Below are 57671 nucleotides of genomic sequence, written 5' to 3' on the forward strand. Positions count from 1 at the left end.
GCGCGCAAGAGCGGCGGCGGCCATCCACGCCCCATAGGCGTAGGCCTGCACTTCGGCGAGCGCAATGGGGCCGCGGGCAAGAGTCCCGTCCTCGTGAAAGACGGAATCGTGGCTGTCCTTCCAGCCCTGGTTGATCAGGCCTTCCGCCGTGCGCCGGCCATACTCGACGAAGCCGTCGCCATCGCGGTCTCCGTCCCCGTCAATCCAGTCGAGGGCTGCCTCGACGTGCGGCCACAGCGTGCGGATCGTTGCGAGGTCGCCCGTACGCTCCAGATAGGCGCCGGCCAGCATCACGAACAGCGGCGTCGAGTCGACGCTGCCGTAGTAGCGGCGGAACGGCACCTCGCCGAGCTCGGCCATCTCGCCGTAGCGCACCTCGTGCAGGATCTTGCCCGGCTCGGCATCTGCAGCCGCGTCGCTGTGCGTCGCCTGGTTCGCCGCCAAATGGAGGAGAACGCCGCGCGCGAGAGCCGGATCGAACCAGAGCGTCTCGAGCGCCGTGATCAGCGCGTCGCGGCCGAACACGGTGCTGAACCACGGGATGCCGGCATAGGGATATGGACCCTCCGGCGTGTTCGTCGTCAGCATGCGGATATCAGCCACGCTGCGGCGGACCATCTCGTTGAAGACGTCGTGCGAGCTGTCGACGGAGGTTGCCCGTGCACTCGCCGCACGCTGGGAGCGGCGGGCATCGCGCAGCGCGACGAAGAAGCTCCGCTCGGGGCTCACCGCGGACGGCGCGCCGGCGCAGCGGATCTCGACGAAGACGAGACGCGTGGTGCGTGGCTCGAGGTCGAACGTGAATTCGGCGTGGTCCGGCCCCAGGCGGTCGGGTTCGGGGTGGAAGCGGAGGGCCGTCTCGCGCCTGATTCCGTCGAGGCCGACATAGGCGAGGCGCACGCCGTCCGGTCCCTCGAGCTCCGGCTGGAGCATCTGGCCGCGGCGGGTGCGCGTCGTGCCGCGCACTTCGAAGAGGTCGGCGAAGTCAGCAGCGAAGGCGATGCAAATACGGATCCGCCTGGGCGACTCGTCGAAATTGCTGACCGAGACGCGTTCGAAGCAGCCCGCCCTCCACAGGAAGCGCGAGCGCCTGAGATGGATGAGGTCGTGCTCAAGCACCATGTGCCCGGCCTCGTCGCGGAGGTCGGGATTGGTAAGGTCGCAGGTGAGGGTGGCGTTGTCGTCGCGCAGCGTCGAGGACAGCAGGATCGGGCGGCGGTCGTCGATCGTCAGGACGAGATGCGAGAGATGCCGCGTGTCGCGATAATAGACACCCTCGGCGCTGCCCGGTCCGGCCAGGGCGTCGCCATTGTGGTCGAAAACGGCGAAGGTATCGTCGTGCTTGAGAACCCGCGGCCGGCGCTCCTGGAGGGATGCGGTCGCGGGGATGAAATACTGTCCGAGCTCACCGGCTTCGGACGCGGCCTGCGGGCGCGCATCCGCGCCCGCCTCGCGAGCATGCTCCATGCCGGATCTCCGTTCCGCGGCCGGGCTTTCGCTGGTCAGGCGACCACCTGAAGGCCGACATCCTTGCCGCGTGCGCGGCGAAGATGCGCGGCTTCCGTGCGGACGCCGGCGAGGCCCCGGTAGAGGGACACGTAATCTTCCGCCATTCTCCTGGCAGTGAAGCGTGTCTCGAAGGTGGCGCGGACGCGGCTCCTGTCGAGATCTCTCAGGCGATCGATGGCGGCGACGGCCTCGTCGACCGTCGAAACGATCCGGCCCGTCACGCCGTCGTCGATCACCTCCGGTACCGAGCCGCAGCGGAATGCGATGACGGGCGTGCCACAGGCCATGGCCTCGATCATCACGACGCCGAAGGGCTCCGGCCAGTCAATGGGGAATAGGAGAGCGGCTGCGCCGCCGAGAAACTCGGCCTTTTCCGCCTCGTTGATCTCTCCGATGAACTCGACATTGGGATAGGCGCTTACCATGGGGCCGATCACGTCGTCCCAGTAGGCCTGGTCGGCGCGGTCCACCTTGGCCGCCATCTTGAGCCGCATGCCGGTGCGCGCGGCGATCTCGATCGCGCGGTCGGGACGCTTTTCGGGCGAGATGCGGCCGAGGAAGGCGAGATAGGGATCTTTGGGCGCGGGGGTGAACGGGAGGAGCGACTCCGGCAGTCCGTGGAACACGGTGCCGACCCAGTTCACGGGCGGCATGGGCTTGCGTTGATCGTCCGAGATGGAGACCAGCGGAAATTCCGGGAAGACGGAATAGAAGGGCGTGAGGTCCGCGAGATCGAGCCGGCCGTGGAGGGTCGTGAGCGTCCTGGCGGCGATGTCCCGCATCACCGGGAAGTGCAGCACGTCGACATGGAAGTGGAGCACGTCGAACTCGTTGGCCCGGCGGCGGACCTCGTCCAGCATGATCATGTGGTACGGGATGGGGTCGCGTACCGACGGGTTCAGCCGAAGGGCGATGTCGCAGCACTTCACCAGCGTGGCATCCGTCCTGGAATCGCCACTGGCGAACAGCGTCACGTCATGGCCCTGGCGCACCAGTTCCTCGGTGAGGTACGACACCACCCGTTCCGTTCCACCGTAAAGGCGTGGCGGGCAGCTCTCATACAGGGGAGCGATCTGGGCGATCTTCATAGGCTGGCCTCCTGTGCGGCTGCCCGCGCTTCCGGTGGACCGTTGTTGATCCCGGGGCAGGCCTGTCTACGTAACCGCAGGTCTGGAAAGCGCGAACGCCGCGGGTTTGTTCCGTAGTGCACACCAAAATGTGCATGCTCGACCTCAAGTCGTGGTTGAGCCAGGGCGAGCTTACCACGAAAATTCAATGTGTTAGTTGGTTAAGTTTAGATTATCGCTGCAGCCGCCCGGCATCTGACGTCCTGCGCTCCGCATGCCGGTATTTGCAGCACTGCAAGGATCTTGCACTGGTACCGATCGGTCACGTGCGCCATCTCAGCCGTAACGAGGCAATCGCCTCCAACGCAACGAGGTTCGCCATGAGCACCAGCGGAATCCACCATGTCACCGCCATTTCCGGGCCGGCCCGGCGCAATCTCGCCTTTCACTCGGGCGTCCTCGGCCTGCGGCTCGTCAAGAAGACGGTGAACTTCGACGATCCCGGCACCTGGCATCTCTACTTCGGTGACGAGGCAGGCCGGCCGGGCACCATCCTCACCTTCTTTCCGTGGGAGAACGCGGCTCCCGGCCGCCTCGGCGTCGGCGAGACGCAAGACACCCTGTTCCGTATCCCCGCCGCGTCGGTCGGCTACTGGACACACCGGCTCATCGAGAAGGGCGTTGCGCACGACCCGGCCGAGAAGCGCTTCGGACAGACGCTGTTGCCCTTCCGGGACCCGGACGGGATGAGGTTCGCACTCGTCGCGGTGGCGGGTGCGGAGGATGAGCCTGGATGGGGCGGCGGCGAGGTTCCCGCCGAGCACGCCATTCGTGGCTTCCACGGCGTCACCCTGCTTCTCGAGGAGGCCGGGCCGACGGCCGAGGTGCTGCAGCGCGTGTTCGGCTTCGAGCCGGGCGGTGTGGAAGGAGCGATCCATCGCTTCGTCGCGCCGGGAGTGGTCCCCGGCGGCATCGTCGACCTGCGCGAGGCAGGTGGCTTTCCGCGCGGGCGGCAGTCGGCGGGATCGGTGCACCACGTCGCCTTCCGTGCCGCAAACGATGCCGAACAGGATGAGATGGTGCGTCGGCTGGGCGAACTCGGCATCCGCGCGACCGGGCAGAAGGACCGCAATTACTTCCGGTCCGTCTACTTCCGCGAGCCCGGCGGCGTGCTGTTCGAGATCGCGACGGACGATCCCGGCTTTGCCGTGGACGAACCCGCCGCGGAACTCGGCCACGCTCTCAAGCTGCCGGACTTTCTCGAAGCCCGGCGGACCCAGATCGAGGCCGTGCTTCCCGACCTCGGCTGACGACGAGCCGCGGGCCTGCTCCGGCGGGCCCGCGGCTCAGCCGTTCACCGGCGAGCGGAAGAGCCGCCCCTTCTCCGTCCACGCGATGATCGCCAGCGTCGCGAAACCGCAGAAGAGATAGCCGGTCGACAGCGGCACGAGCGTGCCGTCATAGGCTTTGCCGGTGACGAAGCCGATGCTGACCGCCACGAGCGTGGTGATCGACCCGAACAGCGAGGAGGCCGTGCCGGCCTGACGCGCCTGCGGCTCCATGGCGAGGGAATTGAAGTTGGAGAAGATCATTCCGACGAGGAACATGATCCCGGCCAGCAACGCCATGAAGGGAACGAAGCCGAGAAGGCCGAGGCGCGCCAGCACGGCCATGATCAGCGCAAGCGTCGTGAAGACCACCACGGCGCCGTGGCTGAGAACGCGCATGCCGAGGCGGCCGACCAGCCGGGAGTTGAGGAAGGACGACAGCGACATTGTTGCCGCCACCCCGGCGAACGCCAGCGGAAACAGGGCGCCGAGGCCGAAGATCTCCGTGAAGAGCTGCTGCGCCGACACGAGGAACCCGAACATGGCGCCGAACATCGCGCCGCCTGCCAGGGCGTAGCCGATTGTCTGGCGCGTGGTGAGGACGCTCCAGAACGTCGTTGCGAGGTCACGCGGGGCGATCGAGCGGCGCATCTCGCGCGGCAGGGTTTCGGGCAGCCTCAGCCCGGCCCAGACCGCCATGACGAGCCCGAAGACGGTAAGCAGCGCAAACACGGCACGCCAGGGCGCGAACAGGATGACCATCTGCCCGATGGAGGGCGCCAGAACCGGAACCGCCATGAAAACGGTCATGGCAAGCGACATGACGCTGGCCATGCGCCGGCCGCCATAGCAGTCGCGCACGATCGAGGTCGTGATGACCCGGGGAACCGCCGAGGCGAGCCCTTGGACGATCCGGGCGACCAGCAGCGCAGCGAAGGTCGGCGCCGCCATGCAGGCGATGCCGCTGCCGACGTAGAGCGCGAGCCCCGTCAGCAGCACGGTGCGGCGGCCGAAGCGGTCTGAGACCGAACCGATCAGCAGCTGGCCGACGCCGAAGCCGAGGAGGTAGGCGGTGAGCACGCCCTGCCGGTCGTTCTCGTCGACCACGCCAAGCGAGTTGCCGATCTCGCGCAGGGCCGGGAGCATGCTGTCCATGGCCATGGCGTTCAGTGCCATCAGCCCGGCGACGAGCACGACGAATTCCTTGAACCCCATGGGCGCATGGGCGGGCGGCGCCGCGATGTCGGCGAGGGGCTTTTGAGGCGCGTTCATGGCTTGCACGCGTTGTGCGGCCCCGGCGCCCTTCTGGCAAGCCCACCCCCGGCATGGCAGCCGGGCGGAACCTCACATTCAGGCGAGGGCGTCGAGCCGGTCCAGGAGCCTGTCGTAATGGCTGGTGAGTTGCGGGGCCAGGCGCTTGCATTCGTGGATCAGCATCCGTGCCTCGCCGGCGCGCTCCGGACCGTCGCGCATGGCGGCGAGCATGCGTGACTGCGTGTCCAGGAGCGCGATCACCTGTGGGTCGCCGGCATGGGCCGCGTCGGCCAGCACCGTGTGCACGGCAGTCGCCTCGCTGCGCCCGCGCACCGCGATCCTGTCGAGTTCCACCAGGACGTAGCGGTCCTTCACGGCAGCCGCGGTCCCCGGTCCCAGGATGAGCTTCACGCCGAGATCCTTGGTGAGGCTTTCCAGCCGCGAGGCGAGGTTCACGGGGTCGCCGAGGACCGAATAGTCGTAGCGCCAGCGCGAGCCCATGTTGCCGACCACGCATTCGCCCGTGTTGATCCCCACGCCGACCGCCAGCTTGGGGGCCGGGCCGTCCCAGCTTGCCGCAAGCTCCTCGTTGACCCTCTCCACGGCGCCGGACATGGCGAGCGCGGCACGGACCGCCGCCGCCGCGTGGTCGGGATGCGGCAGGGGGGCGTTCCAGAACGCCATCACGCAGTCGCCCATGTATTTGTCGATGGTGCCTTTCTCGGCCAGGACCTCGGCCGTCAGCGCGTCGAGGAGGCGATTGACGACGCTCGTCAGGCGTTGTGGCTGGTCCTTGAGCTTCTCCGAAAGCGAGGTGAAGCCGCGTACGTCGCAGAACAGGATTGTGAGCCGCCGCAACTCGCCGCCCAGCCTGAGCGCCGAGGGATCCCGCGCCAGCTGCTCGACCAGTTCGGGCGCGACGTAGCGGGAGAAAGCCTCGGACACGGCCCGCCTCTGCTGGCGTTCGAGCGCGTAGTCGAGCCCGAACCGGATGCCGAAGACGCCGAGCGCCGCCGCGGAGGGCAGGGCGGGGGAGACGAACACCCTGCCGTAGCGCAGCAGCATCCAGCTGGCGGCCACGAGCAGGACGATGCTGCCCGCGGCTGCGATGCCGGTGCGCCAAGAGGTCTGCCGCCCCGCCGCCAGCCCGGCAGCGAGCGCAGCCAACAGGACGATGCCCGCCACTGCCGCGCGGCCCAGCGGAACGGCCCAGAACTGCTCCCGCAGATTGTCGATGATCGTGCCGTGCACCTCGACACCGGCCGTCAGCCGTCCCGATGTCAGCGTGTACGGGGTGACGAAGGCGTCCGAGCCGCCCGTCGCGACGTCGGGCGCGTTCTTCAGGCTCAGACCGACGAGCACCGTCTGGCCGGCCAGACGCCCCTTGGGCAGATAGCGGAGGGGGTCGAGGGCCTGGTAATAGGAAATGGTGGGGTAGGTGCGGGGATCGCCGAAGAACTGGATGAGGGCACCCTCCGGCACTTCGCCGGCGGGGTGGCCCGCGGCTGCCAGGACTCTTGCGGCAAAGCTGTCCGGGGAGACGGGCATCCGGCGCAGCGCCCCGTCGCCGTCGAGAACGAGCGAGGTCAGCCCGGAACGCGCGCCCGACGCGGTGAGCGCCGGCAGCGGCCCGACGCGGGAGACCTGGGTTCCCTGTTCGAGGGTGAGGGTTTCCTCGTCAGCAGCCAGCACCACGTCCGGTCCCATGGCGCGGGCGAGCGCGGCGTCCTCGTCCGGGGAGGACGGTTCGGCGAAGAGGATATCGAGGCCGATCACCTTGGCGCCCGCTGCCCGCAGGCTTTCCACCAGCTTCGCGTGCAGGCTGCGCGGCCACGGCCATTGCCGGCCGAGCTCGGCGAAGGAGGGCTCGTCGACCGCCACGACCACGACGCCCGGTGCTGCCGGGCGAGGCGGGGCGACGACAGACAGGAGGTCCCAGGTTCGCGCCTCGACCAGCCGGTACGCATCGGTTGCGCCCAGCGTGAGAACCACGGCCGACGAGAGCAGGGCAGGGCCGAGGATCCGGGCCGCAAGGGAGGAGCGCAGCTCCCGCGCGCCCGAGGCGAGCGCCGCGAGGAGCCCGCGCGAGCCCATCAAAAGCGGCCCTTCACCGTGGCCACGAATGTGCGTCCGCTGCCCTCCAGCGGTGCGACCGCGGGTGTGCTGACGAGCACCGGGTTGTTGGGCAGGACCTGCACCGATGCCGCCGAGCCCGGGGCCAAGTCATATTGCCGGTCGAAGATGTTGAGGACGGCGAAGCTGACATAGAGGCGCCTGTCCGGTGTCTCGTAGGACAGGTAGGCGTCCGTGGTGGCGAACGCCTTCAGCTCCGCCCCCAGCAAGTCGCCGGCGCGCTCGCCGACATAGGTCGTGGCCAGCGTGAAGCGGATGCGGCTCGGGTGCAGGAAGGTGAACCCCGCCCGGGCAAAGCGGTCGGGAACACAGGGGATGTCCCGGCCGACGAGCCCCGGCGTCTTGTTGTCGGACTGCGACGCGCCCACCGTGCCGAACACGCCGATGCCGCCGGGCAGCCAGATGTTGGCGCTGGCCGCGACGGTGTCGACGGTGCCCTTGACCACAGGCAGCGAGTCCAGCGTGTCGGGCACTCCGATGGAAAGCCCGTCGATCTTCTGGTGCTGGTAGTCCACCGCGGTGAAGAGGTGCGACGTCCATTCCGCGTCCCAGCGGACCGCGGCCGTTTCGGTGCGCGAGCCGATCGTCACGGGCAGCGTGTTGGGGATGAGACCCACCGTCGCAATGGGTGCGAGCGTGAAGGAGCCCGACACGAGCTCCGAGTCCTGCCGCCACATGGCGCGGAGCCACTGCCCCTCGATCGGCGAGACTGCAACGCCGATGCGCGGATCGAGGTGCTGCTCGGTCTCGCCTGCTCGGCGCAACTGCACGCCCTGCAGGCCGGCCTGGGCCTCGAACCTGTCGGACGGGCGCCAGAACGCGTCCGCGTACAAGCGTCCGGCCTGGATGTTGCTGTCGGTCCGCGCGAAGTCGCTCGTCGCGTTCGTGAAGGCGAAGATGGGAATGGCGAGGGTCGTGTCCTGGCTCTGCCAGGCGTTGACCTTCGCAAACTGGCCTTCGGCGCCATAGCGGAGCGTGACATCGTCGATGCCGTAGCTGTGCCCGATGGTGGCGACGACGCTGTCGACCGTGGCTTTCTCGCGCGTGGCGGTGTCCAGCGTCGTCGGCAGCTGGAAGCCGAAGAAGTCGAGGGAGCCGAGATAGGACCTGCTCCGGTCCTGAAGCTGCGAGGCGCGCGTGCCGACGACAGCCGCGTTCAGAACGTTGCGATACCCGAAGGTGTGGCTGAAGCCGGCGCCGACCTGCGCGGCGTCCTGCTTGCTGCCGTCGGTCGCGACCTGGGCCCCGTCGCGGACGGAGAGGTCGGGCTCGTTCTGCGTCGCCGTTCCCCAGAACAGCAGGCGGTTTGCTGCGCTGGGCTCGACGCCGACGAAGACGGTGGCGGTTTTGGCTTCCTCCCCCAGCACTTTCCGGGGATCGCTCGTGCGAACGGTGCCGAACTGGGCGGAGAAGGAGACGGGTGTGGGATCGTTGCTGTAGCCCTGCACGTTCACGTCTGCAGCCCAGCCGGTCTTGCCGTCGCGGGCAATGACGCTGCCGCCGATCTCCACGTCCAGGAATGGCCGGCGCAAAAGGTCGATGCGGCCGATCCGGCCCGACACGGCGAGTGGATCCAGCAGCGCGCCCTGCAGCACGAGGTTCAGCGAGGCAAGGTCGTACTGCCCGGCGAAGCCTTCCAGCGGGTCCTGCCGCGTGAAGAACGGCGCATATCGTCGGTTCTGTGCCTGGTCGAAGTAGCCGGACGCCTCGAACGGATCGAACACCCGGTCGCCGTAGAACCGGCCCCACTGGTCGAGGTCGATGAGGCGATAGGCGTCGGCGAGATAGCTGCCGCCCTGCCGCGTCGTCGCCAGCGGAGAGAAATAGCCGCCCCGCGCGCGGAACCGGCGCACGGCCTCGCGGGCGTTGAGAATGGCCTGGTCGGCCTGGTCCTGGTCGATGGCGATTGCGGTGCGGGCCAGTGCCGTCACGGGATCGTTGGGGTCGAGCCGGTCGGCATTGTCGAAGGCCTGCTGCGCGAGGGCCTCGTCGCCGGCCTGGTACTGCGCGATGGCGACGCCCAGCAGCCCCTGTGCATAGGCCGGGTTTGCCGCGGACCCGGCGAGCAGGAACTCGAGGCCCTTCGCCTGGTCACCCTTCTGCAGGAAGTAGCGGCCCTTGGCGGTATACGCGACGTAGAATCCGGGATCGAGCGCGAGCGCCTTGTCGATATAGCCGATGGCCTCGTCGAGCCGGCTCTGGTCGAGCAGCAGAATGGCGTAGTTGGCGAGCGGCACGGGATCGTTGGGATCCACGGCGATGGCGCGCTTCAGGGCCTCCTCTGCCTCGAGGGTGGCATCCTTCGCCTCGAGCGCAAGCCCGAGAGCGTTCCAGTTCTCCGAGTTGCCGGGCGCTATCTCCGTCGCGCGTCGCAGATCGGCGATGGCGCCGTCGATGTCGCTATCGATGTCTGCCCGAAGGTAGCCGGAGGCGAGAAGCGTGTCGGGATCGTCGGGATCAATGGCTTTGGCGCGGTCCACCGCCGCCTTCATCTCCTCCCTGCGGTCCAGGGTGAGGGCGACCTGGGCAGAGAGAACTTGATACTGGACGTTGCCGCCGTGCCTCGCCTCGTTCTTCTTCAGGATTGCGGCCGCCGCCTGGAGATCCTCGGCGAAGCCGGTCACATAGGCATCTGCCATCACGGCCCACGGATCGCTGGCCGGAAAGCGCGGGCGCGGCTGCACCTTGCGCGGGTCGGCCAGCGAAGCGGCGATGTAGCGGCCGTACTCGGCCACGATCGCCCGGCGGCCGGAGAGACCGGGGCGCGCTTTGGCGAAGAGGGCCGCGGCTTCCTTGTAGTTGCGCTCGGCCCCGGCGAACAGCGCATCCAGCAGGACGGCCCGGGCGCGCTGGCTGGCGTTCAGCCCTTGTGCACGGGCCCTCGCCAGAGCCTCCTGCGCGGCAGGCGTCCCTTCCAGCCGGAGACGGGTCTCGGCCAGGGTCAGCCAGTCCTCGGCCGATCGTGCCTCGGCGGGCCGCTGCTCCAGCTGGGCCCGCTGTTGCCGCAATTGCCGGCCCTCGATGGGCGAGGCGGGGAGGGTTGTGAACGCGTCGCGGAGCGACAGGTGAAACAGCATCTGCTCGCGGTCTTTCGGGCGCACGAGCACGATCTTGGTGGGTGCCTGCCCGATCGCCGCCGTCGCGCCCTCGCCCTGGCGGACTGTCACGGAGCCTTGCGGGTTGGAGAGCACGACCTCGCCCTCCAGCACGACGAGCCCCGTGCGGCCGGAGCCGTCCACGGTCAGCGACCAGTCGGTGCCGCGAATGGCGGCTGCCGCCGCCGGCGTCTTCACGACGACGCTGGAACCGCCACGATTGGCGCGCGCCCACACATTGCCGACCGGAAGCGTCAGCTCGGTGGGAGTGTTCTCCGACGCCACCTCGTTGACGACCAGCGTCGACTGGCGGCCGACGCGGATCATCGTCTGGTCGGCGAACAGAAGGCCAAGCGTCCCGATCGTGTTGGTGCGCAGGGTGTCGCCGCCGAGGATGTCCTGCTTGATGCCTGCCCAGCGCCACGCCTCCTCGCGTGCGAAGCGCATCTCCTCGCCGCCCTTGGCGTCGACGATGCTGCCGGCGACCGGGGTGGAGCGGGCAACCGGGCTCTGTGCGAACGCTGGAAGCGCCGGGGCGAGCAGGGCGAGCGCCGTCGCCGCCATGAGGGCGCCTGTCCGCACCGGCAGGCAGCGCGTCATCCTGTTCCTCGTTCGATTCACGGATCGGGGCATCAGCCGTCTCCCCACGACCTCCCGGCCGCCGCCCGCAGCGTAGACGCCGCGGGGAGCCGAAGGAATTGAGTCTGTTGAGTTAGTTGAGCAAAACGCCGGCAGCGTTGCTTCAGCGCGACACGCCGCTCAGAAGGCTGAGCGGCCGAGGCCGATGGCAAGAGCCCATGGCAGGGCGGTGGCGAGGAGCGCGATCAGCGACCGCTTCAGGCAGGCGAACTTGGTGGTCAGGATGGCGGCGTTGACGTGGCACTGCGAGAGCAGGTCGTCGAGATACCCCGTGTCGTCGAGCCCGGTGAAACGGCGCCGGTACTCGTCGAGGTCCATGCGAGAAATCGTACCGAAGAAGCAGATCGACGGCCTGTGAACGTGAATGCGCGGGAACTGGCTGCGCAGCAGCTGGAAGAGCACGAAGGCGAAGCCGGTGGCCGTGAGGAGAACGACGGGAAGGAGGTGCGCTGGCCAGCGCGACAGCGGAGGCAACGAGGCGGAGAGCGCGCCCATCATGGCGAGGGTGACGCCGAGCACGCCGGCGCTTCGGGAATCGTGGCGGCCAATCCACTCCAGCATGCGCTGGAGGTTGCGTTCCGCCCTCAGGATCGCTTCCGCAGTCATCATTCCTCGCCCGTTCATTGTGGCAGGGCGCGCGCGGCCGAGTGATGGCCGGGCCCCTGTCCAGTTTCTTCCGGTGCGGGCTCCCGGTTACGCAACAATGCGCGACCGGTTGAGCCTCGGGCAGGGGTTAGCTGGGGCGAGAGGAACCGCGATGTGCGCTGACGCACGCAGCCACGATTATGGCGGCGTGCCAGGCTTCGGCTGACAAAAAGACAGCCCCGGACGGGGGCTGCGCGAGGGATACGGAAGCACGCAATCAAACCGGGCGGTCAGGCTGAACTTCGACCGGCCTGTGTTTGAAAAAGGGCAAGGCATTCCTCCTATGATAGGCTCGCGCTTGCATGCGATGCAGGCCGTCGTATGTCACAGGAGGCGCCCCTTCCGGCGCCGCGGGAACCGCCTGATGCCCTTTTCCTCCGCATACCGGCATGGATTTGCAAGGGTAGCGGCCTGCACGGCGCGCGTGCGCATCGCCGACCCCGTGACCAACGCGCAGACGGTCCGGCTGATGGCGGAGACCTGCCACGACAGGGGCGTGGCGCTGGCCGTGTTCCCGGAACTCGGCATTTCCGGCTACGCCATCGACGACCTGCTGCTGCAGGACACGCTGCTGGACGCTGTCGAGAAGGCCGTGGCGGGCCTTGCGGACGCGACGGCGAACATTCGCCCGCTGCTGCTCGTGGGCGCGCCGGTCCGCCACGCCGGGCGGCTCTATAACGCGGCCATCGCCATCCAGGGCGGCCGGATCCTGGGCATCGTGCCAAAGGTGCACCTGCCCAACTACCGCGAGTTCTACGAGCGCCGGCACTTCGCCTCCGGCGAGGGGACGGATGGGAGCACGGTTGGCTTCGCCGGGCAGGAGATCCCGTTCGGGCCCGACCTCCTGTTCGCCGCCGAGGACGTGCCCGGGCTGGTGATCCACGCCGAGGTCTGTGAAGACCTCTGGGTGCCCGTTCCCCCCAGCTGCCTGGGCGCGCTTGCGGGCGCGACCGTGCTCGCCAATTTGTCGGCCAGCAACATCACGATCGGCAAAGCCGATACGCGGCGCCTGTTGTGCCAGTCGCAGTCGGCCCGCTGCATGGCCGCCTATCTCTACTCGGCATCGGGGGTAGGCGAGTCGACCACCGACCTCGCCTGGGACGGGCAGACGTCGATTTTCGAGAACGGGGTCGTCCTGGCCGAGACCGGCCGGTTCCCCGAGGGCGACCAGATGGCGGTCGCCGATGTCGACCTCGACCTGATCCGTCAGGAACGCGCGCGGCAGGGCACCTTCGACGACAACCGGCGTGTGCTGGGTGTCGAGCCGAAGGGCTTCCGTACAGTGACGTTCCGCGTCGACCCGCCGCTTCGCGACATCGGGCTGGCCCGCAAGGTCGACCGCTTTCCCTTCGTGCCCGACGACCCCGCCCGCCTCGCGCAGGATTGCTACGAGGCCTACAACATCCAGGTGGCGGGCCTCGCCCAGCGCCTCGCCGCCATCAAGGCGAAGGCGGTGACAATCGGCGTCTCCGGCGGGCTCGACTCAACGCAGGCGCTGATCGTCGCGGCCAAGGCGTTCGACCGCCTGGGCCTGCCCCGCACCGGCATCCTCGCCTATACAATGCCGGGCTTCGCCACGAGCGGCGAGACCAAGGGCAATGCATGGGCGCTGATGCGGGCGCTGGGCGTTTCCAGCCATGAACTCGACATCCGCCCGGCCGCCCGGCAGATGCTGGCCGACCTCGACCACCCCTTCGCGCGGGGCGAGGCCGTCTACGACGTGACCTTCGAAAACGTCCAGGCGGGGCTGCGCACCGACTATCTGTTCCGCCTCGCCAACCACCATGGCGGCATCGTCGTGGGCACCGGCGACCTGTCCGAGTTGGGACTTGGCTGGTGCACCTATGGTGTCGGCGACCAGATGTCCCACTACAACGTCAATTCCGGCGTGCCGAAGACGCTGATCCAGCACCTGATCCGCTGGGTGGCGGCGTCCGGCCAGTTCGACGACCCGGTTCCCGCGACGCTGGAAGCGATCCTCTCGACCGAGATCTCGCCGGAACTCGTCCCGGTGGCCGAGGGGGAGAAGCCGCAAAGCACGGAGGAGAAGGTCGGACCCTACGCGCTGCAGGACTTCAACCTGTTCTACACACTTCGCTACGGCTTCCGGCCTTCGAAGATCGCTTTCCTCGCCTGGCATGCGTGGGCCGACGCGTCTCGCGGCGACTGGCCGCCGGGCTATCCCCTGGAGAACCGGCCGTCCTATCCGCTGCCGGTCATCCGCAAATGGCTGGGCGTGTTCCTGGCGCGCTTTTTCGGGTTCAGCCAGTTCAAGCGCTCCGCGATGCCGAACGGACCCAAGGTCGCGGCGGGCGGGTCACTCTCTCCGCGGGGAGACTGGCGCGCTCCGTCGGACGGAAACGCCGACATCTGGCTCGAGGATCTCGATCAGCATGTTCCTGCCGATGATCCCGGTCCGCCGGCCGTCTCCGCCTGAGCGCGACGGCCTGCCATCCCCTGCCCGCGCCATCGCGGCCAGGGGACGTTGAACCGCTCACATGGACGAGAAGCCGCCCTCGATCATCACGCATTCGCCGTTGATCAGGTCGGCCGCGGGGGAGGCGAGGAACAGGCAGAGGTCGGCAACCTCGACGGGCTGGCCAAATCGTCCGAGCGGCGTCTTGTCGAGCATTGGCTTGCCCTTCGCGGGGTCGCCCCACACCTTCTGGCCCATCGGGGTCAGGATGACGGTCGGGCACACGGCGTTGACCTGAACGTTGTGGCGCGCCCACTCCGCCATCATCACCTTGGTCAGCATGTCGAGGCCGCCCTTGGAGGCGCAGTAGGCGGCATGCTGCTCGATGGCGATGGTGCCGGCCTGCGATGAGACGTTGACGATCTTGCCGCGCTTCTGCGCGATCATGCCCGGCGCCAGCGCCTGCGCCATCAGGAACGGCGCCCGCAGGTTGACGGCCATCGTCGTATCCCAGTCCTCGACCTTGGCCTTGTCGAGAAAGTCGTTCAGCGCGACGCCGGCATTGTTGACGAGGATGTCGATCGTTCCGAAAGCGGCCAGCGCTTCCTTGCCTGCGCGGCGGCAATCCTCGACCTTGCTGAGGTCGGCGATGATGGGAACGCAGCGCCGGCCATGGCCCTCGACGACCTTCCTGACCTCGGCGAGGCCGGCCTCGTCACGCGCAACGGCGGCGATGTCGGCACCGGCCTCGGCAAAGACCGCGCAGATTTCGGAGCCGATGCCCTTGGAGGCCCCGGTGACGACGGCGCGCTGACCAGCGATCGAAAAGCGTTCGGCCCAACCCATGTGCGTTCCCCTGGCCCTGTTCTTGTTTGAAGGCGGCCGAAGTCTAAGGGCCGCCGGACCTCAAGAGCAAGCAAGCCGGGCGCACAGCGCAAAGGAACTCGCGAGCACCCGGATGCGTTCCCCATGCCAGGCCAGCCTACGTGCAGGCCCTCGTCGCCCCCGCCTGCGACGACCGGACCACATCCCGTCCCGGATGCCTGCAAGGAGATCGACATGGCCACCACGGCGGACATCCCCGCCATCCTCTCGGCCCGCCGGGAGGAACTGGTTTCGCAATGGCTGACCGAGTTGCAGCGCACCGGCGCATCACAGGGAGGGCGGCTCCGCAACACGGACCTGGAAGGCGAGTGCCGGCGCTTCGTCGACCTCCTCCTGCAGCTCCTGCAGACGGGCGGCGGTCCCGGGCGCGCGGAAACGGAGGCCGTCACTGGCTTCCTCACCGACCTCAGCCGGGCGCGAGCGGCCCACGGATTCTCGCCGAGCGACACCGCCAACTTCGTTCTCGCGCTGAAGCTGCCCTGCTTCGCGGCGATCGAGGCCGCCCTGACCAACGATGCAGCCGGCATCGCCGCGGCCAACCGCGAGGTGACGGTCGTGCTGGACCGGCTGGCGCTCTTCACCATGGAAGCCTACCAGCGCAGCCGCGAGGAGATCATCATCCGCCAGCAGCGCGAGATCACCGAGCTCTCGACCCCCGTCGTCAAGCTCTGGGACGGCGTGCTGGCCCTGCCGCTGATCGGGACGCTCGACAGCGAGCGCACGCAGGTGGTGATGGAGAACCTCCTGCAGAGCATCCTCGACCACGCCGCCGAGATCGCCATCATCGACATCACGGGGGTGCCCACCGTTGACACACTGGTCGCCCAGCATTTGCTGAAGGCCATCGCGGCTGCGCGGTTGATGGGCGCCGACTGCATCGTCAGCGGCATCCGCCCGCAGATCGCCCAGACGATGGTGCATCTCGGCGTGGAGCTGAACGTCGTTTCCAAGGCGAGCCTTGCCGATGCGTTCGCCCTCGCCCTGGCGCGCATCGGCCGCCGGGTGACCAGCGTCGAAGCCGGTCACGCCTGATGGACCGCATTCCCATCCTGAAGATGGGCGACGCCCTGCTCATCACCATCCAGGTCGACATGCACGACAGGCTGGCGCTCGCGCTCGAGGAGGACCTCACGGCCGCCATCGCCCGCACGCACGCCGCCGGCGTCCTGCTCGACATCTCGTCGCTGGAGATCGTGGACAGCTTCATCGGTCGCATGCTCGACAACATCGCGGCAGTGTCGCGGGTGCTCGACGCCGAGACTGTCGTGGTCGGAATGAGGCCCGCCGTAGCCATCACCCTGGTGGAACTCGGCCTGTCGCTGAAGGGGGTCCGGACGGCTCTCAACGTCGAACGCGGGATGGCTCTCATCCGCCGCCGGATCGAGGAAAGGCAGGCGGTGCGTGGAGCAGGTCGTGCTCGTCACACGCGATGACGCCATGCCGATCCGCACGTCCGACGACGTCGTGCGGGTGCGTCAGGAAGTGCGGGCGCGTGCGGTTGAAGCCGGGCTCAGCCTCGTCGACCAGACCAAGATCGTGACGGCGGCCAGCGAACTCGCCCGCAATACGCTCGACTATGGCGGCGGCGGAACGGCGCGTGTCCAGTCCGTGCAGGACGGCATCCGCCGGGGTGTCAGGCTGGTGTTCGAAGACCAGGGACCAGGAATTCCCGATATCGAGCGGGCCCTGACCGATGGCTTCACCTCTGGCGGCGGCCTCGGCCTGGGTCTCGGCGGCGCGCGCCGGTTGTGCAACGAGTTCAGCATCGAATCGCAGGTCGGGGTCGGGACGACGATCATCGTGGCGCGCTGGAAATGACCACGCAGGCGCTCGCCGTTTCGCATTCCAGCCAGGTGGCGGAGGCCCGGCGCGCCGTGGTGGGGCTCGCAGCGGGGCTCGCCTTCGACGAAACCGATCGCGGCCGGGCTGCGATCGTCGCCACCGAACTCGCCACCAATCTCGTCAAGCACGGCGGCGGCGGCGAGCTGCTGGCCGCGAGCTTCGACGACGAGACCGGGTCGGGCCTCCAGCTCATCGCGCTCGACAAGGGCCAGGGGATCGCGCGGATCGCCGATGCCTTGCGCGACGGCTTTTCGAGCGCCGGCAGCGCCGGGCAGGGGCTGGGTGCGGCGCGAAGGCAATCGCAGGCCTTCGACATCGCGTCATGGCCCGGACAGGGCACCGCGGTGCTTGCCCGCCTGCGGGCAGGGCGCCACGCCCATGATGCACTGGATCCGTTTCCGACGGTCGCAGGGGTGGGCGTTCCCAAGCCGGGCGAGAGCGTCTGCGGTGACGACTGGTGGGGCATCAGGCTGGACGACCGCATCCATCTGCTCGTCGCCGACGGCCTGGGACATGGGCTGCTGGCCGCGCAGGCCTCGGGGGCTGCAGTCGGCGCCTTCCGGCAGGCGCCCTGGACCGGGATCGAGGAGATGCTCGGCCTGCTGCACGCCGCTCTCCGCTCGACGCGGGGGGCTGCCGTCGCAATCTCCGAGGTGGACCTGTCGTCGCGGACGGCGCGCTATGGCGGCATCGGGAACATCGCCGGGGCGATCGCCGCTTCGGACAGCCTGAAGCGCATGGTGTCCCACAACGGCACGGCGGGCCACACGCTGCAGAAGATCCAGGCATTCTCCTATGCCGTGCCGGACGCGACGCTGGTGATCATGCAGTCGGACGGTGTCTCGACCGGATGGAGCCTCGCCCGCTATCCCGGGCTCGCGAGCGCCCATCCCGCCCTCGTGGCCGGCGTGCTTTACCGCGACTTTGCGCGTGGGCGCGACGACGCCACGGTCGCTGTTGCGAGGACCGTGCGGTGAGCGTCCTGTTCTCCGCCCCGCTCGACCGCGAGGAGCAGGTCGTCACCCTGCGCCAGCAGGCGCGCGCTCTCGCTGCCCAGCTCGGCTATGACGGCAACGATCAGGTCCGCATCGCCACGGCGGTGTCCGAGATCGCCCGCAATGCCGTTCGCCATGGCGGTGGCGGCGGTGCGGAGTTCCGCGTCGAGAAGGAGGACGGCCACAGCGTCCTTTTGGTTCGCATCACCGACGACGGTCCCGGCCTGCCTGGAGTCGACAGCGATACGCCCGTTCCGGTTCCCACCCAGCGCGGCAGCGGGCTCGGGCTCGCCGGAGCCGCCCGTCTCATGGACAGGGTGGAGGTGGCCGGCCATCCGGGTGCCGGAGCGCGGCTCGACCTCGTCAAGCGCCTGCCCGGCAACGCGGATACCAGCGCGGCGCAGCGGGCGGTCGCGCCGGAGCTCGCGAAGTTCAGGGCCGCCGATCCCTACGCGGTGGTCACCGACCAGAATCGCGAGCTGATCCGCAGCCTGACGGAACTCACCGACCGCAATGCGGAGCTGGAGCGCATCAGCACCGAGCTGGAGGAAACGAACAGGGGAGTGGTGGCCCTCTACGCCGAGCTCGACACGCGCGCCGAACAGCTGCGGAAGGCGAGCGAGATGAAGAGCCGCTTCCTGTCCAACATGAGCCACGAGTTCAGGACGCCTCTCAACTCGATCCTCGCCCTCTCGCGTCTTCTCCTCGACCGCACCGACGGAGACCTGTCGGGCGAACAGGAAAAACAGGTCGGCTTCATCCTCCAGGCCGCGTCGAGCCTGCGGTCCATGGTCGACGACCTGCTCGACATCGCCAAGGCGGAGGCGGGAAAGCTGCAGGTTCGCAACGGCACGATGTCTGTGGCGGAACTCTTCGGGGCCCTTCGCGGCGCGCTCAAGCCCCTCCAGGTCGAGTCCGTCGCGCTCGTCATCGAGGATCCGCCGGCCGGGTTTCCCGACCTCGTCACGGACGAGGGAAAGGTGGCGCAGGTCCTGCGCAATCTCATCTCCAATGCCCTGAAGTTCACCGAGCGTGGTCAGGTTCGTCTCTGCGCCGATACCGACGGGACGTGGGTCACCTTCGCGGTGAGCGACAGCGGCATCGGCATACAGCCCGAAGACGTCGCTCGCATCTTCGACGAGTTCGAGCAGGTCGATGGCCGGCTGCAGGGCCGGCAGAAGGGCACGGGCCTCGGACTGCCACTGTCCCGCAAGCTTGCCGAGCTCCTCGGCGGCGGTATTTCCGTCGAGAGCGAACCCGGCAAAGGCTCGACGTTCCGGCTGCGGATTCCGCTCCGTTTCGGCGACGTTCCGGCCGGCAGCGCCCGGTCTCTTCTCGTCGTCGACGATCATGAGCCGTTCCGCTACGTCGTGCGTCAGGCCGCGCTCGCAAACGGTGTGACCCGGGTGCTGGAGGCAGCGAACGGGCAAGAGGGTCTCGCGGTGGCCCGCGCCGAAATGCCGGACCTCGTGGTGCTCGACCTTCAGATGCCCGGACTCGACGGCGAGGGGGTGCTGCGCGAGCTGCGGAGGGACAGACATCTCGCGGGCGTGCCGGTCGTGGTGCTCACGTCGCAGCCGATCACGCCCGAGTTGAGGCGCCGGCTGGACGGGGCACGCACCGTCCTGAGCAAGGACGACCTCACGCGCGACCTTCTGGGCGACCTGCTGGGCCTGCCGCACGGGCATCCCGGGGACCCTATTTAAACCGATGCAACTCACGCGCGTATTTTGTATGTCTCATCGAATGGGGGCGTCGGCCGGGGCAATCTAGGCGCCGGATGCGATGCCAGAGGGACCGGACGCTCCGTGAACACAGTGCGAATCCTGAGCGTCGACGACAACGAGGCGATGCGTTACGTCCGCCGCCGCGGGCTGGAACGTGCCGGTTTCGCAGTCGTCGAGGCAAAATCGGGCGAGGAAGCCCTGAAGGCTGCGGCCGAGCACCGGCCGGACCTCGTCCTGCTGGACGTCCGCCTGGGCGATACGAACGGCGGTGCGATCTGCCGCCAGCTGAAGGCGGATCGCCCCGGGCTCCCGGTGGTCCTGATCTCGGCGGCCGCCGTCCTGTCCGGCGATCGCGAGGGCGCCAGCCGGTTCGGCGCCGACGCCTATGTGACAGAGCCCGTGCGGGACGAGGATCTCGTGCGCCTGCTCTCGTCCCTGCTCGACAAGACCTCGCAGGCTAGCGCCGGCTGAACCGTTCCTCCAGCACGCGCCATTGGGCGGGGGCGGGGAGGCCGAAACGCAGCCGGTCCGGGTGCGCGGAGAACGCACGGACCAGGATCCCCGAAGCCCCCAGCCGGCGGAACCGCTCCTGCGCGTCGGAAGCCGTGGCCAGCCGGAACAGCGGCGTACCTCCGGCAGGCACCATTCCCCACTCCGCGAGCATGCCGTCCAGCCGCGCCGCGTCGGCGTGAAGCCGCTCGACCGTTGAGGCCAGCCACGCCCGGTCCGCCAGTGCGACACGCCCGGCGGCGACCGCCGGCCCGGAGACCGCCCAGGGCCCGAGCGCGTCCCGGACGGTCTTCGCCAGCGAAAGCGGGCCGATCAGGAAGCCGAGCCGGACACCGGCCAGCCCGTAGGTCTTGCCGAAGGAGCGGAGCACGACGGCGCCGCACTCCGCAGCCCGGGACGCGACGCTGGCTGCGGCGGGAAGCACGTCGGCGAAGGCCTCGTCCACGACCAGCAGCCGGTTCCGCGCCGCCATCTCCCGGGCAAGCCGGGCGAGATCGTCGGCAGGGACGAGCCGGCCGTCGGGATTGTTGGGGTTCACCACCACCGCCACGTCGGCCGCGGCGAGATCGTCGAGCTTCTCCACCGTGACGACGCGTGCGCCCCCGATCTCGGCCCATGTGCGCGCATGCTCCGCGTAGGTGAAGCCCAGGAGGGCGGCGTTTCCGGCCGGGACGATCCGCGGCAGCACCTGCAGCAGCGCCTGCGTGCCGGGAGCCGCCACGACGGACCCAGGATCGGCGCCCCAGGCCGCCGCGGCCGTCTCCTCCAGCGCGCGGACCTCGGCGGGCTCCGGCAGCCGTGTCCAGGCCTCCGCGGGCAGGTCCGGGAGAGGGTAGGGGACGGGATTGATGCCGGTCGAGAGATCGATCCACGGCTCGGGAGCCAGCGGCCAAAGGCTGCGGGCGACGGCGAGGTTGCCTCCATGGTAGAGGAGCGCGCCGGTCCCGCCGGGGGCCGAATCCCTGTCCGGAGTGCCGGCCGTCCCGATGGTCTTTCCCGCCACGCTTGCCCTCGCACTCGCCGCGCTCATTATCGAGGCGGCCGCCGGTTATCCCGACCGCGTGTACCGCGCCATAGGCCATCCCGTCACCTGGATGGGCGCTCTCATCGCCTTTCTCGACCGCCGGCTCAACCGGGACGAGGCGCCCACGCCGAGCCGCAGGGGCGCGGGCGTGAAGGCGCTGTGCCTGCTTCTGACCGCCACCCTCATCGCGTCGCTGGTCGTGCAGGCCGTCCTTTTCTCGGTTCCGTACATTGGCTGGCTGCTCGTGGCCGTCGTGGCGTCGTCGCTGTTGGCCCAACGCAGCCTTTTCAGCCATGTCCGTGCCGTGGCGGACGCGCTGGATGCGGATGGCCTGGAGGGCGGGCGGCGGACCGTGTCGATGATCGTGGGGCGCAACCCCCAGATGCTGGACGAGGCCGGCGTGTCGCGGGCGGCCGTCGAGAGCCTTGCCGAGAACTACTCGGACGGCGTCGTCGCCCCGCTGTTCTGGATGGCCATCGGAGGCCTGCCCGGGGCAGCGCTCTACAAGGCCGTGAACACCGCCGACAGCATGATCGGGCACAAGACACGCCGGCACATCGACTTCGGCCGGGCCTCCGCGAAGCTGGACGACTGGGTGAACCTGCCGGCGTCGCGGCTCTCGGCAGTCTCTCTGACAGCCGCCGCGCTGGTCACGCCGGGGTGCCGGGTCCGGGAGGCCTGGAGGTCCGTTCGCCGCGATGCGCGCCATCACCGCTCGCCAAACGCCGGCTGGCCGGAGGCCGCCATGGCCGGCGCGCTCGGCCTCGCCCTGGCCGGTCCGCGCCACTATGGGACGGAACTCGTGCGGGACGCCTACATGGGCAAGGGTCGCAGGGATGCAACCGCCGCCGACATCAGGCGCGCACTTCGCCTCTACCGTAACGCCTGCATTATCCAGGGCGTCGTGCTGCTGCTCTTCGTGCTCGCCGTCACCGGCTGAGGGCGAGCAACCTGTCGAGGTCGACGTGCCGGGCGAGATGGGCCGCGAGCGCGTCCAGCGTCTCGTCCACCTGTGCCTCGTAGTCCAGTCCCGAGGATGGGGCTCCCGCCCAGCCGAGCCACGCGTCGCGGTAGGCCCGTTCGGCGAAGAGCCCATGGACATAGGCGCCCTTGACGGTGCCGCCGGGCGACGTGGCGCCGTCCGGCCGGCCGTCGGCGAAGCGCAGGACGGGGGCAGCGCAGTCGTGGCCCCCGGTGCGGCCGACATGCATCTCGTAGCCGCGGAAGGCGGCACCCTCGTCGGCGCTGGTTCCGGCAACGGTCGTCAGCGTCTTGTCGCCGGTGAGAACGGTCGACACGTCCAGCAGTCCGAGACCGTCCACCTCGCCGGGCGGGCCCTCGATGCCGTCGGGATCGGCGATGCGCCGGCCCAGCATCTGGTAGCCGCCGCACACGCCGAAGACCTTTCCGCCACGCCGGACATGAGCGGCGATGTCGATGTCCCACCCCTCCGCCCGCAGCGAGGCGAGGTCGGCGATAGTGGCCTTGGACCCAGGCAGCAGGACCACGGCGGCCTCCGGCGGGATCGGCGATCCCGGCCGGACGAGCACGAGGCTCAGGCCCGGCTCCGCCTCGAGCGGATCGAGGTCGTCGAAGTTCGAGATGCGCGGCAACACGGGGACGGCCACCGTCACCGGGCCGCCCGATGAGCCGTTGCGCGTCGCCAGGACGACGCCGTCCTCGGCGGGTAGCCGCCGGGCCTCGTGGAAGAACGGCACCAGGCCCAGCGCCTCCCATCCCGTCTTCTCGGCGATGAAGGCCATGCCGTCGGCGAAGAGGGTGGGGTCGCCGCGGAACTTGTTGACGAGGAAGCCTGCGACCATGGCCGCGTCCTCGGGGTCGATCACCACCCGCGTCCCGACGATCTGGGCGATCACGCCGCCCCGGTCGATGTCGCCGACGAGGACGACCGGCACGCCGGCCGCGCGGGCGAAACCCATGTTGGCGATGTCGTTGCGGCGCAGGTTCACCTCGGCAGGGCTGCCGGCGCCTTCGACAAGCACCAGGTCGGCCGACGCCCTAAGCCGCGAGAAACTCTCCTGCACCGCCTGCATCAGGCGCGGCTTCCAGGACTGGTACTCCCGCGCCTTCGCATTGCCGACGACCCGGCCCTGCACCACGACCTGCGAGCCGATCTCGCTTTGCGGCTTCAGCAAAACGGGGTTCATGTCGGTGACCGGCGGAACGCCGCAGGCACGCGCCTGAAGCGCCTGCGCCCGGCCGATCTCGCCACCGTCCGCGGTCACCGCAGCGTTGTTCGACATGTTCTGCGGCTTGAACGGGCGGACGCGGAGGCCCCTCAGCGCAAAGGCGCGACACAGGCCCGCCACCAGCAGCGACTTGCCGACGTCCGATCCCGTGCCCTGCAGCATCAGGGCGCGGCCGCTCATGGCGCGTACCCCATCAGAACTCGATCCCGGCCTGGGCCTTCACCCCGGCGGAGAAATGGTGCTTCACGAGCGTCATCTCGGTCACGAGGTCGGCCGCCTCGATCAGCGCCGGCTTGGCGTTGCGGCCGGTCACGATCACCGTCAGGTCCGGCCGGCGTGATCGGAGGGCCGCCACGACATCGTCCAGCGGCAGGTACTCGTAGCGCAGCGCGATGTTGAGTTCGTCGAGCACAAGCAGGCGGACGGCGGGATCCGCCATCAATTCGAGGGCCTTGGCCCAGGCTGCTTCGGCGGCGGCGATGTCGCGCTTCTTGTCCTGCGTCTCCCAGGTGAAGCCCTCGCCCATCGTGTGCCAGCGGACGAGATCTGGAAAACGCTCCAGCGCCCGGCGCTCGCCCGTCTCCCAGGCACCCTTGATGAACTGCACCACGCCGACGGGCCAGCCATGGCCAAGCGCGCGCATCACCAGCCCGAAGGCGGCGGTGGACTTGCCCTTGCCCGGCCCGGTGTGGACGATCAGCAGGCCCTTGCTCTCGATGGTCTTGGACGCGACCTCGGCATCCTGAACGGCCTTGCGCTTCGCCATCTTCTCGCGGTGGCGGCGGTCTTCTTCCGTCTCGATCTCGCTCAATGGGGTGCTCCGGGAGCCTTCACTGTCAGGGGCAGGCCGGCGACCATCAGAAGCACGCTGTCCGCCCGCGCCGCAAGGCGCTGGTGCAGGCGGCCGGCCTCGTCGCGGAAGCGGCGGGCGAGGGCATTGTCCGGCACGATGCCCAAGCCGACCTCGTTGGAAACGAGGACGACTGGCGCGACCGCGCGGGCCAGCGCCGCCTCCAGCGCGTCGGACTCGGCCACGACGTCGCGGCCCGCCAGCATGACGTTGGTGAGCCATAGCGTCAGGCAGTCCACAAGCACCGGGGACGCACCGGCCGCGATCCTGTCCAGCGTTTCGGCGAGGTTTAGCGGCGCGTCGTGGGTCGACCAGCGGCCGTCGCGGCGCTGCCGGTGAAGGGCGATGCGCTCCTCCATCTCGGTGTCGAAGGCCTGCGCCGTGGCGACGTAGTGCCACGGCGGCGGCAGGGCTGCGATCAGCGCCTCAGCGTAGCGGCTCTTGCCGGAGCGGGCGCCTCCGAGCACCAGGGTGAGGCGGGGCAGGGCGGTCATGCCGCCCTGCTAGCACCGCTCCACCGCCGGCGCGAGTCCGTCCCCCGGTCGTTGCATTGACAGGGGATGACGCGCGCCTCTAACACTGGTCCGACGATGGTCCCTCTCCGGAGGGAGAATAGGGAATGCGGTCGGGCCTCCGGGCCCAAGCCGCAGCTGCCCCCGCAACTGTGAGCGGGTAGCCTGCACCGGAACGCCACTGCCGCTTGCGGCGGGAAGGCGGTGCAAGGCGCCGATCCGCGAGCCAGGAGACCTGCCATCGCCAACCTGCATGTCCCGGGCGGGGTGCTCCCGGGACGGCCGGGGCCGCTCGCGGCCCTCCGGCGCCGGGGCTTCAGGGCTCGCGGCTGCGTGCACCCGGTTCGACGCGCCCGAGGGCGCGGGAAAGGCTCCGGGTCGATGGGTTCGCCCACCGTCATTCACGTCTGCACCACCTGCCGCGGCGCGGACGATCCCTCCGAGGACCGGGACGACCGGGCCGGGGCACGGCTGCATCGGGCCGTGCTCGGACGCGCGGCCGAGCGGGGCGACGACGTTCTCGTGGTCGGTGTCGAATGCCTCAGCGTCTGCAAGCGGCCGTGCACGGTCGGCTTCGCCTCGCCGGGCAAGTGGACCTATGTCTACGGCGACTTCCCGCCCGAAACATCGGCCGACCTCATCCTCGACAGTGCGGCTCTCTACGCCGCCGCACCCGACGGTTTGATTCCCTGGCGGCAGCGTCCCGAGGCGATCAAGAAGGGCGTCGTTGCGCGTATGCCACCCCTTACGCAACCTCCGATTGGCGAGGCCGCTGAATGACTTCCCGCGACATGCTCAAGCTCACGCAAAAGATTCCCGTGACCATCGTCACGGGATTTCTCGGCGCGGGAAAGACGACGCTGATCCGCCACGTGCTGGAGAACGCCAATGGCCGGCGGCTCGCCCTCGTCATCAACGAGTTCGGCGACGTCGGCGTCGACGGTGAGATCCTGCGGTCCTGCGGCGTTGAAAGCTGCCCGGAGGAGAACATCGTCGAGCTCGCCAATGGCTGCCTGTGCTGCACGGTGGCGGACGACTTCGTACCCGCCATCGAAGGGCTGCTGAACCATCCCAACCGGCCCGAGCACATCATCGTCGAGACCTCGGGCCTCGCTTTGCCCAAGCCGCTGGTCAAGGCCTTCGACTGGCCCGAGATCCGCACGCGGCTCACCGTCGACGGCGTCATCGCCGTGGTGGACGGCGCCGCGGTGGCGGCAGGACGCTTCGCCGACGATCCGGAGAAGCTGGCGGCACAACGCGCGGCGGACGACAGCATCGATCACGACAACCCGCTGGAGGAGGTCTACGAGGACCAGCTCCTCTGCGCCGACCTGATCATCCTGAACAAGGCCGACCTGCTCGACGCCGGCGAAATCGGCCGGGTGAGCGCCGAGATCTCGCGCACGGTGCCGCGGGCGGTGAAGGTGGTCGAGACGCGCGAGGGCCGCATCGACACGCAGATCCTGCTCGGCATCGGTGCGGCGGCAGAGGACGATCTCGCGGCGCGGCCGTCCCACCACGACGCGGAGGAGGGGCACGACCACGACGATTTCGACAGCTTCGTCGTGTCCATTCCCGCCGTGGCCGACCCGGCCGCGCTGGTGGAGCGGCTCGCCCGCGTGGCGGAGCAGTTCGACGTGCTGCGCATGAAGGGCTTCCTCGAAGTGGAGGGCAAGCCGATGCGTCTGCTCGTGCAGGGCGTCGGCGGCAGGTTCCGGCACCAGTTCGACCGGCCCTGGACGGCCGGCGAACCACGGGCCGGCCGCCTCGTCGTCATCGGCGAGAAGGGGCTGGACCGTGCCGCCATCGAGGCGGCCCTGGCGAGCTGAGACCCGGTGATGCACATCCTGCGCACGGAGACGATCAGCCTCGACGACACGGTCGAGGCTGTCGATCTTGCGCAGTCGCCCGCCGACATCGTGTTCCTGTCGTTCACCGACAGTGACCTCGCGTTGATGGCTGCCGCCTGGGAGCGCGGTGGCGAGGATGCGCCCTCGCTGCGCCTCGCAAACCTCGCCCTCATGCGGCACCCCTACTCGGTGGACCTCCACGTCGAGAAGGTCTGCGCCCGTGCGCGCTTCGTTCTCGTCCGGCTTCTCGGCGGCATGGACTATTGGCGCTACGGCGTGGAGCAGCTGTCGGATGCGGCGCGGCGACATGGCTTCCAGTTCGCCGTCTTACCTGGCGACTACATGGAGGACCCGCGCCTCGATGCGGCGTCGACCCTGCCGGTCGAGGATTTGCGCCGGCTCTGGGGCTGGTTCCAGTCCGGGGGGCTGGCGAATGCCGCGTCCTGCCTCGGCTGGATTGCCTCGGCGATCGGCAACGAGAGGCCGTGGGCCGAGCCGGAGGCGCTGCCCGCAGCCGGGCTTTTCGCCGAGGCGTGCCGGCCGGAGCCGGACCGCGCGTCTTCAGACGCGCAGTTCAATAGCGCGTCTTCAGACGCCCAGCCCCCCCGGGCCCTCGTCGTCCTCTACCGCGCCCATGTCGCTGCGGCCGACACGGCGCCGATCGCCGCGCTGGCCGATGCGCTGGCCGCGCGAGGATTGGCGGTGGACGCCGTCTTCGTCACCAGCCTCAAGGATCCCGCCGCGGCGACGGTTCTGGAGGAGCACATCGCCGCGAGCCGTCCGGACGTGATCCTCAACGCCACGGCCTTCTCCGGCCGGCTTGACGCGGGCGGCTGCGTGCTCGACCGGGCGGACCGGCCCGTTCTCCAGGTGATCCTGGCCGGCAGCGCGCGGCAGGCCTGGGAGGCGGGATCGCGCGGACTTTCTGCCGCGGACCTCGCCATGAACGTCGTCCTGCCCGAGGCAGACGGACGCATCGTGACGACGGCCATCTCGTTCAAGGAATCGGCCGCGCGCAGCGAGGCGCTCGAGTTCTCGCGCCTCGTGCACACGCCGGACGCGGAGCGCGTGGCCCATGTCGCCGATCTCGCCGCCGCATGGGCGCGGTTGGGGCGAACGAAGCCTGACGACAGGCGCCTCGCGCTGGTCATGTCCGACTATCCCGGCAGAGGCGGCCGGGAAGGCTATGCGGTGGGGCTCGACACGCCGGCCAGCATCGGTCGCATCGCGGCGGCGCTGCGCGAGGCCGGCTACACCGTTGGCCACCTGCCCGAGGGGGACGCCCTGATGGAAACGCTGGCCGGCGAGGCCGTCGAAACCTGGCCGGTCGCGGCCTATGCCGAAGCCTTTGCGCGCCTCCCGTCCTCAGTCCGCTCCGCCATCGTCGAGGCGTGGGGCGGGCCGGATGCCGATCCCGCAGCGCAGGACGGTGACTTCCACTTCAAGGCCGTCCGCGCCGGCCGGCTCACCGTGGCGCTGCAGCCCGACCGCGGGGCCGCGCTGGACCGCAAGGCGGATCACCACGATCCCGTCCGGCCGCCCCGGCACGCCTATGTGGCGTTCTACCTCTGGCTGCGCGAGGTGGCCGGTCTGGACGCCATGATCCATTGCGGCACGCATGGCACGCTGGAGTGGCTGCCGGGCAAGGCTGTCGCGCTCTCGGGAGCCTGCGTCCCGGAAGCCGTGCTCGGGCCGGTGCCCGTCGTCTACCCGTTCATCGTCAACAATCCCGGCGAGGCGGCTCAGGCCAAGCGCCGCATTGCGGCGGTGACGGTGGGCCACCTCACGCCGCCTCTCGTGTCCGCCGGCAGTCATGGCGCGGCGATGGAGATCGAGGGCCTGCTCGACGAGTATGCCGAGGCGCAGGGCCTCGACGCCCGCCGGGCGCGGCGCCTGTCGTCCCTGATCCTCGAACGCGCGCGGGAGACGGGCCTCGCCGGGGAGGCCGGGCTCGGCCCCGAGGTGGACGAGGCCGAGGCGCTGCAGCGGCTCGATGCGTGGCTCTGCGACCTCAAGGACATGCGCATCGGCGAAGGGCTGCACGTCTTCGGGGTTGAGCCCACGGATGCCGCCGTTGCGGCCTTTGCCGTGGCCGGCGAGGGGGATCCCGGCTGGACGTCCCGCGTCAAGGCGTGCGGCCTGGAGGAAACGAGCGGGCTCTTGGCCGCACTCGATGGCCGCTTCGTGCCTCCTGGCCCGGCCGGCGCGCCGCAGCGTGGCCGCATCGACGTGCTGCCGACGGGGCGCAATCTCGTTGCCGTCGATCCCCGCTCCGTGCCGACGCGGACGGCGTGGGAGATCGGTCGCCGGACGGCCGAGGAGGTCGTGCTGCGCTATCTGCAGGACCATGGCGACTGGCCGCGCAGCGTGGTGCTCGACCTCTGGGGCAGCGCAACGACACGGACCGGGGGCGACGACCTCGCCCAAGCCTTCGCGCTGATCGGTGCGCGGCCGGCCTGGGACCACGCGTCGTCGCGCGTTTCCGGCTTCGAGATCGTGCCGCCTGCTTCGCTCGGCCGGCCCCGCGTGGACGTGACGCTGCGCATCTCCGGCCTGTTCCGCGACATGTTCCCCGCGCAGATCGCGCTCTTCGACGAGGCCGTGGCCCGGGTCGCCACGCTGGACGAGGACGAGACGGACAATCCGATCGCAGCAGCGGCGCGCGGCGGACAGCATGGCGCCCGCATCTTCGGCGCCGCGCCGGGTGCCTATGGCGCGGGGCTCTCCGACCTGATCAGCGCCGACGCGTTCGAGGATCGCGAGGCGCTGGGCGAGGCCTACCTCGCGGCGACGTCGCACGCCTACGGCAAGGCGGGCGAAGGCGAAGCGGGCAAGGCCTTCCGGGACCGAGTCGGGGCGGCTGATGCCTTCCTCCACGTGCAGGACCTGCCGGGGCAGGACGTTCTCGACTCCGACGCGTTCGCCGAGCACGAGGGCGGCTTCTCCGCGGCTGCGGCGGCGCTGGGCTCCAGCCCGGCCATCTACCACGTCGACGCAACCTCGCCCGGAAAGACGGTCGTCCGCACGCTGGCGCAGGAGGTGGCGCGCACGGTGCGCAGCCGGGCCGCCAATCCGAAATGGATCGCCGGCCAGATGCGCCACGGCCATCGCGGCGCCGCCGAGATCGCCGGGACGCTGGACAACCTCTACGCCTTCGCCGCGACCACCGAGACGGTCGCGAGCCGGCATTTCGACCTCGTCTGGGACGCGACGCTCGGCGACGAGGCCGTGCGCGCGTTCCTGATGGCCTCCAACCCCCGCGCTGCCCGCGCCATGGCGGCACGCTTCGAGGCCGCTCTGGCGCGCGGCTACTGGACGTCGCGCCGCAACTCCAGCGTGGAAGTGCTGCGCGAGACACTGGAGGCTGCCGAATGAGCGCCCGTGACGGCTTGCGCAAGGGCTGGTGCCCCGGTGCCCTGCGCCCCATGCGGACCGGTGACGGACTGCTGGTGCGGCTGCGCCTGAGCGGCGGCATCGTCCCTCCGGCGCTGGCCCGCGCCCTCGCGGAGTGCGCACGCGAGTTCGGGAACGGGCTGGTCGACCACTCGGCCCGTGCCAACCTGCAATTGCGTGGCGTGACCGAAGACAGTCTCCCCGCCCTGACGGAAAGGCTGAACAGCCTGGGCGTCCTCGACGACGATGCGGAGGCCGAGGCCGTGCGCAACGTCATCGCCGGTCCGCTGGCGGGCCTCGATCCGGCGGCCGTGCTCGACATCCGCCCCGTCGTGGCGGCGCTGGAGGCTCGGCTGAAAGCCGACCGCGCGCTGCATGCCCTGCCCGGCAAGTTCGGTTTCCTCGTTGATGACGGCGGAACGGCGCGGCTCGACGGCGTTAATGCAGACATCCGCTTCGAGGCGTTCCGCCGGGACGACGGCACTGCCGCTTTCGCGGTCAAGGCTGCGGGCGAAAGTGAGCCCCATCCCGTGGCCGTCTGCCGCCCGGCCGATGTTCCCGACGTCGCGGCCTCGCTGGGAAAGACATTCCTCGCGCTCGCGGGCGAGGTGCGCCCCCAGGCCCGTCGGATGGCACGGCTGGCCGACGCGCTGGGGCCCGTGGCGCTCGCAGCCTCGGCCGGCCTCGTGCGCAGGGCCGCGCCGGCTCGCCCCGACGTCCCGGCCCCGGCTCGCAGGCCCGGCGCATGGCGCACCGGTGACCTCGCCGTGCTCGGCGTCGCCGCGCCCTTCGGCACCTGGACCGCCGACGCGCTCGCTGTTCTCGCCGACTGCGCGGAACGCCATGGAAACGGCGAACTGCGCCTGACGCCGTGGCGGCTCGTCCTGCTGCCGGGCGTCGCCGATCCCGTCGCGCTTTCCGGCGTGGCCGATCTCATCATCGACCCGGAGGATCCCCGGCTGTCCGTCGCCGCCTGTGCAGGCATGCCGGGCTGCGCTTCGGCCACCGTCCGCACTCGCCCCGACGCGGCGGACCTGGCCGGCCTGGCTCGGTCCCTGTCGGCCAGCGGCGTAGGCCTTCACGTGTCGGGCTGCAGGAAGGGCTGCGCCCATCCCGGCGTCGCTCCTGCGACACTGGTCGGCCGGGACGGCCTCTACGATGTCGTTCTGGGCGGCTCCGCCGACGGCGTTCCCGCGGCGCAAGGCTTGACGGCCGGGGCAGCGGCGCAGTTCATCGCGCGCGCCGCCGGGGGCGGCCAGGGAGGACGGCCCGCGTGAGCGAGCGCTACGACTACATCCGCGACGGAGCCGAGATCTACCGGCGCTCCTTCGCCATCATCCGCTCGGAAGCGGACCTCGGCCGCTTCTCGCCGGAGGAGGAGGTCGTCGCCGTGCGTATCATCCATGCCTGCGGGATGGTCGAGGCTGCCGCTGATATCGCCTTTATCCAGGGCGCGGCGGAGGCCGGGCGTGCGGCGCTGAAGGCTGGCGCCCCGATCCTCTGCGATGCCCGGATGGTGGCGAACGGCGTCACCCGCACCCGGCTTCCGGCCGGAAACGACGTGATCTGCACGCTGGACGATCCGCGCGTGCCTGATCTCGCAAAGGTCATGGACAATACCCGCACGGCCGCCGCGATGGAGCTCTGGGGGGAGCGTCTGGCTGGTGCGGTGGTGGCAGTGGGCAATGCGCCGACGGCGCTGTTCAGGCTGCTCGAGATGCTCGATGCGGGGGCGCCGAAGCCCGCCTGCGTCATCGGCATGCCCGTCGGCTTCGTCGGCGCGGCGGAATCGAAGGAGGCATTGCTGGCCGACGGCCGCGTGCCCGCCATCGTCGTGCGCGGCCGCAAGGGCGGCAGCGCCATGGCGGCGGCAGCGGTCAACGCGCTCGCGGGAGCGCCGGAATGAGCGGGCCCGGCACGCTCTACGGCGTCGGGCTCGGGCCGGGCGATCCCGACCTCCTGACGGTCAAGGCGGTGCGGCTCGTCCAGTCCTCCCCCGTCATTGCCTACTTCGCCAAGAAGGGGCGGCGCGGGAATGCGCGCACCATCGTCGATCCCTGGATCAGGCCCGAGAGCACCGAGCTGCCGCTGTTCTACCCGGTGACGACGGAGATCCATTTCGCTCACGCCGACTATGTCAGCGAGGTCGGCGGCTTCTACGACCAGTCGGCCGAGCTCGTGGCCTCCCACCTCACGGACGGCCGGGACGTGGCGCTGCTGTGCGAGGGGGACCCGCTCTTCTACGGCTCGTTCATGCACATCTTCGTCCGGCTGCGGGACCGGCACCGCGTCGAGATCTGCCCCGGCGTCACCGGCATGTCGGGGTGCTGGACAGCGGCTAAGACCCCGATCACCTGGGGTGACGACGTGCTCACCGTCCTGCCCGGCACGCTCGACCGCGACGACCTCGCCGCCCGCCTTGCCGGGACCGACGCCGCCGTGGTGATGAAGCTCGGGCAGAACTTCTCCAAGGTGCGGGCCGCCGTCACGCAGGCTGGCCTCCTCGACCGGGCCATCTATGTCGAGCGCGGCACCATGCCGGGCGAGAAGGTCGTTCCCCTGGCCGAGAAGACGGACGACCTCGCGCCCTACTTCTCGATCATCGTCGTCCCGGGGCAGGGGAGGCGGCCGTGAGCGGCTGGCTCGCCGTGGCCGGGCTCGGCCCGGGCGCGCCGGACTGGGTGACCCCCGAGGTCGAGGCCACGCTGGCCGAGGCGACCGACATCGTCGGCTACTTCCCCTATGTCGACCGCGTGCCGCACCGGGACGGGCTCTCCCGCCACGCCAGCGACAATCGCGTCGAGGTGGACCGGGCCCGCCACGCGCTGGAGCTGGCGGCGGGCGGAGCGCGCGTCGTCGTGGTGTCGGGCGGCGACCCCGGCATCTTCGCCATGGCCGCCGCCGTGTTGGAAGCCGTCGAGGCAGGCGATCCCGCGTGGCGGGAGCTCGACATCCGCGTCCTGCCCGGCCTGTCCGCCATGCAGGCGGCTGCCGCGCGGCTGGGTGCGCCGCTGGGGCACGATTTCTGCGCGATATCGCTGTCGGACAATCTCAAGCCCTGGTCCGTCGTCGAGCGGCGGCTCGCGGCTGCCGCTGAAGGCGACTTCGTGATGGCCTTCTACAATCCCGCTTCGAAAGCCCGGCCCGGGCAGATCCACGAGGCGTTCGCGCTGCTGCGGCGGCTGAAGGCGGGCTCGACGCCCGTGGCCTTCGCCCGCGCGGTCGGGCGGTCCGACGAGGCGGTCGCCATCACCACCTTGGCCGAAGCGGACCCCGGCCTCGCCGACATGAGCACGCTGGTGCTGGTGGGCTCCAGCGACACGAGGCTGATCGAAAGGCCCGGCGGCAAGCGGGCCTGGATGCTGACGCCGCGCAGCTACGGGGCCGGTCGATGAGCGGCGAGCCAGTCGAGCACTTCCGCGACGTCGTGCAATTCCAGAACGCTCGGGCGCCGGGGCCGCGCGATCATGACCACGGGCAGGCCGAGCCTGCGCGCGGCCACCAGCTTGCCCTCGGTGGCCGAGCCGCCGCTGTTCTTGGTGACGACGACCTCGACACCATGCTCGCGCATCAGCCGCTCCTCGTCTTCGGCGTCGAACGGTCCGCGATCCAGCACGAGGTGGTGCCGGGGTGGCAGGTCGGCGGGGTCCGGCGGGTCGATGCTGCGGATGACGTAGAGATGCTGGGGGGCGCTGGCGAAGGCGGGAAGGGACAGGCGGCCGACCGTCAGGAACACCGTTCGCGGGGCTCCGCCGAGAGCTTCCGCCGCCGCGGCCGCGTCGGAGACCTCCGTCCAGACGTCGCCTTCGCCCGCCGTCCAGGCCGGGCGGACCAGCGCGGCGAGCAGCACGCCGGCGTCCCCGGCTGCCTCGGCGGCATTGAAGGACATGCGCTCGGCGAAGGGATGCGTGGCATCGACGACGGCGTGATAGCCGCCCTCGTGGAGGAAATGAGCAAGCGCGTTTGCGCCGCCGAAACCGCCGACCCGGGTAGGAAGCGGCTGCGGTGCGGGATTGGCGGTGCGGCCGGCAAGGGACAGCCGCGCATCGAACTCCGGCCGCGCGGCGAGGGCACGGGCCAGCTCGCTCGCTTCCGTCGTTCCGCCCAGCACCAGCACGCGCATCGATCTGTCCCGGGAGCAGTCTCGTGAGTGCCGCGCCCGCACCGCAGGCGCCGCGGCGCTGGCTTGCCATCGTCGGCATCGGCGAAGACGGGCTCGATGGCCTTTCTCCTGCCGCAGCGCGGCTCGTGGCGCAAGCGGGGTTGGTGGTGGGCGGCGAGCGCCACCTCGCCATGGTGCCGCCCGGACCGGCGGAGCGGATGGCGTGGCCCTCGCCGCTGACGGACGCCATCCCGTCCATCCTGGAGCGGCGGGGCACCGACGTCTGCGTCCTCGCCTCGGGAGACCCCTTCTTCTACGGCGTCGGCGCGACGTTGGCCGCCCATGTCCCGGCCGACGAGATCCTGTGCCTTCCCGCTGCTTCGTCGTTCAGCCTCGCGGCCGCCCGGCTGGGCTGGCCGCTGCAGGACTGCGCGCTTCTGTCGCTGCATGGACGGAGCTTCGAGCGGCTCAAGCCGCATCTGCAGCCCGGTGCCCGCATCCTGGCCCTGTCATGGGACGCGACGACCCCTCAGCGCATCGCGGCCGAGCTCGCCGGAAACGGCATGGGACGCTCGCGCATGGTGGTGCTCGAGGCGCTGGGCGGGAGCCGCGAGCGCGTCACGGACACGACTGCCGAGGCGTTTGCCGGGGAAGACGTCGCCGACCTCAACCTCGTCGGGATCGAAGTCGCTGCCGACCGCTCCGCCCGCGTGATCCCGCTCGCTGCAGGCCTGCCGGACGAATGGTTCGAGAATGACGGCCAGATCACCAAGCGCGAGATCCGCGCCGTGACGCTGGCCGCGCTGGCGCCCCGCAGGGGTGACCTGCTGTGGGACGTCGGCGCGGGCTCGGGCTCGGTCGGCATCGAATGGATGCTGAGCGACCCCGCCATGCGCGCCATTGCCGTCGAGGCAAGGCCGGATCGCGCGGCGAGGGTGGCGCGCAACGCCGCGGCACTCGGGGTGCCGGGCCTGCGCGTGGTGGAGGGCAGGGCGCCGGCAATCCTGGCCGGCCTGCCCCGGCCCGACGCCGTCTTCGTCGGAGGTGGCGGAACCGTTCCCGGGCTGCTGGACGCGGTCTGGGAGGTCCTGCCGTCCGGCGGGCGGCTCGTCGTGAACGCGGTGACGCTGGAGACCCAGTCGGAGGTGATGGCGCGACACTCGGCCCTTGGCGGAGAACTGGTTCAGATGCAGGTGTCGCGGGCCGAAGCAGTCGGCGGGTTTCGCGGCTGGCGCGCGGCCATGCCAGTCGTGCAATGGGCGGCGGTGAAGCCGTGAGCGGAACGCCTGGGCCTCTGCGCGGCCTGCTGGCGCTCGGCGTCGGATGCCGGGCTGGCTGCCCGGCCGAGGCCATCGAGGCGCTGGTGCGCCGCGTCATGGCGCAGGCGGGCCCGGCGCCCATGATGGCGCTGTTCACGACCATCGAGAAGCAGGGCGAACCCGGCATCGCCGCCGCCGCTGTCGCCCTGGGCCTGCCTCTCGTCTATCTGCCGCGCGCCGTGATGGCCGCCGCGTCTCCCGGCGCGCAGACGCGCTCGGAGAGGGTGGTCGAGCTCTTCGGGGTTCCCTCCGTCGCCGAGACCGCCGCTCTGGCGGGGGCGGGACAGGGAGCGGCGCTGGTGGTGAAACGCGTGGCGGAGGGCGGTGCAACCTGTGCGGCGGCGCGCGGCACGGAGGCGGAGGCATGACGGTCCATTTCATCGGCGCAGGCCCCGGCGCCGCGGACCTGATCACGGTGCGCGGGCGCGACCTCCTAGCCCGCTGCCCCGTCTGCCTCTATGCCGGCTCGCTGGTTCCTGCCGAACTCCTCGCCTATTGCCCCCCGGAGGCGCGCATCGTCGACACGGCGCCCCTGTCGCTGGAAGAGATCGGTGCCGAGTTCTCGCAGGCGCACGCCGCAGGGCAGGACGTCGCCAGGCTCCACTCCGGCGACCTTTCGGTGTGGAGCGCCGTCGGCGAGCAGCTTCGCCTGCTCGACAGTCTCGGCATTTCCTGGACGCTCACCCCCGGCGTACCTGCCTTTGCTGCCGCCGCGGCGGCTCTGGGGCGCGAGCTGACCCTTCCGGAGGTCGCCCAGTCCGTCGTCCTCACGCGTACGCCGGGACGGGCCTCGTCGATGCCGGAAGGCGAGACGCTCGCCGCCTTCGGGCGCACCGGCGCGACGCTCTGCGTCCATCTCTCCGTCCATGCCCTCGACACCGTCGTGGCGGACCTCCTGCCCCACTATGGCGCTGACTGCCCCATGGCGGTCGTCTATCGGGCGAGCTGGCCGGACCAGCGCATCGTGCGGGGGACCCTCGCCGACATCGTGGCCCGCGTCGGGGAAGCGCCGATCGAGCGCACGGCGCTCATCGTGATCGGCCGTGTCCTCGGCGCGGAGGATTTTCGCGCCAGCGCGCTTTATGACGCCGGCTATCGCCGCCGCTTCCGCACGCCGGGATGGCGGGGAGGGAGTGCGTGAGCTACCCGTCAGCCGGTCGCGCGGGGTTCCGTGCGGGCCAGGATCGTTCCCTCCCGGTCGACCACGACGATGTCCAAGGCGGCACCATGCCCGTCGAGCGCGCGGGCCGCGGTCGCCCAGGCCTCTCCGGCAACCCGCGCCGCCAGCGCGCCGGCGAGGTCACCGGAGCGCGACAGGATCTCGTTGGCGCTCTGTGTCCCCTCTGCCCAGGCGGGATTGCCGCCGATCTCGCGAAGGCGCTCGCCGATCCAGCCCGTATCGACGCTGCCGCGGCGGGAGTGCAGGTCGAGCAGGCCCTGCCCGAGCTTGCACATCTTGGCGAAGCCGCCGCCGACCGTGACCCGCTGGACGGGATTGCGGCGCAAGTATTTCAGCATGCCGCCGGCGAAATCACCCATGTCGATGAGCGCGGGCTCGGGAAGACCGTAGAGGGCCTGCACGGCTTTCTCGGAGACATCTCCCGTGGCGCCTGCAACGTGCCGCAGGCCCATGGCGCGGGCCACGTCGATGCCGCGGTGAATGGTGTGGATCCAGGCCGCGCAGGAATAGGGCACGACGATCCCGGTCGTGCCGAGGATGGAGAGGCCGCCCACGACGCCCAGCCGGGCGTTGAGCGTCTGGCTCGCAAGCTCCTCTCCTCCGGGAATGGAAATCTCCACCTCGACGTCGCCACCCCGGCCGAACAGGGCTGCGACCTCCTCGACCGCCGCGCGGATCATGGCGCGCGGAACGGGGTTGATCGCCGGCTCGCCCGGCGGAATCGGCAGGCCGGGGCGCGTGACCATGCCGACGCCGGCCCCGGCGCGGAACAGGACGCTGCTGCCGGCGGAAGCAGGCCGGACCGTCGCGATGACGAGCGCTCCATGCGTGACGTCCGGATCGTCGCCGGCGTCCTTGACGATGCCGGCGCGGGCATAGCCTTCGCCGCTCTCGGTAAGCGCCAGGGCGAAGGCCGGGCGCCCGCCGCCCGGCAGCGCCACTTCGACAGGGTCCGGGAAGGCGCCCGTGACCAGCGCCTCGCAGGCCGCGCGGGTGGCGGCGGCGGCACAGGTGCCGGTCGTCCAGCCGCGGCGCAAGACGGATCGGGGCGCTTCTTCGCTCGACATGAGCCCTCCTACCGTGTCACGGCATGGCGGGGAAGCGCGGGTGAAGCGAAGGGTTGCGGCGGAGCGTCGGCATGATCGGTCTGGACGAGGCGGCGTCGTTCCTGCCTGTCTTCGAGCCGGGCTCGGTTTGGCTCGTCGGTGCGGGGCCCGGGGACCCCGGCCTGCTGACCCTGCACGCCGTGCACGCCCTGCGGACGGCCGACATCGTCGTCTACGACGCGCTCGTCAACGACGCGATCCTGCAGTTCGCCGGATCCGACGTGGCGCTGGAATTCGCGGGCAAGCGCGGCGGTAAACCCTCTCCGACACAGCGCGCCATCACCGACAGGCTGATCGCGCTGGCGCGCATGGGCAAGCGGGTTCTGCGCCTCAAGGGCGGCGATCCCTTCGTCTTCGGCAGGGGCGGGGAGGAGGCCCTGGCCCTCGTGGCCGAGGGGGTTCCGTACCGTGTGATCCCGGGCGTCACCTCCGGCCTCGGCGGGCTCGCCTATGCCGGCATTCCCGCGACGACGCGTGACACGAACCACGCCGTCATCCTCGCCACGGGTCATTGCGCGCCCGATGCCGAGGGCGGCGTCGACTGGGCGGCGCTGGCGCGCACGGGTGCACCGATCGTGCTCTACATGGCGATGAGCAATCTGGGTGAGATCGCGCTCGCTCTTCAGGATGGCGGCCTCTCGCCACATACGCCCGTGGCGGTGGTCACGGAGGCGACGACGCCGCGCCAGCGCGTGCTGGTGACCACGCTCGGCGGGGCCAAGGACGAGGCGGAGCGCCGCGGCTTCGGGGCTCCCGCCATCGTCGCGATCGGCGCCATCGTGGCGCTGCGGGAGGTGCTCGCCCCCTTTGCGATCGGCCTGGAGACCGTGCGTTGACCCGTGGCCTCGTCGTCGCCGCCCCGCGCTCGTCGAGCGGCAAGACGACCGTGACGCTCGGGCTGCTGCGCGCGCTGTCGCGCACCGGGGTCCGGGTCGCGGGGGCCAAATGCGGGCCGGACTACATCGACCCCGCCTTCCATGCCGCGGCAACCGGCAGGCCCAGCCTCAATCTCGACGCCTGGGCGATGCCGCCGGAGATGCTGCAGTACTGTGCCGCAGCCACGTCGCGCGACGTCGACCTCGTGCTATGCGAGGGGCTGATGGGCCTCTTCGACGGGGTGCCCGCCGCTTCCGGCCGCTCCGGCTCGTCCGCCGACGTGGCGGCCGCCACCGGCTGGCCGGTGCTGCTGGTCCTCGACGTCAGCGGACAGTCGCAGTCCGCCGCGGCGATCGCCGCGGGGTGCGCCGCCTACGATCCGCGCATCCGCATCGCAGGAGTCATCCTCAACCGCGTCGGCAGCCCGCGCCATCGCCGCCTCGCAGGCGAGGCGATCGAGGCGCTCGGCATCCCGGTTCTCGGCGCCATTCCGCGCAGCGAGTCCGTGAAGCTGCCGGAGCGGCATCTCGGCCTCGTGCAGGCCGGCGAGACCAGCGATCTCCCGGGCATTCTCGACGCCATGGCAGACCTCGTCTCCGCCCATGTCGACCTGACCGCCGTGCAGCATGCGGCAGGCGGTGCAACGACGATGCCGGGCGGATCACCCGCCGCGGGCCTGCCGGCACCGGGGCGGCGTATCGCGCTCGCCCAGGACCAGGCGTTCTCCTTCACCTATGGCCATCTCCTGGCGCTCTGGCGGGCGCAAGGGGCCGAGATCGTGCCGTTCTCACCCCTGAACGACGAGCCGCCACCGCCCGATTGTGATGCGTGCTGGCTTCCAGGAGGCTACCCCGAACTCCATGCCGCCGCCCTGTCGCGGGCCGGCCGCTTCCTCTCCGGCCTGCGCCGGTTCGCGGCGCGCCATCCGGTGCACGGCGAGTGCGGCGGGTACATGGTGCTCGGCCGCTCGCTGACGGATGCCCAAGGCGAGGAGCACGTAATGGCGGGCCTGCTCGATCTCAGGACCAGCTTCGCCCATCGCAAGATGAACCTCGGATACCGCCGGGCGGAACTCGTCGCCGACGGCCCACTCGGCCCGGCCGGCACCCTGCTCGCCGGTCACGAGTTCCATTATTCGACAGTGGTGGACAGGGGCGCCGACGAGCCCTTCGCCATGGCCACGGATGCCTATGGCTCGGCTCCGGCCGCGACGGGCAGCCGGCGCGGCAACGTCACTGGCTGCTTCTTCCACGCCATCGCACGGATTGGCTGACGAGCGCTCGGAGCGGCCCGGACTAGCCGGCCTGCGGTACGGTTGCCGCCCTGGCGCGCTCCATGGCGGGGCGCAGCTGCTTGCGGATCGACGTGGCGTCGAGGCCGCCCTCAATGCGGTGCACGATACGGCCGGCTCCGTCGATCACGAACGTCACCGGGATTCCCACCACGCGCAAATGGCTGGACAGCGTACCAGTGGTGTCGATGCCGACGGCCGAGAAGGGATTGCCGGCCTGTTGGAGATATTTCCCCGCATTGTCCGCCGTGTCGCGATGAGCGAACCCGACGAGCCTGCCGTCGAGTTCCCTGGCGAGTTCCATCAGTTCGGGATGCTCGCCCCGGCAACTCGGGCACCATGACGCCCAGACATTCAGGACGGTGACCTTCCCCTCGAAGTCCTTGCGCGACAGTCCCGGCGCCGGCGAACCGTCCGCGAGCAGGACGCCGGGGAGGGCAGGCAGTGCAAAGTCGATGGTCTCGAGAGACGGCGCCGTCACGAACCGGACCGGCTTGAACTCGCGATACAGCTTGTATGACCCGGCAAGCCCGCCCGCGGCCAGCGCGAGGCCGACCGCGAGGGTGAGGAGCCGGGAGCGGCCACGCGGGCGGTGTCCCTGCGTCTCTGTGTTGCCGACCGTCATGCGCCTCTCGTCAACGGCAATCCCTGTCCGGAAGCGGGAGCGATCCCGGTTGCCCTTACTTGTCCACGGCCATGCCGAGCAGCTTGGACGCCTTCAGCTGCACCTGGACCACATCGCCGGGCTCGATCGCGGTGTCGAGATCGCCGCGGATGGTCACCTGCTTGCCGTTCTCGGCGCGGAACACGGTGACTTCCGGGCCATCGCCGCCCGCCATGAGGATGGCCGAGCTGCCGGTCCCGAGAATGGCGAACTTCTCGGCCGAGGCTTCGACCCGGTTTTTGATCCGCTCGATGTTGGCCAGGGTTTCGGAGAGCTGCGTGGTGAGGTCGCTGCGGCGCTGTTCGACGAACCGGTCGACGGCGCGCTGCGCGTTCTCGAGTTCGCGACGGGCCAGAGCGGCGCGGGCCTGGTTGTCCTGCAGGCGCGTCCGGGCGAGGTTGAGCGACCGCTGCTCGTCGAGCACGCGGTTCGAGGTGATGAGGCCCTTTTCGCTCAGCGTCTTGAACTTGTCGGTATCCTCCAGCTGCTGCTTGATGTTGTCGCTCTCGCCTGCGATCGAGGCGTCGAGAGCACTCACCTGCGCCTTGCTGAAATCCACCACGCGCTGCAGCGAGGCCTGCTCGCGCGCTGCGTTGTCCATGCGCTCCTTTAGCGACCTGCGCTCGATCGAGGCGAGGTCCTCGAAGGTCTTCTGGCTGATCGGGATATCGGCGAACTTGCCAAAATCGGCGTCCGTCTTGCCCGCCAGTTCTGCCTGGAGCCGGACCTGTTTCAGCTGCTCGCGGGCAAGGTCGGTGGACAGCGTCTGGTAGTCGGAGCGCAGCTCGGCAGCCTGGATGAACGGGTTCTGGCCGAAATGGAACCGCACGAGATCATAGCCACCGGCCAGCACCACAGCCTGCCGGACCGTGAGGCCGGGCTGGTAGGCGTAGGAGCCCGGGCGTGACAGGTCGCCCGTCGCGTAGAAGGGACGATGGTCGGTGATGTCGATGGAGACGTCGGGGACCTTAACGATGTTCTTCTCGGCCAGGAGCTTCTGGATCAGTTGCTTGGCATCGTCGATCGACAGACCCGCGACCGGCACGGACCCGATCAGCGGCATGATGATCTGCCCGTCGGCGTTGACCGCAGTGCGCCGCTCCAGGTCGGGTGCGCCGTAGACCGTGACGACGAGCTTGTCGCCAGGGCCGAGGAGATAGGCCGCGCTCGCCGACGAGCACGCCAGCCCAAGCGCCATGAACGAGGCGCCCAGCCAGGCCGCGAAGCGCCGCATCGGCGTTGTGCTCACTGCAAAATGCATGTCCATTCCCTTGTCGTCCCGGCGCGCGGCTGCATCCCGGGCTCACGATGACCTGAGGCGTGCGGGCGTTTGCCGGCCCGCTTCCCCGTCTCACGCATGGCTCAGCGCTTGGTTCCGTAATAGTCAGGATAGCGGTTCGCGTAGGCTTTGCTGTTGTACTGCTCGTAGTGGTGGACGCGACGCATGTCCGTCTTGTTGAGGACGATGCCGAGGATGCTTTCCTTCCACGTCCAGAGAAGCTGAAGCGCCTCCTTCACGACGAAGCGCGAGGTCTTGTTCCACTCGACGACGAGAATGACCTTGTCGACGAGGGGAAGCAGGGCGCGTGCGTCGACCACGGGGATCAGCGGGGAAACGTCGATCACGACGAGGTCGAACTGGGCGCGGCAGTCCGCGATCAGCTTGTTCATCGCATCCGAGGCCAGCATTTCCGCGGTGAAGGCACCCTGGCTGTTCCTGACGCAGGGCAGGAAAGCCATCGACGTGACCACGTCCGGGATCAGCGCCGACTTGAGGCTGGCCTCCTCGGCCAGGACCTGGGCGAGACCCACTTCGCTGTGCGGCGCCACGAGCCCCGTCACGGTCGGCCTGCGCATGTCGGCGTCGATGAGCACCGTCTTCAGGCCGCTCTTGGCAGAGTAGCGGGCGAGACTGAGCGCCGTGGTGCTCTTGCCTTCTGCCGGCAGGGCGGACGCGATCGCCACCACCCGGGCGTCTCCCGAACCGCCGGCGAAATGGATCGCCATGCGGATCGACCGGATGGCCTCCGCGTAGTTCGACAGGGGGTGGTCCACCGCGTAGCTCGCGATGTCGCGCTGCTTTTTGCCGCGGAGGAGGGGCACCAGGGCGAGGAAGGGCACGTTGAACGCGTCCTCGACCTGCTTGCGGGTGCGCAGTCCGGTGTGCAGGTGCTCCAGCGCGAAGGCGGTGCCGAGGCCCAGGAAAGCGCCGCCGAAGAGGCTCAGGAACATGATGAGCACCGGCTGGGGCTGGCTCGGATCCTGCGGCACGGTGGCGGTCGCCAGCATCCGCGCGTCAGGCGAGGGCAGCGCCTCGTTGCCGCTCATCTCCTTGTAGCGGTTCAGGAACTTCTCGTAGATCGTGCGGCTGGAGCTTGCTTCGCGCTCCAGTTCGCGCAGCCGGACGAGCGCCTGGTTCTGCTCCACGTTGCGGGCCTGCAGCTCGTTGAAGCTCTTGTTCAGGCTCGCCACGCGGGCGACTGCGACCTCGTAGTCGTTCTTGTAGCTCTCGCCGATCCGCTGGACCTCGTCCTCGATCAGCTTCTTGACGTTCTGCAGCTGCAGCTGCGCGCTCTGCACGAGCGGGTGGGCCGAGCCGTATTTGTTCGAGAGATCGGTGATGTTCCGGACGACGTCGCTGTACTGCGTCTTCAGCCGGGTGACGGCCTCGGAGTTCGTCACCTCGGGCAACGCCCCAGGGTCGGTGCCGGCGAGGTCGATGGCCCGGACCTGCTCCATCTTGGCGCTGGTCTCGGCGGCGCGCGCGCGCGCCAGAGTGAGCTGGGTGTCGAGTTCCTGCAGCTGCTGGTCGCCGATCAGCCGGCCGTTCGCCTGGGTCAGGTTCTTCGAGGCGCGGTAGTCCTCGACCTCGCGCTCGGCGGATTCGACCCGCTGCTTCATCTCCTCCAGCCGCGAGCTCAGCCATGCCGCGGCGCGCCGGGTCTGGTCGTACTGGACTTCGAGCTGGTCGGTGAGGAACGCCTCCGCGACACCGTTCACGACCTCGGCGGCGAGAACGCGGTCGGGCGAAGAGTAGGCGATGGTGATGACGTAGGTCCGCGCCGAGCGGGCGACCTTCAGATTGCCCTGCAGGGTCGCCGCAGCCACGAGACGCAGCGACTCCGGCGAACGGTCGACGGTGGACCGCGGCAGGATCTTGTACTTCATCACGCCCCAGCTGGCCGGCAGCCAGTCGGAAATCACGTCGAGTGCGTTGTTGGCATAGTTACCGAAACGTCCGGCCGACGACCCGTTGAACAGCGGATTGTCGTAGAGCTTGAGCTTCTCCACGACCCGGTTGGCGATCGTCTCCGACTGGATGATCTCGACCTGGCTTTCGACGAGGTTGTCCGTCGCCTGCAGGGGCGCCTGGACGTCCGAGGTCAGGTTGATGCGGTTGGCGCCGACCAGGACAGATGTGGAGGCGGTGTAGATGCGCGTCGCTACGAGCGAGTAGACGGCGCCCAGAGCCGTCAGGGCAAACGTGAAGAGTAGGATCAGTCCAGCGCGGCGGCGCAGGATCCGCAGCATCTCGCGGAGCCAGACTTCAGAAACCTCGGCGAGGCTCGTGCTCTCATGGTAGGTCGGAGCATCCAGGTTCCGATTTCTGGGATATTCCAACATAACGTTCTGATGCTCCAAGCCGGGACCGCCAACACCCGTAAACGGGCAATCCGTTCCAAATTGAACTGTGTGGTCTTGACCTTACGCCAGTTCAGGTGCACGTCGCCTTAAACACTGTCCAAACCTGCGTCCGAAATCGGTACGCAATCCGATCAATCCGTTAGTGCAGCCCACTGTGTGCACGCCGCATGCCAAGACTACCCCGCGAAGCGGGCCGGACGCGCCCGCACATGGACGCTCCCTCCCCGATACGCGCTCTCACCCTGCATCGTTTCATGCCTCTAGCATCGGTTGGTGACCGGTGACAGTACCCAGCCGGTCAAATTTTAAATCGTAGGCGCCACACTCAGATACAAGCGGGCCGGGGCAGAAACGGGGCCAGCGTCGCAGGCGGGCTATTAATGGCTTCATATCGTGACGTTAGCTTGCTCGGCCGACGCGCTTTAACCGGTCTCGTAGGCCGCTGTTGCATTTCAATCATTATGATAAGTAATTGTGCGAGCTTCCGGAGCAGGCATACTGCGTTCATGTCATTGCTGCGGCGGGACGCCGCGTCGGGAGGACGGCACAGGCCTCGCCGGCCTGTCATGGGACCTTTGCAGGTCGGGTCACCTTCGACGTGGCGAATCTGCCAAAGTGGAATTCGGGGACCCGGTCCCCGGCCAGTTCCTTGTGGTCGCTGACGCGGCTGCGTGTGACTTCGAACCGAGGCGGTGATGAAAGACAGGGTCAAGCGGATCGTAGCTTCCGCGCTGTCCAGCGAGATCGCAGCGCCGCTGCTCGGCGGATTTTTCGCACGCCGCCTCAACATGGTTTTCTACCACGGTGTCTGGCCCGCCGGCAGCGAGGCGCTCCGCCTGTTCGGTGGCATAGACGTCGAGAAGTTTCGCAGCGACCTCGAACTGCTGTCCCGCCGGTTCCGCTTCGTCACCTTCGAGAAGGCGATGCGCCTGAACAGCAGCGGCGAGCGGCTGGACAAGCCTGCCATTTGCCTCACCTTCGACGATTGCCTGACCGTCGAACACTGCCGCGACATCCTCGATGAGTTCGGCATTCGGGCCGCGATGTTCGTGACCGAAGCCTGCGTGGACAACGCCCACCTCATGTGGGTCCACAAGCTCACTGCCATTCTGGCGGAGAAGGGCGAGCAGGCATTCGTCCGGGTCTACAACGAAACGGTTTCGAGGCGCGGTGCCGGTCCTTCGATCTCGGGGATGTGTGACTTCCCGTTCTGCGCGGTTCCGTGGCGGCCGGCGGAGAAGGACGGGCTCGTGGACGATATGTGGGAGCGGGCCGGAATGCCGCCCCTGGCCTCGTTCCTGGCGCGCCATCGTCCCTATATGACCCATGACGACCTGAAGGACTGGATCGAGCAAGGCCATACGGTCGGCCTGCACACGCTGACTCATCCGTTCTGCAGCGAGCTCACCGAAGACGACCTCGACGCGGAGTTCGTCCAGCCGGCGCGGCGGTTGCGCGAGACGCTCGGGCTGGGTGAATTGCCCTTCGCCTATCCTTTCGGCCGCCGGCTTCCAGCCCATCTCGAACACGAGGCGATGAGCCGTGCCGGGCTGGCATGCATGCTGGGCACTGCCGGGATCTCGCGCCTCGGCACGAACCCCATCGCCATCAACAGGGCCCACACCGAGTTCGACCTGCCCCGCCACCTGTATTTCGAGACCATCAAGGATGCGGTCCGCGGACGCAGCCCGAACTGAGCGATCCGCCCGTCACTTGTACTCGATCAGCGGCGCGGCTCGTCCGGACACCCGCTGTCGCAGAAACTTGAGCTGTCCCATCAGTTCGGCGAACTTTCCGACGACCAGGAAGACGCTGCGTGCCCAGTTCATCCGCGGCGACCTGTCGCCGCGCAGGGCAAGCCGTACGATCTGAAGCGGGTATGCCAACAGCAGCGCGAAGCCCCAAGGGCCGATCAGTCCTGCAAGAACCAGGGTCGCGAGGGGGAGCGCGAAGGCCCACGCCCAGATGCTCCTGCTCTCCCGCTTGCCGTGGTTTTCGGGCGGTGCGCCATGCAGGTGGACAGCCTGGGCGTAGGCGAAGCCGCCGCGCACCATCCGCTTCCACCATTGGCCGAAGCGGGTCATCGCGGCGTCGTGAAGCCCCATGTCGCGATCGATGCGCCAGATTGTCCAGCCGGCCTCGCGCAAACGCACGCAGAGCTCCGGCTCCTCACCCGCGATGAGGTCGTCGCGGAAGCCGCCCACCGCCTCGAAGGCCGAAAGGCGGAACATCGCGATGCCGCCGCACGCCTTGGCCTCTCCCACGGGCGTGTCCCATTCGATATCGCAGAGGGCGTTGTAGACCGACCGCTCGGGATGTCGCTCGTGAAGGCGGCCACACACGGCTGCGGCTCGCGGCGTTTCGCTCAGGAACCGGGCTGCCGCTTCGATCCAGCCCGGGATGAGCTCGCAGTCGCCGTCGACAAACTGGACGAAGTCGAATGAACCGCCCTCTTCCAGCAGGGTCCGCACGCCCTCGTTGCGGGCCCGCGCGGCGGTGAAGCGGGTGGACATGTCGAGTTCCGCGACCCGCACGCCCATGGACCGCGCCTTCTCGACGGACCCGTCACTCGATCCGGAGTCAACGTAAACGAGCGATCCCGAGCCACCCATCGCCGATTTCAGGCAGGTGACGAGGCGCTCGCCCTCATTGCGTCCGATGACGACGACACCCACCCGCGCGGACCGGGAGTCCGGGGCGGAAAGGCCTGGATCCACTCGGGTTTGCGTCGTCATCCGATCCTCGTCGCGCCGGGGCGTGTCGTGCTTGGACGCCGGTTCCCAATCTCCGGCGAGCCGTTTCTATAGTGCAACCGTTGATGCAATCCCAAGGCGCGGTCGCGGGTTCGCCGGACGGGGCGAGCCCGCCCCTATCAGACCTGCTTGCTCGTGACCCGAACCTCGGCGACCTGCTGACGGGCGGGGTCGGTCTGCTTGAGCGCCTCCGCCACGCGGTACGCCTGGGCGAAGACCAGGCCGAAAACGAGCGACAGCATCACCTGTCCCTCGTAACTCAGGAGGATCCATTCGAGGGTGGAATGGCCGTAGACGGCCGCGAGCGATACGGCAAAGCCCAGGCTCAGCATCCCGCGCGGCGTTCGTCGTGCCCGCCACCCGGCGCTCACTGCAGCCACCAGCGGCCAGGCAAGCAAAACCATATAGGCTGCGATGCCTGGGTATCCCGTTTCCGCCGCCATGAGCCAGAAGACGTTGTGGACGTTCGTCCCAAGGTTGGATTCAACCGCAACGATGCCGCCGCGCACGGCGTAACCCTCGTTTCGGGCCACATAGGAGTAGTTGTTGGCTCCGACGCCCAACGGGTAGTCGTCGAGCATGAGGCTCGCCGACATGTTGAGGGCGGCGCGTTCGTCATAGACGCTTTCGTCGTTGACGTTCTCGCCCGCCTCGATGCGCTTCTGCCAGGACGAGACTGCGAGAGGTACCAGGACGAGCAGAGCGAGCACACCCGCGCCCGCCGCCATCATCTTGCGGGGCGTGACGCGGTCCGTGAAAGACAGCAGCAGGGTCGCGATGAAGCCGAGGCCCGTGAAGGCGCTCGCGCCGCGTGAGGCTGTGAGAACCGCGATGAGCGCGCCTGCGATCGGCGCAAGCACGGTCATCACTCCCGTCTCGCCCGCCAGGAGCAGAGCGAACTGCGGGTAGGTGACGAAGTGCGAGAACAGTCCCAGCGAGTTCTGGTGGATGAACGTCCCGGCCGGTTGGGCGATACCCAGGCCGAAGCGCTGGTAGAAGACCACCCCCGCCTCGAAAAGCAGGCCCAAGGCCATGCCCCGCATGACGTTGAGCAGGACCGAGTCGTCCGTGGCGCAGAGCGTGACGGCGTAGCAGATGAAATAGAAGCGCAGGTACTGCACCACCGAGAAACTCGCGGCGATGGGCTCCGGCGCCTGCAGCATCGACGCCGACAATGCGGCGCCGAACAGAAGGAACGGGAAGTGCGGGAAGGGGATCTTCTGCCGCCTTTGGTCCGCCAGGAGCAGCGCCAGGATGACGATGTCGACGATTGAGATCTCGATACCGTACGTATGGCCCGTCCATTCCTCCCAGCCGAGCAGTGACAGCCGGATGCGGACAAGGGTCGAGACAAAGGGCAGCGTGCCGACCACGATCCATGCCATCAGCACGAACCGGCGGTCCGATCGCAGCACCATCGCCAGCGGCAGGGCGGCGAGGATGCTCAGGAAGAATATGGCGGTCTTCACTTCGCCGATTCCTTCCGGGCCGATTGCTTCGCGGCCATGTCCGTCACTTCGTCAAGTCCTTCACCTCGTCACATGCCGGGTGATCCCGGTTACGCGATCTGCTGCGGACAGCGTCCATCCAATCCGGCCGGCGCCACGCGAAGTCTCTAGCGTCTGGAGGCTGCCCGGGCCAGTTCGAAGTCGCCGCGCCCTGCGATGCCGCTTCCCCGGAGCCGTGCCCGCAGCGCGGGTCGCAGCTTGTCGAACCTAAGCGCCGACCGTAAACGTCCCGATACCGGATCGTCGCAACGGGTGGTGGTGCGCCGCGAGCCGTTGACGGAGAAAGACCTGCTGCAAGCCATTCGCATTGTGCTCCTGACCGCGGCGATTGCAGGCGACGGAGTGCGCCCGCTGCGCCGGGGTGCGCTTACGCTCGTTCGCTGTGGGTTCCTCGGACGATGACGGAGAAAAGTCTCTCCTACCGGCCCGAGATCGACGGCCTGCGCGGCATCGCGGTGGCTGCCGTGATCCTCTTTCATGCCGCAGTGCCCGGCTTTTCCGGCGGCTTCGTCGGGGTCGACGTCTTTTTCGTGATTTCGGGCTACCTCATCGGCCGCATACTCTTGAGCGGCGAGGAGGGACGGCTCGCGGGTCTCGCGACGTTTTACAAGCGCAGGGCGCTGCGCATCCTTCCCGCGCTCGCCCTCGTGCTGGTGGCCACTCTCGTAGCCGGGAGTGTGCTGCTCACCCCCACCTCGCTGCGCTCGCTTGCCGCCAGCGCCTTCGCGGCGAGCCTGTTTTATTCCAACGTCCATTTCTGGCGGGACATCTCGTATTTCGCTCCGCAGGCCGACCTCGTTCCTCTCCTCCACACGTGGTCGCTCTCGGTGGAGGAACAGCTCTACATCGTCTTTCCCCTGCTGCTGATCGCCATCAGGCGCTCCTTTGCGGCAACCGTTCTCGCGGCCCTGGCCGCGGTCTCGCTGGTGGCGGCCATCGTCGCAGTGCAGCTCGCTCCGCAGGCGGCGTTCTTCCTCCTGCCGTTCCGTGATTGGGAGTTCCTCGCCGGGGCGATCCTGGCCGCGGCGCCTTCCCTGGCCCAACGCCTCGAAGGGCGCAGCTGGGCCGGCGGCGCCGGTTTGGCGCTCATCCTGGCGAGCGTCGTCGGATACAGCGCCGACCTGCCGTTTCCCGGTGCGCTCGCCATACCGCCGGTGCTGGGCGCCGTCCTCATCATCGCCGCGGGCGGGCGATCGATCTCGGGGAGGCTTCTCGCGGTTGCGCCCGTGCTGTTCACGGGCAGGATCTCCTACTCGCTCTATCTCTGGCACCTGCCTGTCCTCGTCTTCCTCAGGCACCTGCGCCAGGAGCCGCTGACGGCTCCATGGCTGCTTGCCGGCATCGCCGCCTCGTACGGGCTCGCAGTGATGTCATGGCGCTATGTCGAGCAGCCGTTTCGAGGACGACGCTTCCGCGCCGTTCCGGCCTTCCGCGTTCTCGCGGCATCGGCGCTCACGCTGCTCGTTCTCGCCTCGGCCTCGCGTCTGCTCTGGCGCTCCGACCGGACCCTCCAGGCCCTTTACGGGACCGGTGATGCGAGCCCGCTGCTGCTGGACCGGGAACTCCAGGCCTGGTTCGTTGCCCACTGCCTCTCCGACGACGGCCCGCGAGACGTGCCTGCATGCCGACTGGGGGAGGCCGGGCGCCCTGCCGATTTCGTCCTCTGGGGTGACTCGCACGCCGAAGCGCTGGCGCCGGCGTTCGACGGCGCCGCCCGCGAAAAGGGCCGTTCCGGACTGCAACTGGGAGCCTGGAACTGCCCGCCGGTGCCCGATCTTGCGACGGACCGCAATCCAGCGTGCATCGCCGTCAACAAGGCGGCACTCGCGACGATCCTGTCCCACCCCGACGTGAAGGACGTGTTCCTGGGATCGTACTGGACCGGCAACCTCACCGGGAAGCGCATCGGCGGCGAAGCCTATTCCAGGCTCGGCCGAGCGGACCTCATGTCGGCCGGCACAGGCGGGGAGGGCAGTAACGAGGCCGCGTTGTCGCGTGGGCTCTCGTCACTGACGGAACAGCTTTCCTCCGCTGGCAAGCGCGTCTGGCTCGTGGGGCCCGTGGCGGAACAGCGCTTCCAGGTGCCTCAGGCCGTGCTGCTGGAACGCCGAGGGCTTGCCAGCTTCGCGCCGCGTGCCGTTGGCGATCCGTGGTGGAGCAGGGAGGCAGGCGCACAGACTTTCCTCGCCACTCTTGCTGCGAAGACGGGAGCGCGCGCGATCGACCTCGCGCCGGCCCTCTGTAACGGCGGCGCGTGCATCTATGAGCGGGATGGCCGTGCCATCTATCGCGACGAGGCGCACCTCACGCGCGAGGGCACGTCCCTGCTGATCCCGATGTTCGCCGAAGCCCTTTGATCCGCAGCTGCCGCACCGTGAAGGTGCCGGTGAGGCTGCACGAGGCCGGTCAGCCTCGCCGCCCGGCAGGTCCGCGGCCGGCTTTCTGCAGCATCACGCGGTTGAGGAAGAGCACATTGCCGACGACGTAGCGCCGCCATAGCCGTCGCGGCTCCTGCGCGAGTCGATAGACCCACTCGGTGCGCGTTCTGCGGACCCATTCGGGCGCGCGTTTCACCTCGCCGGTGAGAAAGTCGAGAAGCGCGCCGACCCCGATCCCGCAGGGGGCCACGGCGGGGACATGGTCCGCGATCCACAGCTCCTGGAGCGGATTGCCGAGAGCGACGATCACGATGTCCGGCCGTGCCTCGGCGATCCGGGCCGGCAGGGATGCGCGCTCATCCTCCGGCAGGTAGCCGTGGGTTGCGCCGACCACCGCGTGGCGGGGCCAGCGTTCGGCCACGAGCTGCGCGGCACGGGCGCTGACGTCCGGCCGGCCGCCGTAGAGATAGACCCGAAGCCCCCCGGCACGGTCGAGCAGATAGGGCACGAAGTCGGTGCCGTTGAGGTTCTCGGCGAAGGTCTCGCCCCGCAGGATGCGGCTGGCGAGGTCGACGCCGATACCGTCATTGAGCACCAGGAACCCGGAGAGGGCTTGCCTCACCGCCGGTGCCGTCCAGGCGATATTCGCGAGGTTGGCGTTGAGGAACGCGAGCCTGAGCGTCGAGCGGTTGGCCACTGCCGCGAGGACGCGGGCGACGGCCTCGTCCCGCGTCGCCCCGGTCACGGTGACGCCGAGGATGCTCACTGTCGTGGGTGAGGTGGCGGCATCTGCCGGTGTCGTTGAGCCCTGCACGGTCAGCCCACGATGTTGTCGGCGCTGCGCGTTGCCGGCTGGACCGCCGGGGTGCCGGGCTTCGCGTGGCCGAGCAACTCGCGGTCGATCGTGTCGAGCAGCGCCGGGTCGGCCGACGGGTCGAACTTGCGAGCAAACGGCTTGCCGCTCGCCCTGATGGCCGGAAGGTCTTCCATGCCCAGCGTGGCGGGAAAGATCGGGGGTCTGTCCCAGATGGCAAAGGTGAGGTTGTCGCCGGTGACCGCCCCGGCGAACGCCGAGTTCGAGATCAGGGTCTGCATGAAGCTCTCGTCCGGAATGAAAGTGCGCCGGAAGAAGGCTTCGAACCGAGGGTTGTCGATCGTGAAGGCGACGGCGTAAACCAGGAAGGCCCGGGTCAGGCACCACCATTGCGAGCCGCCGAAGGGGCGGAGGCCCAACGGGATCGTCCGCGTGCCCGGCAGCTTCCACACCTGTGAGCGGAAGCGGATGCTGCGGCTCCGCACGCGAGCGGAGGCCTGGAAGAGGCCCTCGTCCGTGCTCCATCGGTTGGGTGCGTCGAGATCGAAGGACTCGATGTACTCCCGGCCCGGGGTCTTCCCGAGCAGCGCACGCAGTTCACCACGAGCCATCACCGGATAGTCGGAACCCGACAGCAGCGCCGCGTAGTCGAACGCGACCTGCGAGCCGACGAGTGTGCGTACCAGCTCCAGCGTGGCGTCCATGATGCCGCCGTCGCCCCAATAGCAGCGGATACGGCGGACGAAGATCACGTCGCTACGAATGGCGGCGACGGCAGAACGGGCGTGCTCGAATTCCTCCTGGCTCGCCCTTCCGTCAAAGTGGATCAGCACCGGCGAGCTCTCGCCAAGGCGCGACACCAGCCGCGCCAACTGGTCGGGCCGGTTATGGGCGAGGATGAGGTAGGCAACAATCATGCGCCGGTCGCCCCGGGAGGACAGGAGTAACGGCAGGGATAGGCGCCCCCCGCTTCAACGCTGCGTCTCGTTCCCACGGCTATCACGCAATCCGTCAATGGACTGGTGCGGTGATGAGCACGGGGTTCGACAACTCCCTGAGACGGGCAATCCGGTCCGTGTACTCCCGGCTGCTGAGCGCATGCCGCGCGAGGACCGCTCGGGAGTGGACGTCGTCGACGAGCCAGTAGCGGACGAGTTCGCCCCACTTCATCGGGATCTGCAGGTCGCGCCAGGCGGCCAGGGAGTTGGTGGAGATGGCCGAGTAGAGCCCGGGGTCGCTCAGGACGGCTGCCGCCGCGCCGAATAGCGATTGCGGGTCTTCCGCCGTGAAGAACATGGCCGACTCCCGGTCGACCAGGTTGCCTATGAACATCGGATGGTCGGACACGATCAGCGGCGTGCGCGAGGTCAGCGCCTCGTAGATGGTGAGCGGGAATCCCTCGGGATAGACGTGGCGACTGGGGACGATCACCAGATCGCCCGACCGCATCAGGTCCACCACCTTGCTGTGCGGAAACAGGCCCAGGAATTCGACGCGGTCGGCGACACCAAGCCGTTGCGCGAGGGACCGCATCTCGTCGATGTCGCCGTTGCCGGCAATGCTGGCGCGAACGTCGAGGCCGGCGGCAGCAAAATGGGGGAGGGATTTGATGAGGTCGGTTACGCCCTTCGCCTTCGAGACCGAGCCGATATAGATCAGCCGGCGTGCCTGCCCCTCGGGCAACGCCTTTGGCTCGTGGATGCCGGGACTGAGATCATACTCCCAGTCCCACGGCACGATCTTCTCGGGCTTCACTCCGATCGAGGCCAGCGAAAGGCTGGCGTTGACCCCATGATTGGCGATCACGTCGAAGGCGCGGCTGTTCAGCAACGTCGCCAGCACCCAGTTCTTCACGTGCGCCCTCATCGTGCGGGGGGTGAAGGAGTCTGCCAGCAGCGGCAGGCATCTGCGTCCCTTGACGGCAGCCCACATCAGAATGCTGGGGTGCGGCAGCAAAGTGACGATGTGCGTGGGATTGAAGGTGGCGATGAGCCGCAGCGCGCCGCGCCAACTAAAGTCCGCCTGCCCTCCGCCCATCACCCGGACGCCGCTGGGAAGGACCTCGTCATAGGCCGTCGCCGTCTTGCAGCAGAGCATCCCGACCTGCTCGGCCGTCCGCGCCAGGTCGCCAACAAAGTCCTGGACGTAGCGCTGCCCGTGGTAAGTCTCTTCATCCCCTTCATTCAGCCCGATGAAGGTCTTTCGCCAGTCGCCGCTGTACTGAACAAAGAGTAGACGCACAACCCTGTCTCCTGCGGCCCTGCCGCTACCCTGCTCCGACCAGTGGTTTCGGTCCTGCGGCCCCTCGACGAGGCGACAGTATGCTCCGACCGGGATGTGTCCCGGATTGATTGTCGCAGTTTACTTGCGACACCTTAATGATCGGCCACCCGGCCTGGAGGAACTGCACCTCAGGGGAGAAACGCTGGGTTGCCCGGGTGGATCCCAGAAGCGATGCTACAAAGCCTTTAATTAACGAGGAGCGAAATCCCATCAAAGGGCGTACCCCAACCGAATGCGTAGCGTATGGCGCACATCGCAGCGAGGGTTCCAGCAAACGCCAGCGTCGCCACCCCGTCCTGTTTCAACGTGCTCAGGCCGACGCGCCGAAGGGCGTAGGCGACAGGAATGTAACGGGCGATGTCCGAGACCGCGATCATCACCACCGCGCCGAACATGCCCGAAGTGGTGAATGCAAGCGGCAGCCCCACCAGATAGAGCGCGAACTTGGCGGCGTTGCCAACAACCGTGATCTTCGGCTTGCCCAATCCCAGCAACGTGTATTCCGCCGGCGAGGCGAGGAGCGTCGTCCAGATCCCCGTCAGCAGAATGGGCAGCATCCACCCGGCATCCTGGTAGCGGTGGTCGTAGACGACCCGGATGAAAATGTCCGATATGCACACCCCGAAGGCCAGCACGACCGCTGCGAGAAGCGAGACCCGCAGCCGTGTCGACGCTAGTTGCTTCTCAAGCGTGGCGCGGTCGCCGTCGCGTGACGCGGCGATCAGGGGAAAGAGCAGCGTGTTGCCGATGCGGGCCATCAGCGAAACCGGGAGGTCGGCGATCCCGCGCGCGATACCGAACACGCCCAGCGCGGCCAGCGGCGCCACCTGCCCGAGGTAGAGCCGGTCGAAGTTGCTGCAGAGATAGCTGACCAGCGACGCCAGGAAGATCCATTTGCCGAACGACAGGATGTCGCGGACGTAGCGCCGGTCGAGACTGTACCAGACCCGCCCCTTGGGCAGGAAAAACGTCGACACGGTCCGCAACACCACGGTCAGCAGGCCGGCGTAGAGCAGCCCGTATACGGTCGGGAACAGCTTCGCGAAGGTGAGATAGACGACGGACGACAGCACGTCGTGCGCGAGATCGAACAGGTTATAGAACCTGACATTGACGCTGCGCTGGAGCAGGTGCTGGGACGGCGCGTGCATCGCACCGATCACCATCACGGCGGCGCTGAAAAGGATGTAAGTGGGATCGATTTCGTACAGCCGGGCAAGAGGCACGGCCGAAGCGACCATCACGCCGCCGATCAGCACTCCGCGGATCTGCTGAACCGTCCACGCCGTGTTGTAGAAGGCGCGGTCGCCGCCTTCCTTGTGCTGAACGATGTTCTGGGCGATGCCGACATCCGTGACGAGCTCGACGCCCACCCGCAGCGTGGTGAGGATGAGCATGACGCCGAAAATGTCCGGCGAGAGCAGCCGCGCCAGGATGATGTTCGTGCCAAAGCGTAGAACGACCGAGACCGCGTAGGGGCCGGCGATCCAGATCAGGCTGTGGTTGATGTGCCGGGCGGACTGAAGCATTCGAAAGAAGGGTGTCGTCCAACCAGGTGAAGGAACAGTTGCCGTCCGGCGCATTCAACCGGACTGCGCCGTCCTCATCCGCCGGGATGCGCGGCGAGGCGTAGGTTTGCGACCGGGCAGGCCCGGCCGCCGGAAAGGACGGCAGCGACTACGGCCGGTGCGTGGTCGTCCTAACGGACGTGGTCGGCGAGGTAAAGCCACATCGCCAGCGTCGTCGCGGTGGACTGCTGCACCGTATACTCCTGCTGCATGACGAGTTGTGGCTGTTCGATCAGGTACTCGAAGACGGGCATGGTGAAGCGTTCCGGCGACACGCTGCGTTGAGCGGCGTTTTCATCCGTGCCCGACACTGGAAGCGGTGACCAGGGCGGCCCGAAGATCCAGAAGTTGGACGTCTGCCACTGCGGCGCCCAGCCAAAGACCGTGATCCCGGGAGGCGCCGGGACGCCCATTGCGCGATGGTCCTCGTGCAGCGGATGCCGGATGTTGCGCAGGCCGAGGCCCGTGGTGAAGCTCAGCCCCACCTGGTTGGCCCCCAGAAGCTGGCCCGACCCGTTCTCCATGGCCTTCAGGATCGCGGGGTTGGACGCGAGCTGGTGTGCCCTGATCAGCGTCGTGACAGCATTGTAGTCGGGCGGAAGGCCCTGTCCCCAGCCCAGCGGCGCGTAGAAGTGCTTCAGGTTGTCGTAGGCCTGCTGAGCCGAGCCATTGTAGAAGAACGTCGCGGCCTTGAGTATGGCGGCCCGGATCTCCGCCTTGCGCTTCGTGTCGGCGAGAGGTGACGTGCTGCGATAATACTCCCAGGCGCCGTCGGCCGGGTGCCCGTCGAACTCGAACCCCTTGTTCCACATCTGCTCGAAAGCGTCCCGAAAAGCGGCATCTCCCGTGAGCCGGAAGAGGGCGCCTGCGGCGCCCATCCGCTCCCGCTCGGCGGCCTTGGCCAGCGTCTGCTTGAACGCATCCCACCCGCCTTCCTGGAACAGTTTGTTGTCTTCGGCGATCTTGATGGCCTCTGCGTAATAGGCGTCGGGGTCAGCGCGCGCGCCCTCCGCAGCCGTCCAGGCCCGCTTGGCGCTGTCGGCGAACACGGCCGCGAGCTTCGGCGCGAGGGGATCGAGTAATGTCGCGAGCTTCGCCGCCCCTGCGGCGTAGCGGTAGGTGGAGACGTGGTCCGGCGCATAGGCGAAGGCGGGATCACCGGAGAGGTAGCTGGGCTCTCCGGGCAGCGGGTCACCGGAACTCTCGAGTGCGCCGATGACGCTGCCATCGGGCTGCTGCATGCGCCGGAACATGTCGAGGTTCCAGATCGCCTCCTGCAGCAGGTCCGGAAGAGAGTCCGTCCCAGCATAGAGAGCGGGATCGAGGGCCTCGGAGGATTTTGGGATTCCAAGCGAGACGTTTTTCGTCGGACCGAGCGTCTCGTAAAGATCCAGAAGGAGATAGCTGACATCGACGTGGTGGATCCGCCGGTCCCAGTCGCCGGCGTCCATGTAGCCGCCCCAGTAGTCTGGCGGGGTCTTCTCCTTCGTGATCCAAGGCGCTTTTCCGGCGTCTTTAAAACCGATGAAGCCCGTCGTGGATTCCCCGCTGAACGCAAAGGGCAGGCGGCTGCGGAACTGCTCGATGGACTCGCCGGGCCGGAACGGCGCGGGCCTTTTCAGCCCGTAGCGTCCGTCGAGCGCCACGCCGGAGCGTTGGTTGTAGAGGCCAGCGGCTGCTACTTGCGCGGCCTTCGCCCACACGTTCCTCGTGACGGGGAATGGGTCGGATACGCCCAGCCCCGGAATCCTGATCCGGTATTGCCCCTCGGCCGCCGGCTTCCAGGCGCCGAAGTCGATCTGGAATACGTAGGTGCCGGCCCGGTTGGCGCGATTCACCGTGAAGGCCTGCCCGATCTCGCCCTTCAGGGGCGGCATTTCCGTCCCGTCGACATCCGCCAGGGTCACCTCGTCGCCGTCGACGGCGGTGACGGTGTGGAAGCTGTTGACGGGCCAGTACTGTCCCTCGAAGCCCTTGATCCAGATGCGCTGTCCCGGCTTGAAGGCGCCTCCGGACAGGACGAGGCGTACCGGCTTGCCCGGCTTGAACTGCGTGACGGTCACCGGCTTTCCCGATGCGCTCGGGTACTCGATGACGGGGCCTGGAAGGCCGTTGCCCGGCTCGGGATCGGCCGGTCCCTTTCTCAGCACGAGATCGCCCGAGAAGGCCTTCTTGCCCGCCTCGTCGACAATCTCGAACTGCTTCAGCCCGTAGTTCCGGAAGTCGACCGCACCCTCCGCCGGACCTCCGGGAAGCCAGAGTGAAAGGAAGGCGATTTTGGACTCGTCGCCCGGAGCATA

General features: G+C 68.9%; 46 protein-coding genes and 1 riboswitch (2 of these 47 running past the window's edge). Of the genes, 23 read left to right on the forward strand and 23 right to left on the reverse strand.

Annotated elements, in window-relative coordinates; translation table 11 throughout:
- Together AC5JCN_RS01805 and AC5JCN_RS01810 are read right to left on the reverse strand one after the other, a co-directional pair.
- On the reverse strand, positions 1-1467 hold the 5' portion of the coding sequence (locus tag AC5JCN_RS01805; protein ID WP_495753289.1) for an amylo-alpha-1,6-glucosidase. 750 nt of this gene lie to the left of the window's left edge; 1467 of the gene's 2217 nt are visible here — the first part of the coding sequence; its start codon is at positions 1465-1467; its stop codon lies off the left edge, out of view.
- 35 nt (positions 1468-1502) lie between these two features.
- Positions 1503-2597: a glycosyltransferase family 4 protein gene (locus AC5JCN_RS01810; protein ID WP_495753290.1), complete on the reverse strand. Its 1095-nt coding sequence runs from the start codon at positions 2595-2597 to the stop codon at positions 1503-1505.
- Between the two features lie 359 nt (positions 2598-2956).
- On the opposite strand from AC5JCN_RS01810, the gene AC5JCN_RS01815 reads away from it, so the two are divergent.
- Positions 2957-3886 carry a ring-cleaving dioxygenase gene (locus AC5JCN_RS01815; protein ID WP_495753291.1) on the forward strand — a complete coding sequence of 310 codons (930 nt, stop codon included), beginning with the start codon at positions 2957-2959 and terminating at the stop codon, positions 3884-3886.
- A 36-nt stretch (positions 3887-3922) separates the two neighbouring features.
- On the opposite strand, the gene AC5JCN_RS01820 is transcribed toward AC5JCN_RS01815, so the two are convergent.
- From AC5JCN_RS01820 to AC5JCN_RS01835, 4 genes are all read right to left on the reverse strand, one after another.
- A complete protein-coding gene (locus tag AC5JCN_RS01820) occupies positions 3923-5176 on the reverse strand; it encodes a multidrug effflux MFS transporter (RefSeq protein WP_495753292.1) in 1254 nt (417 codons plus the stop codon).
- 78 nt (positions 5177-5254) lie between these two features.
- Entirely contained in the window at positions 5255-7252 is a 1998-nt protein-coding gene (locus tag AC5JCN_RS01825; RefSeq protein ID WP_495753293.1) for a CHASE2 domain-containing protein, read from the reverse strand.
- Positions 7252-10986 carry a FecR domain-containing protein gene (locus tag AC5JCN_RS01830; RefSeq protein WP_495753294.1) on the reverse strand — a complete coding sequence of 1245 codons (3735 nt, stop codon included), beginning with the start codon at positions 10984-10986 and terminating at the stop codon, positions 7252-7254. The genes AC5JCN_RS01825 and AC5JCN_RS01830 overlap by 1 nt, the downstream gene beginning before the upstream one ends.
- A 159-nt stretch (positions 10987-11145) precedes the next feature.
- Positions 11146-11631 (reverse strand): Pycsar system effector family protein, encoded by a 486-nt coding sequence (locus AC5JCN_RS01835; protein ID WP_495753295.1) that lies wholly within the window; start codon positions 11629-11631, stop codon positions 11146-11148.
- A gap of 403 nt (positions 11632-12034) precedes the next feature.
- Here AC5JCN_RS01835 and AC5JCN_RS01840 point away from each other — a divergent pair, with 403 nt between their 5' ends.
- On the forward strand, positions 12035-14107 hold the full coding sequence (locus AC5JCN_RS01840) for an NAD(+) synthase (RefSeq protein WP_495753296.1): 2073 nt from the start codon (positions 12035-12037) through the stop codon (positions 14105-14107).
- A gap of 57 nt (positions 14108-14164) precedes the next feature.
- On the opposite strand, the gene AC5JCN_RS01845 is transcribed toward AC5JCN_RS01840, so the two are convergent.
- Complete coding sequence (locus tag AC5JCN_RS01845; protein WP_495753297.1) at positions 14165-14932, reverse strand: SDR family NAD(P)-dependent oxidoreductase; 768 nt, start codon at positions 14930-14932, stop codon at positions 14165-14167.
- A 213-nt stretch (positions 14933-15145) separates the two neighbouring features.
- Between AC5JCN_RS01845 and AC5JCN_RS01850 the strand changes: the two genes are divergently transcribed.
- From AC5JCN_RS01850 to AC5JCN_RS01875, 6 genes are all read left to right on the forward strand, one after another.
- A complete protein-coding gene (locus tag AC5JCN_RS01850; protein ID WP_495753298.1) occupies positions 15146-16003 on the forward strand; it encodes an STAS domain-containing protein in 858 nt (285 codons plus the stop codon).
- Positions 16003-16404 (forward strand): STAS domain-containing protein, encoded by a 402-nt coding sequence (locus AC5JCN_RS01855; protein ID WP_495753299.1) that lies wholly within the window; start codon positions 16003-16005, stop codon positions 16402-16404. Before AC5JCN_RS01850 ends, AC5JCN_RS01855 begins: the two co-directional genes overlap by 1 nt.
- Positions 16385-16789, forward strand: coding sequence for an anti-sigma regulatory factor (locus tag AC5JCN_RS01860; RefSeq protein WP_495753300.1), 405 nt, complete (start codon positions 16385-16387; stop codon positions 16787-16789). The genes AC5JCN_RS01855 and AC5JCN_RS01860 overlap by 20 nt, the downstream gene beginning before the upstream one ends.
- A complete protein-coding gene (locus AC5JCN_RS01865) occupies positions 16786-17790 on the forward strand; it encodes an ATP-binding SpoIIE family protein phosphatase (RefSeq protein ID WP_495753301.1) in 1005 nt (334 codons plus the stop codon). The genes AC5JCN_RS01860 and AC5JCN_RS01865 overlap by 4 nt, the downstream gene beginning before the upstream one ends.
- Complete coding sequence (locus AC5JCN_RS01870; protein WP_495753302.1) at positions 17787-19514, forward strand: ATP-binding protein; 1728 nt, start codon at positions 17787-17789, stop codon at positions 19512-19514. The genes AC5JCN_RS01865 and AC5JCN_RS01870 overlap by 4 nt, the downstream gene beginning before the upstream one ends.
- Positions 19515-19616: 102 nt before the next feature.
- Positions 19617-20006 carry a response regulator transcription factor gene (locus AC5JCN_RS01875; protein WP_495753303.1) on the forward strand — a complete coding sequence of 130 codons (390 nt, stop codon included), beginning with the start codon at positions 19617-19619 and terminating at the stop codon, positions 20004-20006.
- On the opposite strand, the gene cobD is transcribed toward AC5JCN_RS01875, so the two are convergent.
- Positions 19993-21048: a threonine-phosphate decarboxylase CobD gene (cobD, locus tag AC5JCN_RS01880; RefSeq protein WP_495753304.1), complete on the reverse strand. Its 1056-nt coding sequence runs from the start codon at positions 21046-21048 to the stop codon at positions 19993-19995. The genes AC5JCN_RS01875 and cobD overlap by 14 nt on opposite strands.
- Between cobD and cbiB the strand changes: the two genes are divergently transcribed.
- Positions 21032-22009, forward strand: a complete 978-nt coding sequence (gene cbiB, locus AC5JCN_RS01885; RefSeq protein ID WP_495753305.1) for an adenosylcobinamide-phosphate synthase CbiB — start codon at positions 21032-21034, stop codon at positions 22007-22009. The genes cobD and cbiB overlap by 17 nt on opposite strands.
- Here cbiB and AC5JCN_RS01890 read toward each other — a convergent pair.
- From AC5JCN_RS01890 to cobU, 3 genes are read right to left on the reverse strand one after another with little or no spacing between them, the layout of a single operon-like run.
- A complete protein-coding gene (locus AC5JCN_RS01890) occupies positions 21999-23459 on the reverse strand; it encodes a cobyric acid synthase (protein WP_495753306.1) in 1461 nt (486 codons plus the stop codon). The two genes, cbiB and AC5JCN_RS01890, sit on opposite strands and share 11 nt — an antisense overlap.
- A 13-nt stretch (positions 23460-23472) precedes the next feature.
- Complete coding sequence (gene cobO, locus AC5JCN_RS01895; RefSeq protein WP_495753729.1) at positions 23473-24081, reverse strand: cob(I)yrinic acid a,c-diamide adenosyltransferase; 609 nt, start codon at positions 24079-24081, stop codon at positions 23473-23475.
- Positions 24082-24086: 5 nt separating this feature from the next.
- Positions 24087-24623 carry a bifunctional adenosylcobinamide kinase/adenosylcobinamide-phosphate guanylyltransferase gene (gene cobU / locus AC5JCN_RS01900; RefSeq protein ID WP_495753307.1) on the reverse strand — a complete coding sequence of 179 codons (537 nt, stop codon included), beginning with the start codon at positions 24621-24623 and terminating at the stop codon, positions 24087-24089.
- Between the two features lie 80 nt (positions 24624-24703).
- A riboswitch (cobalamin riboswitch) is annotated at positions 24704-24898 on the forward strand.
- 124 nt (positions 24899-25022) lie between these two features.
- On the opposite strand from cobU, the gene AC5JCN_RS01905 reads away from it, so the two are divergent.
- From AC5JCN_RS01905 to cobJ, 7 genes are read left to right on the forward strand one after another with little or no spacing between them, the layout of a single operon-like run.
- Positions 25023-25421, forward strand: coding sequence for a DUF1636 family protein (locus AC5JCN_RS01905; RefSeq protein WP_495753308.1), 399 nt, complete (start codon positions 25023-25025; stop codon positions 25419-25421).
- Positions 25418-26470, forward strand: coding sequence for a cobalamin biosynthesis protein CobW (cobW, locus tag AC5JCN_RS01910; protein ID WP_495753309.1), 1053 nt, complete (start codon positions 25418-25420; stop codon positions 26468-26470). The genes AC5JCN_RS01905 and cobW overlap by 4 nt, the downstream gene beginning before the upstream one ends.
- 9 nt (positions 26471-26479) lie before the next feature.
- Positions 26480-29866 carry a cobaltochelatase subunit CobN gene (gene cobN, locus AC5JCN_RS01915; RefSeq protein WP_495753310.1) on the forward strand — a complete coding sequence of 1129 codons (3387 nt, stop codon included), beginning with the start codon at positions 26480-26482 and terminating at the stop codon, positions 29864-29866.
- Complete coding sequence (gene cobG / locus AC5JCN_RS01920; protein WP_495753311.1) at positions 29863-31161, forward strand: precorrin-3B synthase; 1299 nt, start codon at positions 29863-29865, stop codon at positions 31159-31161. The genes cobN and cobG overlap by 4 nt, the downstream gene beginning before the upstream one ends.
- On the forward strand, positions 31158-31790 hold the full coding sequence (locus AC5JCN_RS01925) for a precorrin-8X methylmutase (protein WP_495753312.1): 633 nt from the start codon (positions 31158-31160) through the stop codon (positions 31788-31790). Before cobG ends, AC5JCN_RS01925 begins: the two co-directional genes overlap by 4 nt.
- Entirely contained in the window at positions 31787-32518 is a 732-nt protein-coding gene (locus AC5JCN_RS01930) for a precorrin-2 C(20)-methyltransferase (RefSeq protein ID WP_495753313.1), read from the forward strand. Before AC5JCN_RS01925 ends, AC5JCN_RS01930 begins: the two co-directional genes overlap by 4 nt.
- The gene (gene cobJ, locus AC5JCN_RS01935; protein WP_495753314.1) at positions 32515-33279 is read left to right on the forward strand and encodes a precorrin-3B C(17)-methyltransferase; all 765 of its coding nucleotides are present in this window, start codon (positions 32515-32517) and stop codon (positions 33277-33279) included. Before AC5JCN_RS01930 ends, cobJ begins: the two co-directional genes overlap by 4 nt.
- On the opposite strand, the gene AC5JCN_RS01940 is transcribed toward cobJ, so the two are convergent.
- A complete protein-coding gene (locus tag AC5JCN_RS01940; RefSeq protein ID WP_495753315.1) occupies positions 33261-34007 on the reverse strand; it encodes a cobalt-precorrin-6A reductase in 747 nt (248 codons plus the stop codon). The genes cobJ and AC5JCN_RS01940 overlap by 19 nt on opposite strands.
- Before the next feature lie 23 nt (positions 34008-34030).
- Here AC5JCN_RS01940 and cbiE point away from each other — a divergent pair, with 23 nt between their 5' ends.
- From cbiE to cobM, 3 genes are read left to right on the forward strand one after another with little or no spacing between them, the layout of a single operon-like run.
- The gene (cbiE, locus tag AC5JCN_RS01945; protein ID WP_495753316.1) at positions 34031-35263 is read left to right on the forward strand and encodes a precorrin-6y C5,15-methyltransferase (decarboxylating) subunit CbiE; all 1233 of its coding nucleotides are present in this window, start codon (positions 34031-34033) and stop codon (positions 35261-35263) included.
- On the forward strand, positions 35260-35673 hold the full coding sequence (locus tag AC5JCN_RS01950; RefSeq protein ID WP_495753317.1) for a cobalamin biosynthesis protein: 414 nt from the start codon (positions 35260-35262) through the stop codon (positions 35671-35673). The genes cbiE and AC5JCN_RS01950 overlap by 4 nt, the downstream gene beginning before the upstream one ends.
- Positions 35670-36446: a precorrin-4 C(11)-methyltransferase gene (gene cobM / locus AC5JCN_RS01955; RefSeq protein ID WP_495753318.1), complete on the forward strand. Its 777-nt coding sequence runs from the start codon at positions 35670-35672 to the stop codon at positions 36444-36446. The genes AC5JCN_RS01950 and cobM overlap by 4 nt, the downstream gene beginning before the upstream one ends.
- An 8-nt stretch (positions 36447-36454) precedes the next feature.
- Here cobM and AC5JCN_RS01960 read toward each other — a convergent pair whose 3' ends face one another.
- Positions 36455-37552 (reverse strand): cobalt-precorrin-5B (C(1))-methyltransferase, encoded by a 1098-nt coding sequence (locus AC5JCN_RS01960; RefSeq protein WP_495753319.1) that lies wholly within the window; start codon positions 37550-37552, stop codon positions 36455-36457.
- A 71-nt stretch (positions 37553-37623) separates the two neighbouring features.
- On the opposite strand from AC5JCN_RS01960, the gene cobA reads away from it, so the two are divergent.
- Positions 37624-38427: a uroporphyrinogen-III C-methyltransferase gene (gene cobA, locus AC5JCN_RS01965; protein ID WP_495753320.1), complete on the forward strand. Its 804-nt coding sequence runs from the start codon at positions 37624-37626 to the stop codon at positions 38425-38427.
- Positions 38424-39740, forward strand: coding sequence for a cobyrinic acid a,c-diamide synthase CobB (locus AC5JCN_RS01970; protein WP_495753321.1), 1317 nt, complete (start codon positions 38424-38426; stop codon positions 39738-39740). The genes cobA and AC5JCN_RS01970 overlap by 4 nt, the downstream gene beginning before the upstream one ends.
- Before the next feature lie 22 nt (positions 39741-39762).
- Here AC5JCN_RS01970 and AC5JCN_RS01975 read toward each other — a convergent pair whose 3' ends face one another.
- From AC5JCN_RS01975 to AC5JCN_RS01985, 3 genes are all read right to left on the reverse strand, one after another.
- A complete protein-coding gene (locus tag AC5JCN_RS01975; RefSeq protein ID WP_495753322.1) occupies positions 39763-40383 on the reverse strand; it encodes a redoxin family protein in 621 nt (206 codons plus the stop codon).
- 55 nt (positions 40384-40438) lie between these two features.
- On the reverse strand, positions 40439-41689 hold the full coding sequence (locus AC5JCN_RS01980; RefSeq protein WP_495753323.1) for a polysaccharide biosynthesis/export family protein: 1251 nt from the start codon (positions 41687-41689) through the stop codon (positions 40439-40441).
- A 95-nt stretch (positions 41690-41784) separates the two neighbouring features.
- A complete protein-coding gene (locus AC5JCN_RS01985; protein ID WP_495753324.1) occupies positions 41785-44043 on the reverse strand; it encodes a polysaccharide biosynthesis tyrosine autokinase in 2259 nt (752 codons plus the stop codon).
- A gap of 719 nt (positions 44044-44762) precedes the next feature.
- On the opposite strand from AC5JCN_RS01985, the gene AC5JCN_RS01990 reads away from it, so the two are divergent.
- A complete protein-coding gene (locus AC5JCN_RS01990) occupies positions 44763-45764 on the forward strand; it encodes a polysaccharide deacetylase family protein (RefSeq protein ID WP_495753325.1) in 1002 nt (333 codons plus the stop codon).
- A 12-nt stretch (positions 45765-45776) separates the two neighbouring features.
- On the opposite strand, the gene AC5JCN_RS01995 is transcribed toward AC5JCN_RS01990, so the two are convergent.
- Positions 45777-46802, reverse strand: a complete 1026-nt coding sequence (locus AC5JCN_RS01995) for a glycosyltransferase family 2 protein (RefSeq protein WP_495753326.1) — start codon at positions 46800-46802, stop codon at positions 45777-45779.
- Positions 46803-46939: 137 nt separating this feature from the next.
- The gene (locus AC5JCN_RS02000; protein WP_495753327.1) at positions 46940-48289 is read right to left on the reverse strand and encodes an O-antigen ligase family protein; all 1350 of its coding nucleotides are present in this window, start codon (positions 48287-48289) and stop codon (positions 46940-46942) included.
- A gap of 437 nt (positions 48290-48726) precedes the next feature.
- Here AC5JCN_RS02000 and AC5JCN_RS02005 point away from each other — a divergent pair, with 437 nt between their 5' ends.
- On the forward strand, positions 48727-50685 hold the full coding sequence (locus AC5JCN_RS02005) for an acyltransferase family protein (protein WP_495753328.1): 1959 nt from the start codon (positions 48727-48729) through the stop codon (positions 50683-50685).
- A gap of 49 nt (positions 50686-50734) precedes the next feature.
- Here the strand turns inward: AC5JCN_RS02005 and AC5JCN_RS02010 are convergent, their stop codons facing one another.
- The 5 genes from AC5JCN_RS02010 to AC5JCN_RS02030 form a co-directional block, all read right to left on the reverse strand.
- The gene (locus tag AC5JCN_RS02010) at positions 50735-51520 is read right to left on the reverse strand and encodes a WecB/TagA/CpsF family glycosyltransferase (protein WP_495753329.1); all 786 of its coding nucleotides are present in this window, start codon (positions 51518-51520) and stop codon (positions 50735-50737) included.
- Between the two features lie 2 nt (positions 51521-51522).
- On the reverse strand, positions 51523-52437 hold the full coding sequence (locus AC5JCN_RS02015) for a beta-1,6-N-acetylglucosaminyltransferase (RefSeq protein ID WP_495753330.1): 915 nt from the start codon (positions 52435-52437) through the stop codon (positions 51523-51525).
- Between the two features lie 94 nt (positions 52438-52531).
- On the reverse strand, positions 52532-53761 hold the full coding sequence (locus tag AC5JCN_RS02020; RefSeq protein WP_495753331.1) for a glycosyltransferase: 1230 nt from the start codon (positions 53759-53761) through the stop codon (positions 52532-52534).
- Between the two features lie 227 nt (positions 53762-53988).
- The gene (locus AC5JCN_RS02025; RefSeq protein ID WP_495753332.1) at positions 53989-55332 is read right to left on the reverse strand and encodes an oligosaccharide flippase family protein; all 1344 of its coding nucleotides are present in this window, start codon (positions 55330-55332) and stop codon (positions 53989-53991) included.
- Positions 55333-55502: 170 nt separating this feature from the next.
- On the reverse strand, positions 55503-57671 hold the 3' portion of the coding sequence (locus tag AC5JCN_RS02030) for a glycoside hydrolase family 9 protein (RefSeq protein WP_495753333.1). 606 nt of this gene lie beyond the right edge of the window; only the last 2169 of its 2775 coding nucleotides appear in the window; its start codon lies off the right edge, out of view — the gene reads right to left on this strand; its stop codon occupies positions 55503-55505.

The organism is Alsobacter sp. (assembly GCF_059501845.1).

Bases quoted from the DNA above. Each gene is read 5' to 3' on its own strand.
- AC5JCN_RS01810 (WP_495753290.1), bottom strand. From the start codon at position 2,597: ATGAAGATCGCCCAGATCGCTCCCCTGTATGAGAGCTGCCCGCCACGC.
- AC5JCN_RS01815 (WP_495753291.1), top strand. From the start codon at position 2,957: ATGAGCACCAGCGGAATCCACCATGTCACCGCCATTTCCGGGCCGGCC.
- AC5JCN_RS01820 (WP_495753292.1), bottom strand. From the start codon at position 5,176: ATGAACGCGCCTCAAAAGCCCCTCGCCGACATCGCGGCGCCGCCCGCC.
- AC5JCN_RS01825 (WP_495753293.1), bottom strand. From the start codon at position 7,252: ATGGGCTCGCGCGGGCTCCTCGCGGCGCTCGCCTCGGGCGCGCGGGAG.
- AC5JCN_RS01830 (WP_495753294.1), bottom strand. From the start codon at position 10,986: ATGACGCGCTGCCTGCCGGTGCGGACAGGCGCCCTCATGGCGGCGACG.
- AC5JCN_RS01835 (WP_495753295.1), bottom strand. From the start codon at position 11,631: ATGACTGCGGAAGCGATCCTGAGGGCGGAACGCAACCTCCAGCGCATG.
- AC5JCN_RS01840 (WP_495753296.1), top strand. From the start codon at position 12,035: ATGCCCTTTTCCTCCGCATACCGGCATGGATTTGCAAGGGTAGCGGCC.
- AC5JCN_RS01845 (WP_495753297.1), bottom strand. From the start codon at position 14,932: ATGGGTTGGGCCGAACGCTTTTCGATCGCTGGTCAGCGCGCCGTCGTC.
- AC5JCN_RS01850 (WP_495753298.1), top strand. From the start codon at position 15,146: ATGGCCACCACGGCGGACATCCCCGCCATCCTCTCGGCCCGCCGGGAG.
- AC5JCN_RS01855 (WP_495753299.1), top strand. From the start codon at position 16,003: ATGGACCGCATTCCCATCCTGAAGATGGGCGACGCCCTGCTCATCACC.
- AC5JCN_RS01865 (WP_495753301.1), top strand. From the start codon at position 16,786: ATGACCACGCAGGCGCTCGCCGTTTCGCATTCCAGCCAGGTGGCGGAG.
- cbiB (WP_495753305.1), top strand. From the start codon at position 21,032: ATGGTCTTTCCCGCCACGCTTGCCCTCGCACTCGCCGCGCTCATTATC.
- AC5JCN_RS01890 (WP_495753306.1), bottom strand. From the start codon at position 23,459: ATGAGCGGCCGCGCCCTGATGCTGCAGGGCACGGGATCGGACGTCGGC.
- cobU (WP_495753307.1), bottom strand. From the start codon at position 24,623: ATGACCGCCCTGCCCCGCCTCACCCTGGTGCTCGGAGGCGCCCGCTCC.
- AC5JCN_RS01905 (WP_495753308.1), top strand. From the start codon at position 25,023: ATGGGTTCGCCCACCGTCATTCACGTCTGCACCACCTGCCGCGGCGCG.
- cobW (WP_495753309.1), top strand. From the start codon at position 25,418: ATGACTTCCCGCGACATGCTCAAGCTCACGCAAAAGATTCCCGTGACC.
- cobN (WP_495753310.1), top strand. From the start codon at position 26,480: ATGCACATCCTGCGCACGGAGACGATCAGCCTCGACGACACGGTCGAG.
- cobG (WP_495753311.1), top strand. From the start codon at position 29,863: ATGAGCGCCCGTGACGGCTTGCGCAAGGGCTGGTGCCCCGGTGCCCTG.
- AC5JCN_RS01930 (WP_495753313.1), top strand. From the start codon at position 31,787: ATGAGCGGGCCCGGCACGCTCTACGGCGTCGGGCTCGGGCCGGGCGAT.
- AC5JCN_RS01940 (WP_495753315.1), bottom strand. From the start codon at position 34,007: ATGCGCGTGCTGGTGCTGGGCGGAACGACGGAAGCGAGCGAGCTGGCC.
- cobM (WP_495753318.1), top strand. From the start codon at position 35,670: ATGACGGTCCATTTCATCGGCGCAGGCCCCGGCGCCGCGGACCTGATC.
- AC5JCN_RS01960 (WP_495753319.1), bottom strand. From the start codon at position 37,552: ATGTCGAGCGAAGAAGCGCCCCGATCCGTCTTGCGCCGCGGCTGGACG.
- cobA (WP_495753320.1), top strand. From the start codon at position 37,624: ATGATCGGTCTGGACGAGGCGGCGTCGTTCCTGCCTGTCTTCGAGCCG.
- AC5JCN_RS01975 (WP_495753322.1), bottom strand. From the start codon at position 40,383: ATGACGGTCGGCAACACAGAGACGCAGGGACACCGCCCGCGTGGCCGC.
- AC5JCN_RS01980 (WP_495753323.1), bottom strand. From the start codon at position 41,689: ATGGACATGCATTTTGCAGTGAGCACAACGCCGATGCGGCGCTTCGCG.
- AC5JCN_RS01990 (WP_495753325.1), top strand. From the start codon at position 44,763: ATGAAAGACAGGGTCAAGCGGATCGTAGCTTCCGCGCTGTCCAGCGAG.
- AC5JCN_RS01995 (WP_495753326.1), bottom strand. From the start codon at position 46,802: ATGACGACGCAAACCCGAGTGGATCCAGGCCTTTCCGCCCCGGACTCC.
- AC5JCN_RS02005 (WP_495753328.1), top strand. From the start codon at position 48,727: ATGACGGAGAAAAGTCTCTCCTACCGGCCCGAGATCGACGGCCTGCGC.
- AC5JCN_RS02015 (WP_495753330.1), bottom strand. From the start codon at position 52,437: ATGATTGTTGCCTACCTCATCCTCGCCCATAACCGGCCCGACCAGTTG.
- AC5JCN_RS02025 (WP_495753332.1), bottom strand. From the start codon at position 55,332: ATGCTTCAGTCCGCCCGGCACATCAACCACAGCCTGATCTGGATCGCC.